48 protein-coding genes and 1 pseudogene (2 of these 49 running past the window's edge) are annotated in these 57,671 nt (G+C 61.9%); 26 read left to right on the forward strand and 23 right to left on the reverse strand.

Annotated features, from left to right (window positions below):
• The 6 genes from ccmE to SPHS8_RS02785 form a co-directional block, all read left to right on the forward strand.
• On the forward strand, positions 1-150 hold the end of the coding sequence (ccmE, locus tag SPHS8_RS02760) for a cytochrome c maturation protein CcmE (RefSeq protein WP_201513808.1). It extends 297 nt beyond the left edge of the window; 150 of the gene's 447 nt are visible here — the last part of the coding sequence; its start codon lies beyond the left edge, outside the window; its stop codon occupies positions 148-150.
• A gap of 46 nt (positions 151-196) precedes the next feature.
• Positions 197-2,128, forward strand: a complete 1,932-nt coding sequence (locus SPHS8_RS02765; RefSeq protein WP_201513809.1) for a heme lyase CcmF/NrfE family subunit — start codon at positions 197-199, stop codon at positions 2,126-2,128.
• Positions 2,125-2,652, forward strand: a complete 528-nt coding sequence (locus SPHS8_RS02770; RefSeq protein WP_201513810.1) for a redoxin family protein — start codon at positions 2,125-2,127, stop codon at positions 2,650-2,652. The genes SPHS8_RS02765 and SPHS8_RS02770 overlap by 4 nt, the downstream gene beginning before the upstream one ends.
• Positions 2,649-3,059 carry a cytochrome c-type biogenesis protein gene (locus tag SPHS8_RS02775; protein WP_201513813.1) on the forward strand — a complete coding sequence of 137 codons (411 nt, stop codon included), beginning with the start codon at positions 2,649-2,651 and terminating at the stop codon, positions 3,057-3,059. The genes SPHS8_RS02770 and SPHS8_RS02775 overlap by 4 nt, the downstream gene beginning before the upstream one ends.
• On the forward strand, positions 3,056-3,703 hold the full coding sequence (locus SPHS8_RS02780) for a tetratricopeptide repeat protein (RefSeq protein WP_201513815.1): 648 nt from the start codon (positions 3,056-3,058) through the stop codon (positions 3,701-3,703). Before SPHS8_RS02775 ends, SPHS8_RS02780 begins: the two co-directional genes overlap by 4 nt.
• Before the next feature lie 130 nt (positions 3,704-3,833).
• Complete coding sequence (locus tag SPHS8_RS02785) at positions 3,834-5,762, forward strand: potassium transporter Kup (protein WP_201513817.1); 1,929 nt, start codon at positions 3,834-3,836, stop codon at positions 5,760-5,762.
• 60 nt (positions 5,763-5,822) lie between these two features.
• Here the strand turns inward: SPHS8_RS02785 and SPHS8_RS02790 are convergent, their stop codons facing one another.
• Positions 5,823-6,287, reverse strand: coding sequence for an Hsp20 family protein (locus SPHS8_RS02790; protein ID WP_097091489.1), 465 nt, complete (start codon positions 6,285-6,287; stop codon positions 5,823-5,825).
• A 461-nt stretch (positions 6,288-6,748) separates the two neighbouring features.
• Here SPHS8_RS02790 and SPHS8_RS02795 point away from each other — a divergent pair, with 461 nt between their 5' ends.
• A complete protein-coding gene (locus SPHS8_RS02795) occupies positions 6,749-7,999 on the forward strand; it encodes a lipoprotein-releasing ABC transporter permease subunit (protein ID WP_097091490.1) in 1,251 nt (416 codons plus the stop codon).
• On the forward strand, positions 7,992-8,681 hold the full coding sequence (locus SPHS8_RS02800; RefSeq protein WP_201513819.1) for an ABC transporter ATP-binding protein: 690 nt from the start codon (positions 7,992-7,994) through the stop codon (positions 8,679-8,681). Before SPHS8_RS02795 ends, SPHS8_RS02800 begins: the two co-directional genes overlap by 8 nt.
• Here SPHS8_RS02800 and SPHS8_RS02805 read toward each other — a convergent pair.
• Positions 8,667-10,475 carry a sensor domain-containing diguanylate cyclase gene (locus tag SPHS8_RS02805; RefSeq protein ID WP_201513822.1) on the reverse strand — a complete coding sequence of 603 codons (1,809 nt, stop codon included), beginning with the start codon at positions 10,473-10,475 and terminating at the stop codon, positions 8,667-8,669. The two genes, SPHS8_RS02800 and SPHS8_RS02805, sit on opposite strands and share 15 nt — an antisense overlap.
• A 180-nt stretch (positions 10,476-10,655) precedes the next feature.
• Between SPHS8_RS02805 and dnaE the strand changes: the two genes are divergently transcribed.
• Complete coding sequence (gene dnaE / locus SPHS8_RS02810) at positions 10,656-14,198, forward strand: DNA polymerase III subunit alpha (protein ID WP_201513823.1); 3,543 nt, start codon at positions 10,656-10,658, stop codon at positions 14,196-14,198.
• On the opposite strand, the gene SPHS8_RS02815 is transcribed toward dnaE, so the two are convergent.
• Positions 14,199-15,266 carry a PA0069 family radical SAM protein gene (locus SPHS8_RS02815; protein ID WP_201513825.1) on the reverse strand — a complete coding sequence of 356 codons (1,068 nt, stop codon included), beginning with the start codon at positions 15,264-15,266 and terminating at the stop codon, positions 14,199-14,201.
• Between the two features lie 140 nt (positions 15,267-15,406).
• Between SPHS8_RS02815 and SPHS8_RS02820 the strand changes: the two genes are divergently transcribed.
• A complete protein-coding gene (locus SPHS8_RS02820) occupies positions 15,407-15,847 on the forward strand; it encodes a hypothetical protein (protein ID WP_201513827.1) in 441 nt (146 codons plus the stop codon).
• Positions 15,848-15,891: 44 nt separating this feature from the next.
• Here the strand turns inward: SPHS8_RS02820 and SPHS8_RS20315 are convergent.
• The 4 genes and pseudogenes from SPHS8_RS20315 to SPHS8_RS02835 all read right to left on the reverse strand — a co-directional run.
• A pseudogene (locus SPHS8_RS20315) lies at positions 15,892-16,122 on the reverse strand (PA0069 family radical SAM protein); the annotation flags it as partial.
• 44 nt (positions 16,123-16,166) lie between these two features.
• On the reverse strand, positions 16,167-16,694 hold the full coding sequence (moaB, locus tag SPHS8_RS02825; protein WP_201513834.1) for a molybdenum cofactor biosynthesis protein B: 528 nt from the start codon (positions 16,692-16,694) through the stop codon (positions 16,167-16,169).
• On the reverse strand, positions 16,694-18,481 hold the full coding sequence (locus SPHS8_RS02830; RefSeq protein WP_201513836.1) for a lytic transglycosylase domain-containing protein: 1,788 nt from the start codon (positions 18,479-18,481) through the stop codon (positions 16,694-16,696). The genes moaB and SPHS8_RS02830 overlap by 1 nt, the downstream gene beginning before the upstream one ends.
• Entirely contained in the window at positions 18,478-19,197 is a 720-nt protein-coding gene (locus tag SPHS8_RS02835; RefSeq protein ID WP_236574938.1) for a uracil-DNA glycosylase family protein, read from the reverse strand. The genes SPHS8_RS02830 and SPHS8_RS02835 overlap by 4 nt, the downstream gene beginning before the upstream one ends.
• 129 nt (positions 19,198-19,326) lie before the next feature.
• Here SPHS8_RS02835 and SPHS8_RS02840 point away from each other — a divergent pair, with 129 nt between their 5' ends.
• From SPHS8_RS02840 to SPHS8_RS02875, 8 genes are read left to right on the forward strand one after another with little or no spacing between them, the layout of a single operon-like run.
• Positions 19,327-20,979, forward strand: a complete 1,653-nt coding sequence (locus SPHS8_RS02840; protein WP_201513840.1) for an electron transfer flavoprotein-ubiquinone oxidoreductase — start codon at positions 19,327-19,329, stop codon at positions 20,977-20,979.
• A gap of 16 nt (positions 20,980-20,995) precedes the next feature.
• Positions 20,996-22,627: a tetratricopeptide repeat protein gene (locus SPHS8_RS02845; protein WP_236574939.1), complete on the forward strand. Its 1,632-nt coding sequence runs from the start codon at positions 20,996-20,998 to the stop codon at positions 22,625-22,627.
• Positions 22,614-23,483: a 4-(cytidine 5'-diphospho)-2-C-methyl-D-erythritol kinase gene (locus SPHS8_RS02850; protein WP_201513842.1), complete on the forward strand. Its 870-nt coding sequence runs from the start codon at positions 22,614-22,616 to the stop codon at positions 23,481-23,483. Before SPHS8_RS02845 ends, SPHS8_RS02850 begins: the two co-directional genes overlap by 14 nt.
• The gene (locus SPHS8_RS02855; protein ID WP_201513843.1) at positions 23,480-24,196 is read left to right on the forward strand and encodes an N-formylglutamate amidohydrolase; all 717 of its coding nucleotides are present in this window, start codon (positions 23,480-23,482) and stop codon (positions 24,194-24,196) included. The genes SPHS8_RS02850 and SPHS8_RS02855 overlap by 4 nt, the downstream gene beginning before the upstream one ends.
• Before the next feature lie 44 nt (positions 24,197-24,240).
• Complete coding sequence (ilvD, locus tag SPHS8_RS02860) at positions 24,241-25,962, forward strand: dihydroxy-acid dehydratase (protein WP_201513845.1); 1,722 nt, start codon at positions 24,241-24,243, stop codon at positions 25,960-25,962.
• Positions 25,943-26,329: a hypothetical protein gene (locus tag SPHS8_RS02865; protein WP_201513847.1), complete on the forward strand. Its 387-nt coding sequence runs from the start codon at positions 25,943-25,945 to the stop codon at positions 26,327-26,329. The genes ilvD and SPHS8_RS02865 overlap by 20 nt, the downstream gene beginning before the upstream one ends.
• Positions 26,326-27,717 (forward strand): NAD(P)H-hydrate dehydratase, encoded by a 1,392-nt coding sequence (locus SPHS8_RS02870; RefSeq protein WP_236574940.1) that lies wholly within the window; start codon positions 26,326-26,328, stop codon positions 27,715-27,717. The genes SPHS8_RS02865 and SPHS8_RS02870 overlap by 4 nt, the downstream gene beginning before the upstream one ends.
• The gene (locus SPHS8_RS02875; protein WP_201513849.1) at positions 27,714-28,928 is read left to right on the forward strand and encodes a class I SAM-dependent RNA methyltransferase; all 1,215 of its coding nucleotides are present in this window, start codon (positions 27,714-27,716) and stop codon (positions 28,926-28,928) included. The genes SPHS8_RS02870 and SPHS8_RS02875 overlap by 4 nt, the downstream gene beginning before the upstream one ends.
• Before the next feature lie 67 nt (positions 28,929-28,995).
• Here the strand turns inward: SPHS8_RS02875 and SPHS8_RS02880 are convergent, their stop codons facing one another.
• The 9 genes from SPHS8_RS02880 to murI form a co-directional block, all read right to left on the reverse strand.
• Positions 28,996-30,186, reverse strand: a complete 1,191-nt coding sequence (locus SPHS8_RS02880) for a type III PLP-dependent enzyme (protein ID WP_201513851.1) — start codon at positions 30,184-30,186, stop codon at positions 28,996-28,998.
• 148 nt (positions 30,187-30,334) lie between these two features.
• A complete protein-coding gene (locus SPHS8_RS02885) occupies positions 30,335-31,522 on the reverse strand; it encodes a carboxynorspermidine decarboxylase (RefSeq protein WP_201513853.1) in 1,188 nt (395 codons plus the stop codon).
• A 102-nt stretch (positions 31,523-31,624) separates the two neighbouring features.
• Positions 31,625-32,830 (reverse strand): saccharopine dehydrogenase family protein, encoded by a 1,206-nt coding sequence (locus tag SPHS8_RS02890; RefSeq protein ID WP_201513855.1) that lies wholly within the window; start codon positions 32,828-32,830, stop codon positions 31,625-31,627.
• A gap of 101 nt (positions 32,831-32,931) precedes the next feature.
• On the reverse strand, positions 32,932-33,279 hold the full coding sequence (locus SPHS8_RS02895; RefSeq protein WP_201513857.1) for a GFA family protein: 348 nt from the start codon (positions 33,277-33,279) through the stop codon (positions 32,932-32,934).
• Between the two features lie 71 nt (positions 33,280-33,350).
• On the reverse strand, positions 33,351-34,139 hold the full coding sequence (locus SPHS8_RS02900) for a TerC family protein (RefSeq protein WP_097091506.1): 789 nt from the start codon (positions 34,137-34,139) through the stop codon (positions 33,351-33,353).
• Positions 34,140-34,244: 105 nt separating this feature from the next.
• Complete coding sequence (locus SPHS8_RS02905; RefSeq protein ID WP_201513858.1) at positions 34,245-35,828, reverse strand: cisplatin damage response ATP-dependent DNA ligase; 1,584 nt, start codon at positions 35,826-35,828, stop codon at positions 34,245-34,247.
• A 117-nt stretch (positions 35,829-35,945) separates the two neighbouring features.
• On the reverse strand, positions 35,946-36,938 hold the full coding sequence (locus SPHS8_RS02910; RefSeq protein ID WP_201513859.1) for a ligase-associated DNA damage response exonuclease: 993 nt from the start codon (positions 36,936-36,938) through the stop codon (positions 35,946-35,948).
• A gap of 50 nt (positions 36,939-36,988) precedes the next feature.
• Entirely contained in the window at positions 36,989-38,209 is a 1,221-nt protein-coding gene (gene hemA, locus SPHS8_RS02915; protein WP_097092767.1) for a 5-aminolevulinate synthase, read from the reverse strand.
• Positions 38,210-38,364: 155 nt separating this feature from the next.
• Complete coding sequence (murI, locus tag SPHS8_RS02920; protein ID WP_201513860.1) at positions 38,365-39,168, reverse strand: glutamate racemase; 804 nt, start codon at positions 39,166-39,168, stop codon at positions 38,365-38,367.
• Between the two features lie 244 nt (positions 39,169-39,412).
• On the opposite strand from murI, the gene plsY reads away from it, so the two are divergent.
• The 3 genes from plsY to topA all read left to right on the forward strand — a co-directional run bounded on the left by plsY (position 39,413) and on the right by topA (position 43,739).
• A complete protein-coding gene (gene plsY / locus SPHS8_RS02925) occupies positions 39,413-40,012 on the forward strand; it encodes a glycerol-3-phosphate 1-O-acyltransferase PlsY (protein WP_201513866.1) in 600 nt (199 codons plus the stop codon).
• Entirely contained in the window at positions 40,009-41,091 is a 1,083-nt protein-coding gene (dprA, locus tag SPHS8_RS02930; RefSeq protein WP_201513874.1) for a DNA-processing protein DprA, read from the forward strand. Before plsY ends, dprA begins: the two co-directional genes overlap by 4 nt.
• Positions 41,092-41,165: 74 nt before the next feature.
• Positions 41,166-43,739, forward strand: coding sequence for a type I DNA topoisomerase (gene topA, locus SPHS8_RS02935; protein WP_201513875.1), 2,574 nt, complete (start codon positions 41,166-41,168; stop codon positions 43,737-43,739).
• Positions 43,740-43,797: 58 nt separating this feature from the next.
• Here the strand turns inward: topA and SPHS8_RS02940 are convergent, their stop codons facing one another.
• The 5 genes from SPHS8_RS02940 to lepB form a co-directional block, all read right to left on the reverse strand.
• Complete coding sequence (locus SPHS8_RS02940) at positions 43,798-45,300, reverse strand: ABC1 kinase family protein (protein WP_201513876.1); 1,503 nt, start codon at positions 45,298-45,300, stop codon at positions 43,798-43,800.
• 58 nt (positions 45,301-45,358) lie between these two features.
• Positions 45,359-46,267: a GTPase Era gene (era, locus tag SPHS8_RS02945; RefSeq protein ID WP_201513877.1), complete on the reverse strand. Its 909-nt coding sequence runs from the start codon at positions 46,265-46,267 to the stop codon at positions 45,359-45,361.
• A gap of 33 nt (positions 46,268-46,300) precedes the next feature.
• Complete coding sequence (locus SPHS8_RS02950) at positions 46,301-46,516, reverse strand: GIY-YIG nuclease family protein (RefSeq protein WP_236574941.1); 216 nt, start codon at positions 46,514-46,516, stop codon at positions 46,301-46,303.
• A 149-nt stretch (positions 46,517-46,665) separates the two neighbouring features.
• Complete coding sequence (gene rnc, locus SPHS8_RS02955) at positions 46,666-47,379, reverse strand: ribonuclease III (RefSeq protein WP_201513878.1); 714 nt, start codon at positions 47,377-47,379, stop codon at positions 46,666-46,668.
• Complete coding sequence (gene lepB / locus SPHS8_RS02960) at positions 47,334-48,158, reverse strand: signal peptidase I (protein ID WP_097091514.1); 825 nt, start codon at positions 48,156-48,158, stop codon at positions 47,334-47,336. Before lepB ends, rnc begins: the two co-directional genes overlap by 46 nt.
• 178 nt (positions 48,159-48,336) lie before the next feature.
• On the opposite strand from lepB, the gene pgi reads away from it, so the two are divergent.
• Both pgi and gor read left to right on the forward strand, forming a co-directional pair.
• On the forward strand, positions 48,337-49,842 hold the full coding sequence (gene pgi / locus SPHS8_RS02965; RefSeq protein WP_201513879.1) for a glucose-6-phosphate isomerase: 1,506 nt from the start codon (positions 48,337-48,339) through the stop codon (positions 49,840-49,842).
• Between the two features lie 69 nt (positions 49,843-49,911).
• The gene (gor, locus tag SPHS8_RS02970; protein WP_201513880.1) at positions 49,912-51,258 is read left to right on the forward strand and encodes a glutathione-disulfide reductase; all 1,347 of its coding nucleotides are present in this window, start codon (positions 49,912-49,914) and stop codon (positions 51,256-51,258) included.
• 28 nt (positions 51,259-51,286) lie between these two features.
• Here the strand turns inward: gor and SPHS8_RS02975 are convergent, their stop codons facing one another.
• On the reverse strand, positions 51,287-52,003 hold the full coding sequence (locus SPHS8_RS02975) for a 2OG-Fe dioxygenase family protein (protein ID WP_201513881.1): 717 nt from the start codon (positions 52,001-52,003) through the stop codon (positions 51,287-51,289).
• Between the two features lie 74 nt (positions 52,004-52,077).
• Entirely contained in the window at positions 52,078-53,493 is a 1,416-nt protein-coding gene (locus SPHS8_RS02980; protein WP_097092769.1) for a helix-turn-helix domain-containing protein, read from the reverse strand.
• Positions 53,494-53,615: 122 nt separating this feature from the next.
• Here SPHS8_RS02980 and SPHS8_RS02985 point away from each other — a divergent pair, with 122 nt between their 5' ends.
• The 3 genes from SPHS8_RS02985 to scpA all read left to right on the forward strand — a co-directional run.
• Positions 53,616-55,148 (forward strand): acyl-CoA carboxylase subunit beta, encoded by a 1,533-nt coding sequence (locus SPHS8_RS02985; RefSeq protein WP_201513883.1) that lies wholly within the window; start codon positions 53,616-53,618, stop codon positions 55,146-55,148.
• A gap of 104 nt (positions 55,149-55,252) precedes the next feature.
• A complete protein-coding gene (gene mce / locus SPHS8_RS02990; protein WP_201513884.1) occupies positions 55,253-55,690 on the forward strand; it encodes a methylmalonyl-CoA epimerase in 438 nt (145 codons plus the stop codon).
• A 162-nt stretch (positions 55,691-55,852) separates the two neighbouring features.
• Positions 55,853-57,671 carry the 5' portion of a methylmalonyl-CoA mutase gene (gene scpA, locus SPHS8_RS02995; protein WP_201513887.1) on the forward strand. It continues 335 nt past the right edge of the window, so the window shows 1,819 of its 2,154 coding nt (coding positions 1-1,819); it begins with the start codon at positions 55,853-55,855; its stop codon lies beyond the right edge, outside the window.

A 57,671-nucleotide genomic window follows, 5' to 3' on the forward strand; every position in this document is an offset into this window, starting at 1 on the left:
TCTGGTGTAGTTGCGGAAGGGGCGTTTGATGGCGCGGGCACCTTCGTTGCCACGAACCTGCTGGCGAAGCATGACGAACGTTACATGCCTCGGGAGCTGGAAGGCCTGCAATATAACGAAACGACCCACGAGATGAAGGCGGGCCGGTGAGAGCGGCATTCATGACCATCGGGCCTCGGTCAGCGGTGAGGGCGGCATGATCGCAGAAGCAGGTCTCGTCGCGCTATGGCTGGCCGCAGCGCTCGCGTTTCTTCAATTAGGTCTGGTGGCTTTCGGACTGGCGGGAAAGAAAAGCGAACTGCTCGAGGCCGTGCGGCCGGTAGCGGTCGCCCAAGGGGCGCTGACCACCATCGCCTTCACCGCACTGATCGCGCTGTTCATGCGATCGGACATGTCCGTGTTGCTGGTCGCCAACAACAGCCATTCGATGAAGCCATGGCTGTACAAGTTCGCTGGAACATGGGGCAATCATGAAGGGTCCATGCTGCTCTGGGTCACCGTCATGGGCGTGGCTGGCGCTGCGGTGGCCTTGTTCGAACGAGCGCTACGGCGAGATACGCATATGGCGACACTCGGCGGACAGGCTGCGATCAGCCTTGGATTCTATGCATTTCTGCTTTTTGCTTCCAATCCTTTCGCGCGGATCAATCCGCCCGCGGCTGATGGTCAAGGGCTCAACCCGCTGTTGCAGGACCCTGGCCTCGCCTTCCATCCGCCCACCCTGTATCTCGGATATGTCGGGTTGTCGGTGGCTTTTTCCTTCGCGATCGGCGCGCTGCTGACGCGGCAGGTGGATGCATCCTTTGCACGGGCGATGCGGCCGTGGGTTCTGGCTGCGTGGATACTCCTCACGCTCGGCATCACGGCTGGCAGCTATTGGGCCTATTATGAACTGGGCTGGGGCGGTTGGTGGTTTTGGGACCCTGTCGAGAACGCGTCGTTGATGCCGTGGCTGGCGGCGACAGCGCTTTTGCACAGCGTTACGGTGCTCGCCACGCGCGATGCGCTGCGCGCGTGGACGGTGATGTTGGCGGTTATCGCATTTTCGATGTCGATGGTCGGCACATTCCTTGTCCGTTCGGGCATCCTGACCAGTGTGCATGCCTTCGCGGTCGACCCTGAGCGCGGCAGCTTCATCTTGGTCCTGTTGGGAATTTACATCGGGGGAGCGCTCGCGCTCTTCGGATGGCGGGTGGGTGCGGTACGCGAGGGAGCGCCTTTTGAGCTTGTCAGCCGCGAGACCATGCTTGTGGTCAACAATCTGCTGCTCTCTGTCATCCTTGGTCTGGTGTTGATCGGGACGCTCTATCCACTTCTTACCGAAGCCTTTGGGCACAAGGTCTCGGTCGGTGCGCCCTATTTCGATCGGATAGCGGGACCCATCGCACTGATCCTGATGATCGTCATGGCGGCAGGACCTTTGACTCGGTGGCGCCGGGACAATTTGGCTGAGGTTGGGCGGCGATTGATCGTCCCGGCCGTCATCGCCATGATCGCCTTTGCTGCTGTGGCTATACTGGCATGGGGCCGGATCGGCGTGCTGCCGTTCCTCGGGCTGGTCATTGCCCTGGCTGTCGCGGCGGGAAGTGTGGCCCCACTCTGGAAGCGTAATTTGCGGCGTACCCCTCTGTTCACCTGGGGAATGGTTGTTGCGCATTTGGGGTGTGCCGTCAGTCTTGCCGGCATGTCCTGCGATTCCGCTTTCACCGTGGAAAAGCTTGCGGCGGTTCGGCCCGGTGACGTGGTCGAAGCGGCGGGTTGGAAATTGCGTCTCACGCGGATCGTTCCGGTAGCAGGCGATAACTGGACTGCGTTGCAGGCTGACATGGAAGCGAGCCAGAATGGAGGTGCCCCCGTCATGCTGCATCCACAATCGCGCTTTTTCCCGTCACCTCCCACGACCACGACCGAGGCAGCGTTGCTGACGCGTTGGAATGGTCAGCTTTACGTCGTGCTAGGCCAGGAGGCCGACCAGGGACGCTGGCAACTTCGGGTTTGGTGGAAGCCGTTCGTCACGCTGATATGGTTCGGCGGTGCGCTAATCGCTTTAGGTGGCGCGTTGGCGCTGGTGGGACGTGAGCGTCGTGGCTGGCTTCTCAAATGGCGCGGCAAGGCGGGGGCCGCATGAGGAAGCTGCTGATCTGGCTGCCGCTGGCACTCTTTGCGGGATTTTTCATCCTTTTCGCCAGTGGTTTGTTGAAGCCTGACGACCGCGTCATCACGTCGAAGCAGGTGGGCAAGACCTTGCCCGACTTCACTCTGCCGCCAGCGGCGAGCGATCGGCCCGCGTTGATGAGCCGTGAGCTGGCAACGGGCAAACCGCGCCTGCTGAACATCTTCGCCAGTTGGTGTGTGCCCTGTGCCGCCGAGGCGCCCCAACTTCTCGCCTTGAAGCGGGCAGGGGTGGAGATCGATGCCATCGCAATCCGTGACGCTCGTGAGGATGTGGACCGGTTCCTGGCGCGCTATGGCAATCCTTATGCCCGGATCGGGCTCGACGCGCGCAGCAGCGTGCAGATCGCCTTGGGTTCATCCGGCGTTCCGGAAAGCTTCGTCATCGATGGAAAAGGCCGGATCGCCTATCAACATGTGGGCGACATGCGGGCGGACGATATTCCCATGATCCTCCAGCAGTTGGAGGATGCCCGGTGAAGGCCCTGCTGACACTGTTCGCACTGCTGTTGAGCCCCCCGCTTCTCGCGCAGTCGGCGCTTCCTCCTGCTCCCTATGCGGACCGCCAGATCAGTGATCCTGCACTGGAGCGCAAGGCAAAGGCGTTGATGGAGACGATCCGCTGCCTCACCTGTCAAAGCCAGTCAATCGCAGACAGCAATGCAAGCATGGCTGGCGATATGCGGTCGCAGATCAGGGAAAGGATCATGGCCGGGGAAGAGCCCGAACATATTCGCCGCTGGCTGATCGAGCGATATGGTGATTGGGTGAGCTATGAGCCCACAGCTGACCCGGTTCTCTGGCCGCTTTGGGGCGCGCCATTATTGCTGATCGGTCTTGGTTTGCTGCTGTTGCGTGGCCGGATCAAACGGAAGGCACGGCGATGAACGGCTGGCTGATAGCGGCGGCTTTTGCATTCTGTCTCATGGCGTTTCTCATCGCGGTAGGGCGCATTCCGCGCATGTCATGGGAGCTGACGGCTGCGGCTGTGCTGCTTGGGCTCGCCGGTTATGCTTGGCAAGGAAGCCCCGGATTGCCTGGGCAGCCGAAAATGGCATCGGCTTCCACGGACAGGGGGAAGTTTGACGAGCAACTCGCAGAGCGGCGCCGCGGAATGGCGGAGCGCTACGGCAAGGCTGGACAGTGGCTGATGTTGTCGGATGGCCTCGGCAGGCAAGGCAAGACCAAAGAGGCGGCAAATGTCCTACTGGCGGGCCTGAAGCAGACGCCCGATGATCCCAATTTATGGCTGGGGCTTGGGAACGCTTTGATCGCTCATGCGGGTGGGGTGGTGTCGCCGAGCGCCGACTTTGCTTATCGTCGTGCGATGACGCTGGACCCGGACGCCCCTGCGCCACCTTATTTTTATGGCTTGGCCCTCGTTCGCGCCGGTCAGTTGCAGGCCGCAAAGGAGCTGTGGGCGCCTTTGGCCGCTAGAGCTCCCGAAGGATCGGAAATCAAGGCGGAACTGGAACTCAGCATTGCGCGTATCGACGCAATGTTGGCAGCGGGAACGCCTGTCGCCCAGTGATATGGCGGTTCAATTGCGCTGGTCATGGAGGCGTGGTAGGGGGCGCCCCTTCTTAATGAATATTGGGAATTTTCCCGTACATCGCCTAGGCTTGAGTGTCGTATGAATATGACCATCTGGCGTTTCCTTCATGGCTGATCACATGGCGAGCGGCGTCGACCACTCCGGCGACGAATCGGCCGAAGAGCACGGGCACGCGCGTCAGAAGGCCACGCTGAAACTCGTCGTGGGTGCGGTCGGTATCGTGTTCGGCGACATCGGCACCAGCCCGCTGTATGCGTTCCGCGAAACGTTCGCTGGCCATCATCATCTGGCTCTCGATCCCGATCACATCCTGGGTGTCATCAGCCTGATGTTCTGGTCGATGATGCTGGTCGTAACGCTCAAATATGTCACGATCATCATGCGCGCCGACAATAAGGGCGAAGGGGGGAGTCTTGCCCTTCTTGCATTAATCAACGGGCAGACCAAAACGCAGCGTTGGTCTCGCGGAATCGTTTTGCTGGGCGTATTTGCAACCTCGCTTTTTTATGGCGATTCGATGATCACCCCGGCCGTATCGGTGCTGTCGGCCGTCGAAGGGCTGGCAGTTTACAACTCCCAGCTGGCGCCAGCGATCTTGCCGGCCGCTGTGGTCATATTGCTGGGGCTGTTCTGGATTCAGGGCTTGGGGACCAATCGGGTCGCTGCCTTTTTTGGTCCGATAATGCTCGTCTATTTCGTGACGATCGCGGCGTTGGGCGTGATCAGCATCATCAAGACGCCGGGTATTCTCTACGCCTTCAACCCCTATTGGGCGGTCATGTTTTTTCTGACCGATCCGCTACCGGCTTTCCTCGCCCTTGGCGCGGTCGTTCTCGCAGTGACGGGCGCGGAAGCGCTATACGCGGATATGGGCCATTTCGGACGCAGCCCGATCCGCGTGTCGTGGCTCTTCTTCGTGCTCCCCGCCTTGATGATGAACTATATGGGGCAGGGGGCTCTGCTGTTCCGCGAAGGTGCGGCGGCGCTGCACAGCCCCTTCTATCATCTTGCCCCTCAATGGGCACAGCTGCCGCTGGTCGGCCTTGCAACCCTGGCTGCCATCATCGCGAGCCAAGCGGTTATTTCCGGCGCGTTTTCGGTCACGCAACAGGCGATCCAGCTCGGCTTCATGCCGCGCCTGCGGATTGCGCATACCAGCGCCTCGACTGCCGGGCAGATCTATATCCCCATGATCAATTGGGGGCTGATGGTGATGGTGATCCTGCTTGTGCTGGTGTTCCAGACATCGTCCAATCTCACCGCCGCTTATGGTATCGCAGTCACTGGCGCGATGTTCATCGACAATCTGCTGCTGACCGTGCTGCTTTACCGGTTGTGGAAGTGGCGCTGGTATTATTCGGCACCACTGCTGGCAGTGTTCTTCATCGTTGACGGGGCGTATCTCGCAGCGAACTTCACCAAAGTGCCGGATGGCGGCTGGTTCCCGCTGCTGATCGGATTTGTGGTGTTCACGCTGCTGACGACCTGGTCGCGGGGCCGCCGGCTGGTGCAGGATCGGCTGCGCGAGGGCGCCATGCCTATCCCGGTGTTCGTGGCGTCGGCAGCAAACAGCGCCGTTCGCGTGCCGGGAACAGCGGTCTTCATGACATCGACGTCGAACGGAGTTCCGCATGCGCTTCTGCACAATTTGAAGCACAACAAGGTTTTGCATGAACGAGTCATCTTATTAACCGTGAAAATCAGGGATGTGCCGGTCGTGGAAGAGGATGGCCGGTGCAAGTTGGAGGACCTTGGGAAAGGCTTCTTCCGGCTCGTGTTGGAATATGGGTTCATGCAGGAGCCGGATGTTCCGGCGGCGCTCAAGAATGTCACGGGATGCGGGCAGGCATTTCGGATGATCGAAACCAGCTTCTTCCTCGCTCGGCAGACATTGTTGCCGTCCGCCAAGCCCGGAATGCCGCTGTGGCGAGAGAAGATTTTTGCCTGGATGCTGCGCAACGCTGAAAGCGCGATGGAATTTTTCCGCTTGCCGACCAACCGCGTCGTCGAATTGGGCAGCCAGGTAGAAATATAGACGCAGAAAAGGGCGCGGCCATCAGGCCGCGCCCCATGAACATTCCTAAACGGCAGCGGATCAGGCCGCGTCGCGATCCTTGTTGATATCGACGAGTTGACCGCCGTTGATGGAAATTTTCTTCGGCTTCATCGCTTCGGGGATTTCGCGGACGAGTTCGATCGTCAGCAGGCCGTCCGCAAGATCGGCCTTTTCCACCCGCACGAAGTCGGCAAGCTCGAAGCGCCTTTCAAAGCTGCGATTGGCGATACCGACATGCAGGAACTTGGAACGATCCGAACTCGCGCCATCGTCCTTGCGTCCCACAACCTGCAGCAGGTTCTGCTGCGCGGTGATGTCGATCTCATCCGTCCGGAAACCGGCGACGGCGAGCGTCACGCGGTAACGGTCCTCGGAAAGCCGTTCGATGTTGAAAGGTGGGTAGTTGTCGCCCTGCTGCAACCGTGCGTTGTTTTCGATCAGGTCGAAGAGACGATCGAAACCGACGGTGGAGCGGCGATAGGGGGTAAGGTCAAAACCACGCATGTCATAATCTCCATCAGAGCAAAATGAACATACCGGACCCTCAAAAAGGCATCCGGCGATACGATGCGCGACCCCATTTGGCGGACGCGCGAGGTTGATATGGTTGAAGGAAAACCGGTTTCAAGAGGCCTGTCATGGGCGGAATCAAAAGTGCCCGGACCGCGTTTCCACGATCCGGGCACTAATGGACGATTGCTCGTCTCCCCCTTGGCCTGCCTCGACCACTTCTCAGCCCCCTAAGCTTGAAGTGGGAAGCAGTATCCCTGAACCACGGCCATTAACCTGTGCTTCGTTGACTTTGCTATGGCCCGCGGAGGCCGCTGTCACGGGCTATTTCCTTGGCCGAAGATTTTCCCTTCACCCCTGTGGCTGACGTGCAACAATCCGTTGCGCTTGCCGTTAGTGGAGACCCTGCTAGACGGGCACTAATCGACATCACATAAAGGGCCGTTCGCGCCACCATGATCTTATCACGCTACGAACGCATGATCGCCAAGCGCTATCTGCTGCCTGGCAAGGGAGAGGGATTCATCTTCCTGGTCGCGGGCATCAGCCTGGCCGCCGTGATGCTTGGCGTCGCAGCGCTCATCATCGTGATGAGCGTGATGAATGGCTTCCGGGCAGAGTTGTTCGACAAGATCGTCGGGTTGAATGGCCATGCCGTGGTTCAAGGCTATGGCGGACGGTTGCCGGACTGGCGTTCGATCCTGAATGAAGCGAAGGCGACGCCGGGTGTCACCAGCGCCACACCGCTGATCGAGCAGCCACTGCTCGGCAGCTTCCAGGGGCGGGTCGAAGCCGTTCTTGTCCGTGGCATGACCGTCAACGACATCCGGAACAATGCGACCCTGAAGGCAAAGGTGCTCGCGGGGAGCATGGACAATCTTACCGCCAATGCGGGTAAGGTCGGCATAGGATCAAGATTGGCCGAAAATCTTGGTCTTCAGCTAGGTGACAGCATCACGATCATCAATCCGGCAGGCCGGTCGACACCCTTTGGAACGGTGCCGCGCCAGATATCCTACCAAGTCGCTGCGATCTTCGAGGTCGGGGTGTACGACTATGACAAGGCCTTCGTGGTGATGCCGATGGAGGATGCCCAGACGCTGCTGCTCTTGGGCGATGTGGTCGGCATGATCGAGGTGGAGACGGTCGATGCCGATCGGGTCGGCACGATCCTGGAGCCGCTGGCCGGGAAGGTCGCAGGCCGCGCGGTCGTGACCGATTGGCGGCAGATGAACGCGTCCCTGTTCGAGGCGCTGGCCGTCGAGCGGGTGGCGATGTTCGTGGTGCTTTCGATCATTGTGCTTGTCGCCGTCTTCAACATCCTTTCGTCATTGATCATGCTGGTTCGCGCAAAGACGCGCGACATCGCGATCCTGCGCACCATGGGGGCGAGCAGGGTGGGCCTGGTTAAGATCTTCATGACCGTGGGCGTGACGATTGGGTCGCTCGGGATGGCTGCGGGCCTGGTGCTTGGCTTCACCTTCCTCTTCTTCCGTCAGAGCGTCGTGAATGCGATCCAGTTCATGACGGGGCAGAATCTGTGGGACCCTTCGATCCGCTTCCTGACCGAGTTGCCGGCAAAACCCGATCCGATAGAGATCACGATCATCTGCCTCATGGCGCTGATCTTCAGTTTCCTGGCGACGCTTTATCCGGCGTTCAAGGCCGCCAATACCGATCCCGTGCAGGTGCTGCGCTATGAATGACATATTGAAGGTTGCTGGCCTGAAGCGCAGCTTTACCCAGGGCGGCGTGACGATCGAGGTTTTGCGCGGCGTCGACCTGACCGTGGGGCAGGGCGAGATCGTGGCGCTGCTCGGGCCGTCAGGCTCTGGCAAGTCCACGCTGTTGCAGGCTGTTGGCCTTTTGGAAGGCGGCTTCGACGGGTCGATCCGCATCGATGGCGAGGAAGCCGCGCGCCTTGATAATGACGGAAGGACGCGGCTGCGCAGGGACGCGCTGGGCTTCGTCTATCAGTTCCACCATCTGCTTCCGGATTTCAACGCGGCGGAAAATGTCATCCTGCCGCAGGTCATTCGTGGCCAGGACAACAGCGCGGCCCGCGCGCGTGCCGAATCATTGCTCACGTCCCTGGGTCTGGGTCATCGTATTGATCACCGTCCGAGCCAGCTTTCGGGCGGCGAGCAGCAGCGCGTCGCCGTCGCCCGCGCATTGGCGAACCGGCCCGCTCTGATCCTGGCGGACGAACCCACCGGCAACCTGGATGAGCGCACCGCCGACATCGTGCTGGCAGAGTTTCTCCGATTGGTTCGGGAGGAAGGTTCAGCTGCTCTGGTGGCGACCCACAATGAACGGCTCGCGGAAAAGATGGACCGCGTCGTGCGTCTTCATGAAGGGCTGCTGGAAGAGGCTTCAGACCTGAACTGAGGCGTCGTCCCGGACAGTTGCCACCACAATTTGGTTTCTGCCTTGGGCCTTCGCCCGGAGGAGGGCGGCATCCGCAGTTTGGACGAGTTGGCTGGGCCTTCCATGATCAGGATAAGCGGCAAGCCCGAACGATGCCGTGACCGGCCCAAGCTGCTGATGGCCATGCTGCACGCGAAGGTTCTGGATCCTGGCCTGAACCTGCCGTGCACGGTCGATCGCCTGATCCAGGGAGAAGTGCGGCATCAGGAGTACGAATTCTTCACCGCCGAGGCGGAAGGCGTAGCCATCTTCGCGGAGGGATTCGTTCAGAACATTGCCGACTGCCCGCAGCACGGCGTCGCCCGCGTCATGGCCATGCGCATCGTTGAACCGCTTGAAATGATCGATGTCGATCATGAGGCAGGCGAGGGGAGACCGGTCCCGGCTGCTGACCGCGACGGCATCTTCAATGGCTGCGTCGAATTGCCGCCGGTTCGACAGGCCGGTCAGCGCGTCGACCATCGCCATTTCGCGCAGGGCGTCGCGAAGGCGGAGGTTCGCAAGGGCCAGCCCGATATTTTCGGCCAGCATCTCCAGATATTTCTCGCTCCGTTCGATCTGATCGGCCGAGACGTTGGCAGGTTCTTCGAAATACAGGAGGCCGATCGTTTCCCCCTGTGCTGCCAGCGGCATGCAGATGGTGGGAGCAGCGCTTTCCGAACCCAGATGCTCGCAGGGGATGTCGATGATGTTGCCGGAGGGCCGGTGCGTTTGCCCGCGACGCAGCGCCCAACAGGCTGACGGGGAGAATTCCGCCTTGGACCATTGCGGGGACAGCCAGTCGCAGGCCTGACGCATGGCGTTTCGGCGCGCATCATAGATGTACAGCCTGCCCGCGAAGCCCGGCGCGATTTCCGGGGCGAAACGCCGCACGACGCCAGTAAGATCGGCGCTGTTGTCGCAACCCTGAAGCCGCTGCGTCATGCGGGAAAGAAGGTCCTGCATGATGCGATCGGCGTCGCGTTCCTTTTCCAGCCGTTGGCGTTCAAGGCCATTTTCCCGGAAGATTCGGATAGCCTGAGCCATGTCGCCGATTTCATCCACATGGGAAATGTCCGGCGGAATGGCCGCGAAGTCCTGCGCGGCCAGGCGCGTGACGACGTCGCTAAGGCGCACGACGGGATGCAGGATGCGCTGTTTGAGGATGAAATAGAGAACGCAGAGGAACAGGAGCGCGGTCGCCCCGAGCATGATTTCGGACATGCTGCGCCATTGGCGCGCCGTCGCGGTGGCGCGGGCTATGGCTGCTTCGGTCCGTTGGTCCAACATATATTGGAACTTGCCGATCTGAGCGGCGATCCGATCAAGCTCCCGGCCATATTCGTCACCGAACAGGATGGTTCGCGCAGTGTTCTGATCGCCTGCCTGGGCCGCGCGAAGTGCAGCCTCCTGCTCATCGGTCAAAGCATCCGCCCAATGCAGCGCGTCGCGCAGCGCCCTGAGTTCGCCCTCTGTCGCGCCTGCGTCGCGCAAATGGCTGATCCGCTGTTCCACTGAACGCAGCGCGGCCTTTTCACGCTGATAGGCGACGAGGTGGGTAGGATCGCCGGTGATCGAAAAGGATCGCGCCTGTTCGGTCTGGCGATAGCTGTCCTCCAGCAGCGCCGAGGTCAGTTGATCGAAGCGCGCGCGTTGCGCAACTGCTTCGCGTTCATTTTTCTCAGCGCCCGAGGCCATGAGCATCGTGGTTCCGGAGGCGAGGGTAAGCAATAGGGTGGCGCCATATGCCCAATTGGTGATCGTCGACAAACGCATGGGGCGCACACTATATCGGAGAGGTTGGAGAATGCTTAACCGGGTGGAAAGCAGTCTCAAAGAGCGAGATGCCGCCGAATTGATGGTCGGGGGCCTTTCGAAGAGACTGGGGAATGCTTATCCACAGCATTTCTCAAGAAGGACTGGCGCCAAGGCGGCCAGGGACGCTATCAACGCAAAATGCCTCATGCCGGTTTCGTACCCCTTCGCATCTTTTCCTCTTTCACCATGCTGGAAGGTGCGATCGAGCCGAAGAAGATCGCGAAGCAAGCGCGGACGCTGGGCTTCCCCGCAGCAGCGATCACCGACCGCAACGGCCTTTATGGATCGATGGCATTTTCGGATGGGTGCAAGAGCGAGGGCGTGCAGCCGATCATCGGGGCCATGCTGGGCATATTGCGGCCGGGGCGTCCCGCCAATGCCGCCGCAATGCACGATTGGCTGGCGCTTTATGCCCAGGATGAGGCTGGATACGACAATCTCTGCGCCCTGGTATCGATGGCGCATCTCGACCGCCCGGTCGAGGAAGTCCCGCATGTCACGTTGGAGGCTCTGGCTGGCAGGACGGACGGGCTCATAGCGCTAACCGCAGGCGCGGAAGGGGCGATTGCCCGGCTTTTCGCGGAGGATCAGCCGGACGCCGCGCTTGCTTATGCCGATCGGCTTGAGGCGCTCTTTCCGGATCGGCTGTATGTGGAAATTTGCCGCAGGCAGGACCCCGTCGAGGGCAAGGCGGAAGCTGATTTGCTCGATCTTGCCTATGCGCGTGACCTGCCGCTGATCGCGACCAATCCGACCTGTTTTGCCGAGCCTCATTTCCATGAAGCGCATGACGTGATGCTTTGCATCGCCGATGGCGCCTATGTCGAAACGCCCGACCGGCGGACCAGCTCGCCCGATGCCTGGATGAAACCGGCAGCCGAGATGCAGCGCCTGTTCGAGGATTTGCCTGAAGCTTTGGCCAACACGCTGGTCGTGGCGCAGCGCTGTGCGGTCGCTGCGCCGAGGCGAAAGCCTATCCTGCCAAGCCTTGCCGGTGACATCGAGGGCGAGGCGCGGATGTTGCGAGAGCAGGCGGCCCAAGGGCTGGAACTGCGGCTCGCAAAGGCGGGGATCGAGGGTGACGAGGCGCGTCAGCCTTATTTCGACCGGCTGACTTTCGAAACCGACATCATCATCCAGATGGGGTTTCCCGGCTACTTCCTGATCGTGGCCGACTTCATCAAATGGGCGAAGGAGCAGGATATTCCTGTGGGGCCGGGCCGTGGTTCGGGCGCGGGGTCGGTGGTTGCCTGGGCTCTTACCATTACGGATTTGGATCCGCTGCAACTGGGGCTGCTGTTCGAGCGCTTCCTCAATCCAGAGCGTGTTTCGATGCCGGACTTCGACATCGATTTCTGCGAAACGCGGCGCGGCGAAGTAATCCGCTACGTCCAGCAGAAATATGGCGTCGATCATGTGGCGCAGATCATCACCTTCGGTAAGCTGAAGGCGCGCGCGGTGCTGAAGGATACCGGCCGCGTGTTGCAGATGAGCTATGGCCAGGTCGACAGGCTCGCCAAGCTGGTGCCCAATCATCCGACGGACCCCTGGACGCTGGAACGGTCATTGAACGGCGTTGCAGAGTTCAGGGCGGAATATGACAATGACAATCAGGTCAAACGGCTGATCGACTATGCGATGAAGCTGGAGGGCTTTCCCCGGCATAGTTCGACCCACGCTGCGGGCGTCGTGATCGGCGATCGGCCCTTGTCACAGCTTGTGCCGCTCTACCGCGATCCGCGTTCGGATATGCCGGTGACGCAGTTCGACATGAAATTTGTCGAAGGCGCGGGGTTGGTGAAGTTCGACTTTCTTGGCCTCAAGACCCTGTCCGTCTTGCAAAAGGCGGTGCAGCTGCTGGCGGGGCGCGGTGTCGAGGTCGATCTAAGCAGCCTCAGCTGGGATGATCCGGCGGTTTATGATTTGCTCCAGCGGGGCGATACCGTCGGTGTGTTCCAGCTGGAATCGGAGGGGATGCGCAAGACGCTGGCGGCCGTCCGGCCGACCAACTTCGGCGACATCATCGCGCTCGTGTCGCTCTACCGCCCTGGCCCGATGGACAATATCCCTATGTTCGGCCGCCGCAAGAACGGGCAGGAAGATATTGAATATCCGCATATTCTGCTGAAGCCGATCCTCGAAGAGACCTATGGCATCTTCGTCTATCAGGAGCAGGTGATGCAGGCCGCCCAGATATTGGCGGGCTATTCCTTGGGGGACGCAGACCTTCTTCGCCGCGCCATGGGCAAGAAGATCAAGGCGGAAATGGACGCGCAGCGGGCGCGGTTCGTGGAGGGATGCGCGAGGAGCGACATTCCGGCGGCCAAGGCCAATGAGCTGTTCGATTTGATCGACAAGTTCGCCGGCTATGGCTTCAACAAGTCACATGCTGCGGCCTATGCATTGCTGGCCTATCAGACGGCCTGGCTGAAGGCCCATTATCCGGCCGAATTCTACGCCGCATCGATGGCGTTCGATATCCATCTTACGGATAAGCTGACCATATTCGTTGATGACATGCGTCGCATGGGGCTCAGCTGCCTTGCGCCTGACATCAATCGCAGCCTCGCCGACTTCTCCGTAGAGCCGATCGAATATGAGGGGAAGGATCCCCGCCTCGGCTTTGCGGTGCGCTATGCCTTGGGCGGGCTGAAGGGCGTGGGCGAGAAGGCGATGGAGCAGCTTGTCGCCGAACGCGACGGCGGTGGGACATTCAAGTCTCTCGATGATTTCGCCGACCGGATCGAGCCGCGATTGTTGAACCGCCGCCAGCTTGAAAGCCTTGCGGCATCAGGGGCGTTCGATGAAATTCACCCCGACCGGGCGGGCGTGCATGCAGCGGCCGACACGATCCTGAGCGTCGCCGCCAGTGCTGCCGAAGCGCGCGAGAGCGGACAGGGCGGCCTGTTCGGCGATGTCGAAACGCCGCATGCGGACGTGCGCATTCCGCCGCATCAGACCTGGTCCACCGCCGACCGGATGGCGCAGGAAAAGGAAGCGTTCGGCTTCTACTTCTCGGCGCATCCCGTCGACCGATACCGGCATCTGGCTGATGCACGCGGGGCGAGGAGCTACGGGGCGATCTGTGCCGAGCAGGTGGCGGAAGGCGGGCGGGCGAACGCAGTCATGGCGGCCATGGTTGAGGAAGTCCGCTGGCGTGAGACGCGGCGGGGCGCACGCTATGCGGCGGCGACATTTTCCGACAGCAGCGGGCAGTTCCAGGCAAGCTGCTTCGATGAGGATGCGTGCAAGGCGATCGAGGCCATGGCCCGTGACGGAGATTGTGCGCTGCTGATGGTGGAACTGGATCGCATGCCCGGCGAAGAAACGCCGCGCGTTACGATCAGGGGCGTGGAGCAGTTCAATCAGCTTGCCAGCGCATCGCGGATGGAACTGGTCGTGGATGTGCAGGATAGCGCCGCTGTCAACGAACTCGCGCAATTGCTGTTGCGCAGCAGGGGCGGACGAAGCGAAGTGTTCCTTCGCGCTCCAGTGGCGGGCGGCAAGGCTGCCCGGATGTTCCTGGGCGATGATTATCTGATCGGGGCGGACCAGGTCGACGCCATCGCACTCATCCCTGGCCTTGCGATCCAGAGTTTCGAGCGCATGGAGCCGAAGGCCGATGGCTATCGGGCACGGACCCGGCGTTCGGGGTTCAGGCTGGTTGCGGCAACGGCCTGATCAGAAAAGTTGAAGCTGCGGACCTGCTGGTGGACGGAACAGGTCGGTCCTGAGCGTCAGCCGTTCGCCCGAGAAACCGGCGCGCCTTCGTGCCTTGATGAAGCGGGTGCGGATCAGGTCAGCCCAGATGCCCTGTCCGCGCATTCTGGTTCCGAAGTCAGGATCATTGTCGCGGCCCCCCCGGATGTCACGGATGATCCCCATGACCTTCGCGGCCCTGTCGGGATAATGTTCCTGTAGCCACGCCCGGAACAAGGGCGCGACTTCGAACGGCAGGCGCACGGGTATGAATGTGGCGTCCCGGGCGCCCGCCGCGGCGGTCGTTTCGACGATCGCCTCTATCTCATGATCGGTGATGGCGGGAATGATGGGAGAGACGCTGGCGACCACGGGAACGCCTGCTTGCGCCAACTGGCGAATGGCTTCCACCCGGCGAAGAGGGTGAGCCGCACGCGGTTCGAGAGCGCGCGCAACCTTGGGATCAAGCGTGGTGACGGAAATCATCACCGCCACCAGCCGATCACGGGCCATGTCTTGAAGAAGATCGAGGTCGCGAAGGACGCGGTCCGACTTGGTCGTGATGAAGATCGGGTGACGACATTCCGCCAATATCTCAACGCATTGCCGCGTGATCTTCCAGTCTCGTTCGATCGGTTGATAGGGATCGGTGTTCGTCCCCATGGCGATCGGCGAGACGCGGTAGGAACGCTTGGACAGTTCGGTGCGGAGCAGGTCGGGCGAGTCCGCTTTGGCGAAGAGGCGTGTTTCGAAGTCCAGCCCCGGCGACAGGTCGTGATAGGCATGGGTGGGCCGCGCGAAACAGTAGATGCACCCATGCTCGCAGCCAACGAAAGGGTTAATAGATTGGGTAAACGCGAGGTCGGGGGAGTTGTTGCGAGTGATGATGGTCTTTGATTTCAAGGCAGTAACGGTTGTACGCAGTTTGGGCGGGGCACCGTCAATTTGTTCCAGCGCATCAAGCCAGTCCCCATCAGCTTCACTTTGAGTGAGGTTGAAGCGAGTGCTGACCTGATTGTTTGTCGCGCCGCGACCATGATGATGACGCATAATCAAAATAGAACATATAGAGAACAAAAATGCAAGCAGCTTCGGTCGGGGATGGAATTGTAAACACTTAACGGCTAGTCGGCATCCAAGAGTGTGCGACGGTTTGGCGCAACGCTATCAAGAACCTCGGAGAGTGTAGGATGATGTTTTCCGCCCTCATGCTTGTCAGTTCATCGGCTGCAATCACGCCAACGACGCCGGTCGAGATAGTGAAATTGACTGAGCCATATGTTGAATGCCGTCGCGACGCCGATCAAAAAATAGTCCTGCTGCAACAGAAAATTCAAGATAGTCGACACAAGAACGTAAATTACGATGTCTATTCTGACCCGACATATCGAGAGTTGAATGATACAGTTTTAAAAGCGGAAGAGCATTGCAATCTACCTCGGTATATCTTACTCGTTAAAAATGCTGTTTCTATGCCTGTATCTTACAACGATTTTCAAAAAGAGAAGCTGGCAGAGTTTTTGATACAGGACGTCATCAAGCTCCAGTGGACATTTCTCAATGCACAATTGGGAACCTACAAATTCCCAGAAACCACTATCACTGATAGGCTCCAACCCAAAGACAAATAGACGGGTCGGCTCTGACGTTTACGTTGTGCAACCGTGTAGGGCTGCTCGCAGCCTCGATAGGCGTTGATCGATTGGGTAAAAGAAAGATCGGGCGATGTGTTGCGGCTGATGATCGTGCGGGGATGTTCCACCGTGACCTGCGTCCGGCGGCGTGGTGCTGGTCCATCTATGACATCAACTGCGTCGAGCCAGTCGCCGTCAGCGACCTGTTCCGCCATGTTGAAGCGGTGACTGACGACGTTCAGCGTCGCGCCTCTACCCTTTTCATCAACCATGCCTTATTGGAACATAAAGAGAACATGGTGGCAAGGGTGGGGATTCAGCGCTCCATCAGGCGGGGCATCAGTTCGACGAAGTTACAGGGACGGAAACGGCTGTCGAGCTGGCTGGAGAGGATGCCGTCCCAGGCATCTTTCACCGCGCCGGTAGAACCCGGCAGCGCGAAGATATAGGTGCCGCGCGAGACACAGGCGGTGGCGCGTGACTGTATCGTCGACGTCCCGATCGTCTGGTAGCTGAGCCAGCGGAACAGCTCGCCGAACCCGGGTATTTCCTTGTCCTGGACCTGGGCGACCGCTTCGGGTGTCACGTCTCGGCCCGTGACGCCGGTTCCGCCCGTGGTGATGATGCAATCGACTAGGGGATCGTCTATCCAGCTGTGGAGGCGCGCGACGATGGCGGCTCGATCATCCTTTTCGATATGGCGCGCAGCCAGAATGTGGCCCGCCGCCTTGATCCGATCGACCAGAGTGTCGCCGGACCGGTCTTCTGCAAGGCCCCTGCTGTCCGAAACGGTCAGGACGGCAATTCGCACCGGCAGAAATGACCGGCTTTCATCGATCGGCATCAGTCAGAGCCGCCCGCGATACTGGGGGCGGAGAGCGTGTTGTTCTGGCTCATCCGGACCATGCGCGTCCCCTTGGCGGTGGGGAAGGTCGGCCACATGCCCTGTGCCATGCCGGTCAGGCAATCCGCGCTTCCCTTGGCCTGGATCTGGTACATCCAGTAGTTGCGCATGACGATGTTCACATAAGCGCGGGTTTCATAATAAGGCAGCGACTCCATGAACAGCAGAGGATCGCCATTGTCCTTGACCTCGCTGTTCCACCGCTGAACGGGCAGTGGGCCTGCATTATAAGCAGCCATGACCTTTGGCAGAAGTCCGCCCGTAGCGCTCATGTTGCGGAGATTTTCCAGGTAGCGTTGGCCATATTCCATGTTGGTCGACGGCACGAACAATTGGGCTGCGGAAGCAAGGCCCATGTCACTGCCGGTGCCAGGCAGAACCTGCATCAGCCCGCGTGCTCCCGCACTGCTGACGACATCGCTGCGGAAGCCCGATTCCTGAAGCGTGTGAGCGTAGATCAGCGCTGGATCGACACGCCAGCCGCCGTCGGGACGCCAATCCGGCGTTGGGAATCTGGCGAAGCTGTCCGGCTGTTTGCCAGCCGGACCGTTATGGGCGAGCCATAGCTGGGTGGCGGGAAGGCTGAGGGAATTGGCAAGCTTTAGCAGGGCGTCATATTGAGCAGCGCCGCCCAGCCGGGCCTGATGCCGGATGAACTGGTCAGCCTTTGCAAGCTGACCGATTGACGTGAGAGCAATCGCCGCGCGGACGTTCGGGCTGTCCTTCAGCTGTTGCCAATCGGCTGATCCGAAGCGCGGAGCGGTCCTGCCGCCGCCCAGCGGCAGGCCAAGCGTTTCGCGGGCGAGCAAGCCGTAGAATGTTTCGCCGGATCGCGCGGCGGTCTTGAGGAGATTCTCGACCTTTTCCGCCTGACCGCAGGCCATGTAGGCGCGCGACGCCCAATAGGCGCCAGCCGCGCGCATGTCGGCATTTCCAGCGAGTGCAGCGACATTGGCGAAGGCAGGCGCTGCCGCAGCGCAGTCATGCTGACGCCAAGATGCAAGGCCGAGCGTCCAGTGCGCTTGCACCGTCCAGTCGCCGCCCGCACGGGTTTCAAGGGCGCGGTTCGCCATGCGCCGCGCGTCCGCATCGTTATTCTCGATATAGTAGGACCATGCGACGCGCTGGCGTACTTCGGTCAGGCCTTCGGGCGTCAGGCCGATTTCTCCCGACGCGAGCAGCGTTTCCGCTCCCACAGGATCGTCATTCTTGATGAAGGGCGTGATCTGACCAACCAGCGCCTGGGCCAGCAGGTCGGTCTTTGTCGTCGCGACATATTCGCGGCGCGGCGCTGAACCCAGCCAGACCATCTTCTGGACTTGCGGGAGCGTGGGGAGGATCGTTGCGCCCCGCTTCTGCGCGAGCCGGGAAAGTTGATCCGCGTTGGGAAGCCAGGCCGCCTTGTTCACCAGGTCGAGTACGTCGAACAGCTCAACGCGCGGCGAATCCTTGGCTACATAAAGGTCGGAAAGCGCGACTGAGCGCATCGGGTCCTGAGGGTCCAGGGCCAGGATCGACGCTTTCGCGTCAGCCCAGCGCTGATCCGACAGCGCCGAATAGATGGCCGAGTAACGCGTCTTGTCGCCGTCGTCGACGGACAGTGCCGGGTTGAACCCTGACCTGAAACCAGCCGTTGCCGCCGCATTATCCGCTTTGGCGGGCACGGCCGCGGCGGCACTGATGGCGGCCAGTGCCAGGCAAGATGATCGGGTGAGCGCGCGAATCACTGATGCATATCCTCGACCAGGCGTTGCAATGTGCGCCAACATTCCGCTTTCGCCGCGGGCTGCCCCAGCAGGAGCCGCGGGTGGAAAGTGGCTAAAGCAGGCACAGTGCCGCCATCATGGTTAAAAAAGTGTAAACTTTCCATTCCCTGCCTGTCTTGTACGGGAAGGAAAGTGCGGATCGTCCGGTCGCCCAGAAGCAGCAGCCTGCCTGGAATCGCGAGCGAAACATGGGTGCGCATCCGATCGGCGGCTGCATTGAGGTCGGCCGCCTCCACCATGCCGCCGGGCGGGCGGGCGCAGAAGAGGGAGGCGATATAGACGCTCTCCCGAGACAGGCCGACAGCAGACAGCATCGCGTCGAACAAGCGTCCGGCGCGATCGGCAAGCAATGTGCCTGCATCCATGTCGGCTGGATCAGGCATGTCGGTGATCACCATCAGCGGCGATCCAGCTTGCCCTTGCGGCAAGATGGGTGTGCCTGGCCAGCGGCGTTCCGGCTGCGCCGAATCCTGGGCTAGCCAGTCCGTAAACTCCTGAAGCGAGCCTGGCTTCTTCACCGTGGCCGGAGAAGACGGGGGTGGCGCCAGCGGAACGGCTGGCGCCGGACGCAGCCAGTTCACCGGCTCTTCCGCCGTCGCGCAATCCACGCCCGCCATGTCCCACCACGCCAGATAGGCGCTGGCGGCATCGGCCAGATCTTCCGTCATTCCCCGCATCGATCTTCTAGGGCCAGAGGTTGACGCCGGGGTCAAGAATCTTCATCGGCAACCGGTGGTAAATCGTTTGAGTAACGCGGCGGCCGGACAGGAGAGGGAAACCATCCGGCTCGTCCCGATGGAGGGATTATGAGCGAACGGGAATCGATGCCCTATGACATCGTCATCGTCGGCGGGGGACCGGCGGGGCTGTCCGCGGCGATCAGGCTGAAGCAACTGGCCAACGACTCTGGCCAGGAACTGGCGGTGTGCGTCCTGGAAAAAGGCTCGGAGATCGGCGCTCATATTCTTTCGGGCGCGGTGATCGATCCCCGGGCCCTTGATGAGCTGATCCCCGAATGGCGCGACATGGGCTGCTCGCTGGCGGAAACGCCGGTGCGGGACAACCAGCACTGGTTCCTGACGAAGCGCGGCAAATTGCCGGTGCCGCATATTTCGACGCCGCGCTGGATGCACAACAAGGGGACCTATACGGGTTCGCTCGGCAATCTGTGCCGCTGGCTGGCCGAGCAGGCCGAAGGATTGGGCGTCGAGATATTCCCTGGCTTCGCCGCTGCCGAGATCCTCTATAATGAGGATGGCAGCGTGAAGGGCGTCGCGACCGGTGACATGGGCATTGATCGCGAGGGCAATCGAAAGGGCGATTATCAGCCGGGGCTGGAGCTGCACGCCAAATATACCTTCTTCGCTGAAGGCGCGCGCGGCCACCTGACCAAGATCCTCAAGCGCCAGTTCGAACTGGACAAGGATTGCGAGCCACAGGTCTACGGCCTTGGCATGAAGGAATTGTGGGATATCGATCCCGCCAAGCACAAGCCGGGCCTGGTGATCCATACCCAGGGTTGGCCGCTGACGGACGCCTATGGCGGCGGGTTCCTCTACCATCAGGCCAACGGGCAGGTTGCGTTGGGCTTCGTCGTGGGCCTCGGATACCGCAACCCCTATCTCTATCCGTTCGAGGAGTTCCAGCGCTGGAAGCAGCATCCGGCGATCCGCGAATATCTGGAGGGTGGCCGCCGCGTTTCCTACGGCGCGCGCGCGATCAACGAGGGTGGCTGGCAGTCGGTGCCCAAGCTCGTCTTCCCCGGCGGTGCGCTGATCGGCTGCTCCGCAGGCTTCGTCAACGTGCCGCGCATCAAGGGCACGCACACGGCCATGAAGTCGGGCATGCTGGCGGCGGAGGCGGCTTTCGAGGCAATCCAGAACGAACGCTCCCGCGATGTGCTGCACGACTATGATGACCGCCTGCGCTCCAGTTGGGTTGCGGACGAGTTGAAGCTGGTCAAGAATGCGGAGCCGCTGCTGGCGAAGTTCGGCAATACGATCGGTACGCTGCTGGCGGGCGTCGATATGTGGATGCGCACGCTGAAGATCGGCTTGCCCTTCACGATGAAGCACAAGCCGGACAATGAAAAGATCTGGCCCAAGGAGATCGGTCACAAGATCGATTATCCCAAGCCCGACGGGGTGATCAGCTTCGATCGCCTGTCCTCTGTGTTCCTGTCGAACACCAATCATGAGGAAGATCAGCCGGTCCACCTTCAGCTGAAGGACCCGTCGATCCCGATCGCATACAACCTGCCGCTTTATGACGAGCCCGCGCAGCGTTATTGCCCGGCAGGCGTCTATGAGGTTGTCGGTTTGGAAGAGGGCAATCCCCGGTTCCAGATCAACGCCCAGAACTGCGTCCACTGCAAGACGTGCGACATCAAGGACCCGACGCAGAACATCAACTGGGTCGTGCCCGAAGGCGGCGGGGGGCCGAACTATCCCAATATGTAGGCGCCTGCTCTGCGCAATGTTGCCGCCGATGCTGCTGGCCTTCCCCGCTGGCGCATCGGTGGATCGGTCGAGCGCGCTGCATGCCTATGCCCGCGGCCGACTGGCCGACAGTTATGGCGAGGCGAACGTCGCGCTCATCAACTATCGAGACGCGCTGGCGGGAGACGCGAGCAGTTTGGCAGTGGCGCGGCGGTCCTACCTGCATGGCCTGATCAGCGGGGACATGGCGCTGGCGCTTCAGTCGGCAAGGTTGCTGGACAGCCGGGGGGTGTTGCCGCGTGACGGGACGCTTCTGTTCCTTGGCGACGCGCTCGTGCGCAGGGACTGGAAGACGGCCAGGCAAGTTGCGGACCGTGTAGCGGCAGAAGGGAATTTCGGCTTTCTTGCGCCGATAATCCGCAGCTGGATATCGATCGGGGAAGGCCGAGCGGTGCCGCCGGAGATTGATCCGGCAGATCGCTACGCGTCCCTGGGGCGGCGCTACATCGACGAGCATATCGCGCTTCAGGCGCTTGCGCGGGGAGATGCTGCTGCGGCTGGCCCCGCGATAAACCGGGCGCTGGCGTTGCGAACGGTAGAGCTAGGCGAGATGCGGCTGACCTTTGCGGCGCAACTGGCCAGTCGAAGGGCGAGAGCCGAGGCGTTGGCCCTGCTTCCTGAAGGGAAAGCCGACTATGCTCTGGCCCGGCAGGATATTGCGAATGGTCGGAGCGGAGGCGAAATCGGGCGAGCGCTGAGCCCCGCACAGGGTTTTGGCCGCCTTCTTGCCCGTTTGGCTTCGGACATTTCATCGGACGAAAGCACGCGGATGCTGGCGATCAGACTCGCGCGCATCGGGAGCTTCGCTAATCCAGCTGGAGCGGATGGCAGGCTGGTGCTGGGGCAGTTGCTGACCGATGCAGGACATGGGCAGCAGGCTGTTTCGGAATTGAACAAGGTTGCGGAAAGCGGCTGGTTCCGGACTCTCAGGCAGACGGCTCTGGTCAATGCCTGGGCTGCATCGGATGACAACAGCGCTGCGATATCGCTGGCGCGCGGATTGGCTCAAGCTCCGGGCGCCGACGTGGAACGTCTGGTGCGGCTTGGGCAGTTGCTGGCCCGCGAAAAGGATTTTGGCGGCGCGGCGGACGCGTTTCATTCTGCCGAAGCACGCTATGCTGCGGATAATGTGCCTTGGGCATTGCTGCTGATGCGGGGGAGCGCCCTTGAGCAGGCGGGACGTTGGGAAGAAGCACGTGCGGTGCTGGAGCGGGCGGCGAAGATCGCACCGAATGAACCGGCTGTGCTGAATTATCTCGGCTATGCACAGGTCGAGCGGCGGCAAAATGTTCCAGCGGCGCTGGAGCTTCTCAAGAAGGCCAGTGCGCTCAAGCCGGACGACGCGTCGATAACGGATTCCCTGGGATGGGCGCATTTCGTGACAGGAAATGTGGAAGCTGCGGTGCCAGTTCTTGAGCGCGCTGCTGAGGGCGCCCCTGCCGACGTGACGATCAACGAGCATCTGGGCGATGCGCTCTGGGCCATCGGTCGGCGCTTCGAAGCGCGCTATGCCTGGAGGGCTGCGGCGGTGTTCGCTGAAGGAGACGTCGCGGCGCGGCTTGATGCGAAAACCAAAATGGGGATGAGGCCGGAATATGCCGCTCCTTGACGCCGCGACATTGACCGAAACTGCCTATGCCAAGGTGAACCTGGCCCTGCATGTGCGGGAACGGCGGGCCGATGGCTATCATGCGCTGGAAAGTCTGTTCGTCTTCGCGACGGATGGCGATCGGCTGAGCGGGTGCCCGGACGTGGGCAACGAGATCAGCCTGACGCTGGATGGCCCTTTTGGAGCGGCCCTGGGCGCTGGTGCGGACAATCTCGTCGTGAATGCGGCGAAGAAGTTGCAGGGGCATCTTGGAGAGAAGCGGGGCGCGCGGTTGAAGCTGACGAAAAATCTGCCGGTTGCTTCAGGCATCGGTGGGGGATCGGCTGACGCGGCGGCGGCGCTGCGACTGCTCAATCGCTTGTGGGATGCTCAATTGCCCCGTGCCGAGCTGGAGCGGATCGGCCTGGAACTGGGTTCCGATGTGCCTGCCTGTGTCAGCAGTGTCACGCAGATGGTCAGGGGCCGGGGCGAGGTGCTTGAACCTTGCCACATCGACGGATTGAGTGGGATTCCGATGCTGCTCGTTAATCCCGGCGTCGGCGTATCGACGGCCAGTGTGTTTAGCCGGTGGGACAGGGTTGATAGAGGTCCTTTGACAGCGTCAACGCTGGAGGCCCTGATCGTGGATGCCCGCAACGATCTGGAAGAGGCAGCGATCGGGGCCGCGCCGGTCATTGCTGATGTGATTGCCCTTTTGCGGGAGCAGTCGGGGGTGCGCCTGGCCCGCATGTCGGGATCGGGCGCGACCTGCTTCGCCCTTTTCGATACTTGGGACAGCCGAGCAGCGGCGGCGCGCCATATATCGGCACAGCAACCGGGCTGGTGGTCATTGGAAACGGAGATCGGCGGGGCGTGAGCGAGGCTTTCACACAGATCGATGGCGGGCCGCTTGATGTGCTGATCATAGCGGATCATGCGTCCGCCCATGTGCCTGCCGACATCGACCTTGGCATCGATCCCGCCCTGCTCGGCAACCACATCGCAATAGACATCGGCGCGGCGGAGGTGAGCCGGATGCTGGCGGAGCAGTTGGGATGCACCGCGATATTGGGCGGTGTTTCCAGATTGGTGATCGACCTCAACCGCGAGGATGACGCACCCGGCCTGCTACCGGTCATGAGCGACGGTCATCCGATCCCCGGCAACCGGCATGCCGATCTTTCCGACCGGATGGTGCGTTTTCATCATCCCTATCATCATCAGATCGCCCGATTGCTCGACGGAATGACGTCGCCCTTCATTCTGTCGGTGCACAGTTTCACGCCGCAACTGGCGAGTGACCCGCAGGCAGAGCGGCCGTGGGACATCGGCGTGCTCTACAATGAAGATGATCGTGCCGCTCGCATCGCCATTCCCATGCTGGAGGAGGCAGGCCTGATGGTGGGCGACCAGTTGCCCTATTCGGGGCGGCTGCTGAACGCGACCATGAACCGCCATGCCGAAGCCAACGGTATCCCTTATCTCGGCATCGAAATGCGGCAGGATCTGGTGACAAGCGGGGAGGGGCAAAGCCGCTTCGCCAGCATAATCGGGCCCATCGTGCTACAATGCCGCAATAGCCTTGCGTGACTCGTCCCTTTTTGGAAAGGAGGCGCGCAAGAAGGGTAGGTTTTATGTCTCATACGTTCGACAAGTCGAAACTGCCGAGCCGCCATGTCTCGGTTGGTCCGGAGCGCGCTCCGCATCGTAGCTATTATTACGCGATGGGCCTGACCGAAGAAGAGATTGCCCGTCCTTTCGTAGGTATCGCCTCGGCTGGCAACGACAGCGCGCCGTGCAACACGACGCTCGACATGCAGGCGGATTTTTGCCGTCAGGGTGTAAATGAGGCAGGCGGCATGCCGCGCCGGTTCAACACCATCACCGTCACTGACGGCATTGCGATGGGCCATCAGGGCATGAAAAGCTCGCTGGCGAGCCGTGAAGTGATCGCGGATTCGGTCGAGCTTTCGGTGCGTGGCCACTGCTATGACGCGCTCGTCACCTTCGCTGGATGCGACAAGTCGTTGCCCGGCATGATGATGGCGATGCTGCGCCTGAACGTGCCGTCGATCTTCGTCTATGGCGGGTCGATCCTGCCCGGCCGGTTCGAAAATCGCGACGTCACGGTTGTCGATGTATTCGAGGTCGTGGGCAAATATGCGGCGGGCGCTTGTCCGCTCAAGGATGTGATCGCGCTCGAAAAGGTCGCTTGCCCCGGACATGGTGCATGCGGCGGTCAGTACACCGCGAATACGATGGCATGCGTGGGCGAAGCGATCGGCCTTTCGCTCCCCAACAGCAATATGGCGCCTGCTCCTTACAAGAGCCGTGAGGAGGTCGCCGTTGCCGCTGGCCGTCAGGTCATGGAACTGCTGGCGAAGAATATCCGTCCGCGCGATATCTGCACCCGCGAAGCGTTCGAGAATGCGGCGCGCATCGTCGCGGCGACTGGCGGATCGACCAACGGCGCGCTGCACTTGCCCGCCATGGCGAATGAATGCGGCATCGATTTCGACCTGTTCGACGTGGCGCAAATCTTCAAGTCGACGCCTTACATCGCTGACCTCAAGCCCGGCGGCAAATATGTCGCCAAGGATATGTATGAGGCAGGCGGTGTCTACATGCTGATGAAGACCCTGTTCGACAACGGGCTGCTGCATGGTGACTGCATGACTGTCACCGGCAAGACGATCGCCGAGAATATCGATGAAGTCAGCTGGAACCCGGACCAGAAGGTCATCTATGACGTCAAGTCGCCGATCACCCCCACGGGCGGCGTCGTGGGCCTGAAAGGCTCGCTGGCTCCCAATGGTGCGATCGTGAAGGTGGCGGGCATGCATCGCCTCCAGTTTGAAGGCCCGGCGCGGGTTTTCGATTGTGAGGAAGACGCCTTCGCAGCAGTCGAAGCGCGGGACATCGCCGAAGGTTCGGTCATCATCATCCGCTATGAAGGGCCAAAGGGTGGCCCCGGCATGCGCGAGATGCTGTCGACCACGGCCGCGCTTTATGGTCAGGGCATGGGCGAGAAGGTGGCATTGATCACCGACGGCCGCTTCTCTGGCGCGACGCGTGGCTTCTGCATCGGGCATGTCGGGCCGGAGGCTGCGGAGGGTGGTCCGATCGCGCTGGTAGAGAATGGCGACATCATCGCCATCGACGCGGAAGCAGGCACGATCGACCTCAAGGTTTCCGAATCCGTCCTCGCCGAGAGGCAGAAGAACTGGAAGCCGCGCCAGAATGATTATCAGTCAGGCGCTCTCTGGCGCTATGCGCAGAATGTGGGACCGGCTTACAAGGGGGCAGTGACGCACCCGGGAGCGAAGACCGAAACCCATGTCTATGCGGATATCTGAACAGATTGCCGGGGCGGGGCTTATGTGCCTCGCCCTGGCCGCGTGTGACCAAGGCGGAGACAAGGCTGCTCACCCATTTGAAGGCTCGTCAGCCGCCCGCCAGGCGGTTGCCGATTGCGCAACCGGTGCTGGCGCGAAATGGGAGCGATCCTGTTCGGTCGAGCAGGATGGGCGGGTTTTGACGATCCGTCATCTCGATGGCGGATTTCGCCGGTTCCGGATCCTCGAAGACCAGCGGGGGATCGCCTCAGCCGATGGCGCCGAACCGGCTAAGATAACCATCGTTGGCGATGGCCAGATCGAAGTCAGCGCGGGGGCCGATCGTTACCGGTTACCTGCCACTATTTCCCGAACAGCAGCGCCTTGAGCGATCTGCCGATCCTGACCGCCGCGCAGATGCGGGAAGCCGAACAGGCGGCGATCGCCAGCGGCATAGCCGAATATGAGCTGATGGAGCGGGCGGGTGCGGCTGTTGCGGAGATAATCTGGCGTGCGGGGGGCAGGCGCGACCTTCTGCTACTGTGCGGTCCTGGCAATAATGGCGGTGACGGTTATGTGGTCGCTCGCTTGTTGAGGGCGCGCCGGGTGCCGGTGCGAGTGGCTGCCTTGGGAGAGAGTCGCACGGAGTCTGCCCGACGGGCGCGCTCGTCCTGGGGCGGTCCGGTAGAAACTCTGGAGGATGCAGCGCCCGCCACGCAGATTGTCGATGCCCTGTTCGGAACCGGCCTGTCGCGTGGGCTGGACAGCGCTGTTGCTGATAGATTGAGGTGCCTGACGGAACAGGCGGCCTTCAGCTATGCGGTCGACCTGCCGAGCAGTGTTGAGACCGATAGCGGGGCCTTGCTGTCGGCGGTTCCGCAATTTGGCGTCTGCATTGCTTTGGGCGCGCTGAAGCCTGCTCATGTTTTGCACCCTGCTGCCGGGAGCTTCAAGCGGCTGATCTGTGCCGACATCGGCGTCGCGGCGAGCGCACAGGCGCACCGTCTTGCTGCGCCTCATTTGGAAGCGCCGAGGGGTGCTGATCATAAATATAGCCGGGGTCTGGTTGCGGTGGTTGGCGGGAGCATGGCAGGGGCGGGGCTGCTCGCGGCCGAGGCGGCTGCGCGATCGGGTGCGGGAATGGTTCGCCTTCTGGGAGCAGTCGGTGAGCTTTCGGGATCGGATGCAATCGTTAGGGTGAAGGCGCTCCAAGCCGACTGCGTGGAGGCTGAATTAAGCGACGAGAGGCTGGCGACGGTGTTGGCCGGGCCTGGCCTTGGGCGAGATCAGAACGCCGTGGGCCGCTTAAGCGCCGTGTTGCGATGTGGACGGCCGTTGGTGCTGGATGCCGACGCTCTGACATTGCTGGGAAAGGGGGAGGTCGGGGACATTCCTCCTTCATCGATCCTGACGCCGCATGAAGGTGAATTCGTTCGGTTGTTTGGCGATTTGCCGGGCAGCAAGATCGATAGAACCCGTGAAGCAGCACGTCGATCTGCTGCGGTGGTTGTCCTCAAGGGTTCGGACACCGTCATCGGCGCCCCGGATGGACGCGTCACGGTCGCAACTGGCGCGTCCCCTTGGCTGTCGACGGCGGGGACCGGGGACGTTCTCGCAGGATTGGCGGCGGGGCGGCTGGCGGTCGTGGCCGACCCGTTTCGCGCGGCTTGCGAGGCGGTCTGGCTCCATGGAGAGGCGGCGCGGCGTGCGAGAGCCGCTTTTGTCGCCGATGATTTGATTGCGCAGCTGCCAGCGGCTATCGCCTCCCGCTTGTGACCGACATCGACAAAGATCTCATAATACGCATCGCCGCAAAGGGTGATGGCGTTACCGCCGATGGGCGGCATGTACCGCTGGCAGCGCCTGGAGACAGGGTCACGGCCGATAGCGGTTTAGTGGCGGGTCCCCATCATGCCGAAGCTCCATGCGTTCATTTCCCCGCCTGTGGCGGATGCGAGCTACAGCATGTGGACGAGGAGAGCTTGGGCGCGTTCGTGACCGCGCGTGTCACAGGCGCTCTGGCCGGACAGGGGGTGACGCTCCCGCCTCAATCGCTGTTGCCGCCTCACCTGTCGCCGCCGAAGACCCGGCGTCGCGCATCATTGCGTGCGGCTCGAGACGGGCGGCGGATCACCATCGGTTTTGCAGAGTCGGGCAGCCACAAGCTCATCGATCTTGCGATGTGCGAGATACTCGATCCCCGCCTCTTCGCTCTGGTCGAGCCGCTTCGGGCTTTGCTGCCGCTGGTTCTCGCTGACAAGCGCGCTGCACATGTCCGGATGTCCCTGATCGACCAAGGCGTCGACCTGCTGCTGGAGAATGTTGGCGTTTCCGGCCTCGCCGCGGACGAGGGTTTACGGGATTTCTCAGCGGCTCAAGGCCTCGCGCGATTGACGATCGATGAAGGTGATGGCCAGCAGACCCGCTGGGAGCCTGAGCCTGCGACCATGACATTCGGCGGCGTGCCGGTCGCCTTTCCTCCGTTCGCTTTTCTTCAAGCGACGCCGGATGGCGAAGCAGCGTTGTTGGAGGTTGTGCGCGAGGCATTGCCGCCGGGAGGCGCGGTGGCCGACCTGTTTAGCGGGCTGGGCACATTCGCTCTCGGAGTGGGCAAGGAGCGTCCGGTTTATGCCGCGGAGGGTGCGCGTGACTTGATGCTGTCGCTCAAGGTTGCGGCCAATCGCGCGCAGCGGCGAATGGTGGTTGATCATCGTGATTTGTTCAGGCGACCGCTTGTGCCTGAAGAGCTGAACCGGTTCGCGGCGGTGATCATCGATCCGCCGCGCGCAGGTGCGCGGGAGCAGGTGATGCAGTTGGCGGCGTCGGTCGTGCCGGTGATCGCTTATGTTTCGTGCAATCCGGCGAGCTTCGCGCGGGATGCTGCGCATCTTGTGGCGAGCGGCTATGTTCTGGACAAGGTGAAGCCGGTCGGCCAATTTCGATGGTCGACCCATGTCGAACTGGCAGCTGTTTTCCGCCGCCCATAAAATGAACCCTCGCCGCATATTTGCGGCGAGGGAACAGGCACCCTCTCCAAAGGGGAGCTTGAGCCTTTTAGCCCAGCTTGATGACAGTTGCGCGACGGCGTGCCGGGACCGGATCGGCGTAGAGGCTCGCCATCGGCTCGTCCTCAACCTCGATGATCGCTTCCGATGTGAAGCCGTTGAAGCCGGTGCGCATGGCCGCACCATAGGCGCCCAGCATGCCGATTTCGATATAATCGCCGGCAGCCACATCGTCGGGCAGCATGAAAGGACCGGCCATATGATCCATATCGTCACAGGTCGGGCCGTAGAAGGAGAAAGGCGCGTTTTCCGCTTCGCTTTCCTCTTCGCGCAACAGGGCGACCGGGAAACGCCAGCCGACATGGGCCGCATCGAACAGAGCGCCATAGGCGCCATCGTTGATGTACAGTTCCGTGCCGCGACGGCGCTCGACCCGCACGATGATGGAGCTATATTCCGCCGACAATGCGCGGCCGGGTTCGCACCATAGTTCCGCCGAATAGCTGATCGGCAGGCTTTCGAAACCGCGATAGATGGCGTCGAAATAGGCTTCCAGCGCTGGCGGTTCCATGCCCGGATAGACCGACGGGAAGCCGCCGCCGACATCGATGATATCGACCGTGACGGCCGCATCGACAATCGCCGCACGAACACGCTCTATAGCATCGCTATAGGCCTGCGGGCTCATGGCCTGGCTACCGACATGGAAGCAGATGCCAAGCGCGTCAGCCGCCTGGCGGGTGGCCATCAGCAGTTCGCGGGTTTCGCCGAGTTCTGCGCCAAACTTGGACGCAAGGCTCAGCTCCGAATGTTCGGAGGAGACGCGCAGGCGAACGCAGAGCTCAAGGTCGGTGGCTTCATGGGTCGCGCGCAGAATCTTTTCCAGCTCGTCGATCGTGTCGAGCGAGAAGGTGCGCACGCCATGGACATGATATGCTTCCGCGATGGCTTCTTCGGCCTTCACGGGATGCATGAAGCACAGCTTCGCTTGCGGCAGCGTTTCCGCGACGAGGCGAACCTCGGCGATCGAGGCGACGTCATAATGCGTAATTCCGCTGTCCCACAAGGTCCGGAGCAAGTCCGGCGAGGGATTGGCCTTCACGGCATAAAGCGAGCGCCCCGGAAACTTCTCAGAGAAGAATCGGGCGGCGCGGGCCGCAGCCTGCGGGCGGATCAGCGTTACCGGTGCTGCCGGTTTGAGGGCGGTTGCTACCCCCAGCGCGCTATGGTGCTTGTGCAACTCAAGGGACCTCCAGTGTAGTCGTGGGCAAACAAGCTGCCTTGCGGTGGAAGTCCCATGGGGCAGCGGAAGGGCGATATATGCGGCAGGTGCCCCCCTGTAAAGCGCGCCCGTAAATTTTGTTGCGCGCCTCGCTACGAAATGTGCGTCAGGAGAGGCGGGCCTTGAAGTCCTGGTATGAAAAACGCCGGATTTCCTGGAGTTCACCGGTCTGCGAGTTCCAAAGCCAAATGCCCGGAAGCGGTACGCCGTTGAAGGTGTTGGTTTTTACCATCGAGTAGTGCGCTTGGTCGAGGAAGGCGATCCGCCGTCCCGGAGTCGCGCCGCCGGGGACTCGATAGTCTCCGATAATGTCACCCGCCAGGCAGGACGGACCACCGAGTCGCGTTACCGGCCCTTCGTCCCGTTCATGGAGCATGGCAGGGCGGTAGGGCGCCTCAATCACGTCCGGCATGTGGCATGTGGCCGAAATGTCCGTGATGGCGACGGGCATGCCGTTGTCGATGACGTCGAGGATTTCCCCGATGAGGATGCCAGCGTCGAGGGCCATGGCCTCACCCGGTTCGATATAGAGTTCAAGTCCGGTCTGCGCTTTTATGCGCTGGAGGAAGGCGATCAGATCGTCGATCTGATAATCGGCGCGCGTGACATGATGTCCGCCGCCGAAGTTCAGCCATTTTAGACCACCGACATGCGGCATGACGCGCGATTCGATGGCCGCCCAGGTGCGTTCGAGCGGCAGGAAGTCCTGTTCGCAGAGATTGTGGACGTGGAGGCCGTCGACGCCATCCAGATGCTCGGACCGGAGTTGGTCGATCGGGAAACCGAGGCGGCTGTGCGGCTGCGAGGGATCGTATTTGGGCACTTCTCCCTCGGCGTGGAGGGGGTTTATGCGCAATCCGATGTCGAAGTTCACACCGTTCATGCGCGCATTGTCGATGACCGGCCGGAGCCGCTCGATCTGCCCGGGGCTGTTGAAGATCACATGGTCGGAAATCTTGAGGATTTCGGCGAGATCTTCGGGCTTGTAGGCGGCGCAATAGGTGGCAACCTCCTTGCTGCCATCTTGGCCCGCATATTCCTCGCGCCCGAGACGGGCTTCGTAGATGCCTGACGCGCAGACGCCGTCGAGATATTCGGCCACGACCCCGCCGAGCGACCACATGGAGAAAGCCTTGAGTGCGCCTAGCACCTTGATCCCTGCGCGATCGCCGATGTCGCGCAGGATCGCGAGATTGCGGCGGATCGCGGCCTCATCCACCACGAAGGCGGGCGAGGGGACGCTGTAAAGGTCGAAATGGGCGAAGGCGGCGGGATCGCCGGCTTTGGTTTCCATCAAACGTTCTCCGTCACCCCAGCGAAAGCTGGGGTCCCAGGCGGGAGGGCACGGCGTAGAGGCACGAGATCCCAGCTTTCGCTGGGACGACGTTTCCTAACTTTAGAAATCCAGCGGCGCGTCCAGTTCCTTTACCTGCCAGGGCAGGCCGTGCTTGTTCAGCATGTCCATGAAGGGATCGGGATCGAACTGTTCGATGTTGAACACGCCCTCACCTTTCCACGCGCCAGTAAGCATGAGTGCCGCGCCGATCATGGCTGGGACGCCGGTGGTGTAGCTGACTGCCTGGTTGCCGGTTTCGGCATAGGCGTCCTCATGGTCGCAGACATTGTAGACATAGACGGTCTTCTGCGCCCCGTCCTTCTGTCCGGTTGCGATGTCGCCGATGTTGGTCTTGCCCTTCGTGGTCGAACCCAGGCTCGACGGTTCGGGGAGTACGGCCTTCAGGAACTGGAGCGGGATGATTTCCTGGCCGTTGTAGATGACCGGATCGATCCGCGTCATGCCGACATTCTGGAGCACTTCGAGATGCTTGAGATAGGCGTCGCCGAAAGTCATCCAGAAGCGGATGCGCTTGATTTCAGGGTAGTGCTTCGCGAGGCTTTCCAGTTCCTCATGATACATGAGGTACATGTTCTTCTCGCCGACCTGGTCGAAGTCGAACACTTGCTTGTGCTTCAGGGCAGGGCCTTCCACCCACTTGCCGCCTTCCCAATGGCGGGAGGGTGCGGTGACTTCGCGGATGTTGATTTCCGGATTGAAGTTGGTCGCGAAATGCTGGCCATGGTCGCCGCCGTTGCAGTCGAGAATATCGAGCGTGTCGATGCGGTCGAGCAGATGCTTCTTGATGTAGCTGGCAAAGACGCTGGTGACGCCGGGGTCGAAGCCCGAGCCGAGCAGGGCCATGATGCCTGCTTCCTTGAAGCGGTCCTGATAGGCCCATTGCCAGCTATATTCGAATTTCGCGGTGTCGCGCGGTTCGTAGTTGGCCGTGTCGAGATAGTCGGTCTTGGTCGCGAGGCACGCGTCCATGATCGCGAGGTCCTGATAAGGCAACGCGAGGTTCACGATGAGCTTGGGCTGGACCTTTTCAATGAGGGCGACGGTCTCTTCGACATTATCGGCGTCGACCTGCGCTACGTCGATAGTGACGCCGGTGCGGGCCTTCACCGATTCGGCGACCTTTTCGCAGCTGATGATGCGGCGGCTGGCGAGCGTGATATGGCTGAAAATGTCACTGTTCATCGCCATCTTGTGAACCGCGACAGACCCGACGCCGCCCGCGCCAATGACCAGAACCTTGCTCAATTCAACTGCTCCATGAGTGAAGCGCGCCCGACGCGCGAAAGCGCCCATATAGGGAGTGTGCGTGATAGCGCAAAGTCAGTCTGTCACCAGCGTCCAAGGCGCTAGAAACTCGCCCCGTCAACCTTGTTGATCTTGAGCGTGTCCAGATCGACCTCCGGCACGCAGCGCAGGCTGATGGCGCGGACCGATCCGTCAGGGGATTCCCCTTCCGCGAAGGATTGCGTGCCGCAGATATTGCAGAAGCGGTGGGTGATCTGGTGCTTGTAGAATTTGTAGTCGGTCAGATTGTCCGCGCCGCTTTCGAGGGTGAACTGGTCGGCGGGCACGAAGGTGAGGAGGAAGCCTTTCCGGCGGCAATGGGAACAGTTGCAGGACATGGCTTCGGTGGGCGCATCGGCGGCCACGGTGAAGGTGACTGCGCCGCAGTGGCAGCTTCCAGCATAGGGCATCGATCGTCCTTTCAATCTGGCTGTAAGGGATGGCGCGGCCACTCTTGCAGAATGGCTGCGCTATCATTTCGTCAGGCGCGGTTTTTCCGCGCCTCCGCCCTGCGCGCGAAGATATTGAGCAGTTCGACCAACGTCGAAAACGCCATGGCCGCATAGATATACCCCTTGGGCACATGCACGCCAAACCCGTCGGCGATGAGGACCGCGCCGATCATCAGCAGGAAGCCCAAGGCCAACATGACGACAGTGGGGTTGCGGGCAATGAAGTTGGCGAGGGGATCGGCCGCGAGGACCATCGCCGTCACGGCGACGAGGACAGCGATAACCATCACCGCGAGATTATCGGTCATGCCCACGGCGGTAAGGATCGAGTCGAGCGAAAAGATCATGTCGAGGAGAATGATCTGGACGATCGCGCTGCCGAAACTCAGCGTCGCCGCGCCCTTTTGCTTTTCGAGAATGTCGTCGGAATGGACGGGATCGACCGTGTGGTGAATTTCCTTCGTCGCCTTCCAGATCAGGAAGAGGCCCCCGGCGATAAGGATGAGATCGCGCCAGGAAAATACCGTCTCGAATGTCGGGACACCATGCTGATCCAAGGGACCACTGATCCCCAAGTCAAATACAGGCTTGGTAAGCCCGACGATCCACGCGATCATCGACAGCAGCACGAGCCGCATGCCGAGCGCAAGGCCGATGCCGATCCGCCGCGCCTTGGGACGCTGCGCCTCCGGCAATTTGTTCGTCAGTATCGAGATGAAGACAAGATTGTCGATGCCGAGCACAACCTCCATCACCACCAGAGCCACCAGCGCGGCAAGGGCCGTTGGATCGGTGAAGGCGCTTATCAGGCTATCCATTGGGTTCCTCTCGTTCAGTCGGGCAGCCGCTACGTCGCGATTGCCCAGTGTGTCAGTCTGGACTGCATGCCGTAAAAGATTTCGTCAAGAAAAGCTGGCGGGCCATCAGCTTACCAGCTTGCGCAATCCCTCGACCGTATCCGCTTCCGCAGCGGGTTTGTCCCGCCTGATCCGGGCGATCCTCGGGAAGCGCATGGCTAGCCCGGACTTGTGCCGCTTGCTGTCGTGGATGCTGTCGAAGGCGACTTCCAGGACCAGCGACTTCTCCACCTCCCGCACCGGGCCGAAGCGGTTCAGGGTGTTGTTGCGCACGAAGCGGTCGAGCCACTTCAGTTCCTCATCGGTGAAGCCGCTATAGGCCTTGCCGACGGGCAGAAGTTCGCCATCCTCCGTCCAGCAACCGAAGGTGTAGTCGGAATAGAAGGACGAGCGTTTGCCGTGGCCGCGTTGGGCATACATCATGACGCAATCGGCGGTCAGCGGATCGCGTTTCCATTTGTACCAGAGGGCGGCCTTGCGCCCGGCGACATAGGGGCTGTCGCGGCGTTTCAACATGACGCCTTCGATCGCGGCGTCTCGGGCGCCCGCGCGGATTTCTGCCAGGGCTTCGAAGTCTGACGCCTCGATCAGAGCGGATATGTCGAAACGATCCTGGTCAAGGCTGGGAAGCAGGGCTTCAAGGCGGGGGCGTCTATCCGCCCATGGCAGGGCGCGCAGGTCTTCGTCGGCGTGAAGGAGTATGTCGTACAGGCGAACGAAGGCGGGATAGTCGGCCATCATCTTGGCCGTCACCGCCTTGCGGCCGAGACGTTGCTGGAGGGCGTTGAAGCTGGCCGCCTCGCCTCCCTGGAACTCGCCCTTGACGAGGAGTTCGCCGTCGAGGACTGCGTGGGCGGCGAAGGCTTGGGCGATTTCCGGGAAGCTGCCGGTGATGTCATCCCCGGCGCGGCTATAGAGGCGCGTTTCCTTGCCGGTGCCGACGATCTGGATGCGGATGCCGTCCCATTTCCATTCGGCGGCATAGTCGGCGAGGTCGACGCTGTCAGCTTCGAGCGGATGAGCAAGCATGAAAGGCCGGAAGAAGGGCGTACCTGCTGGATCGGGGCGGTCAGATCTGCCCTCGGCCCAATCGAACAGGGCGGTATAGGGCGGTGTGAGGGCATGCCAACATTCCTCCACATCATCGACGTCGAGGTCGAAGGCCTGGGCAAAGCCGGTCTTGGCGAGGCGGGCGGAGATGCCGACGCGCAGCCCCCCGGTTGCAAGCTTGAGCAGGGCGAAGCGGCCCGATGCGTCGAGATGATCCATCATCTGGGCGAGCGTGGCGGGCGCTGCGGCGCGGCTGACGCTGTGCAGACGGTCGATGATGGCGGAGAGGGTGAGGGAGCCGTCGTCTATCTCGGCGGGCTGGTCCTCGCTCTTGGGCCAGAGAAGCGCGACGGTTTCGGCGAGGTCGCCGACATAGTCGCGGCTCATTTCGTAGAGGACCGGATCGGTGCGGGCGCGGATCATCTCTCCGATGGCGGAGGCCTTGACGGCCTTTATGTCGAGATTGCCGGTGAGGGCGGCCAGCGCCCAGCCGCGATCCGGGTCTGGCGCTTCGCGCATGTAACGAGCGATAAGGTCCAGCTTGCCGTTCCGGGATCGGGTGTAGACGAGGCCGTCGAGGAGTTGGGAGAATTGTCTCATAGAGCCAAGCCTCTCACCCGTTCGCCCGGAGCTTGTCGAAGGGCTCCCCTTTCTTGAAGAAAGTGAATGGCGTCGACAGGTTCAGCAAAGCGGCGGGAGGAGAATGGCCGTCTATCATCACCCCTCATCCTCATCTTCGCGGCCAACCAGTTCGAGGGCTCGCGCGCGCATCTGGTGGATCATGCACCAATGCAGCAGGGCTTCTTCGCGGCCATGGGTGATCCAGGTTTCGGTGGGTGCGACCTCGCGGATGGTATCGGTCAGTTCGTCCCAGTCGGCATGGTCGGATATGACGAGCGGCAGTTCGACATTCTTCTGCCGGGCACGTTGGCGGACGCGCATCCAACCTGACGCCATGGCAGTGATGGGATCGGGCAGGCGGCGGCTCCAGCGGTCGTTGAGGGCGGAAGGTGGCGAAACGATGAGATGGCCGCGCATCTCTTTCGCGGGCACGCCGGTAGCAGGACGGAGTTCGCCAAGGTCTATGCCGAAATCCTGATAGAGCGCGCACATGCGCTCCATCGCGCCATGGATGTAGATGGGATCATGATGCCCGCGTGCCCGAACCTCGCAGATCAGGCGCTGTGCCTTGCCCAGCGCATAGGCGCCGACGAGAACGCAGCGATCGGGGTGCGCGTGAAGCGCGGCGAGCAGGCGGTCGACTTCGCTGCCTGTGTCAGGGTGGCGGAAGACGGGAAGGCCGAACGTCGCTTCGGTGACGAAGATGTCGCAGGGGACTGGCTCGAACGGCTTGCAGGTCGGGTCCGGGCGGCGCTTGTAGTCGCCGGTCACGACCACGCGCTCGCCCGCATGTTCTAAAAGGATTTGCGCCGAACCCAGGACATGGCCCGCCGGAATGTAGGAAATGTCCACGCCGCCCATGCGGACCTGCTCGCCATAGCCGACGGGTGTGCCGCTCGCCGTGCCGTAACGAAGCGCCATGATGGCGAGCGTCTCTTCGGTAGCCCAGACATGGCCATGGCCGCCGCGCGCATGATCGGCATGGCCATGGGTAACCAGCGCGCGCTCTGCGGGCTGGGATCGATCGATCCAGGCGTCGGCAGGGCGGACGTAGATCCCGGTGGGGTGGGGTTCGATCCAATGGGGCATATCCATCCAAGAAGATGGGAAATGCCCCTATTGTTCCGCAAGAGGTCCGGTCAGGCGGCCTTCTTGAGCTCCAGTTCCAGCCGGTCCCAGATTTCGACCAGTGCCTGGACAAGTTCCTGCATCATCTCCACCGTGTGCGCCGGGCCGGGCGTAAAGCGCAGGCGCTCGGTGCCGCGTGGCACGGTGGGATAGTTGATGGGCTGCACATAGGCGCCATATTCGGCGAGCAGAATGTCGCTAATCCGCTTGGCCTTTACAGGGTCGCCGACCATCAGCGGGACGATGTGCGTGACGGACGGCATGACCGGCAGTCCGGATTCCCTCATCAGTCGCTTCAGGGTGGCGGCGGCGGCCTGCTGGCCTTCGCGCTCTTCGCTGGATTGCTTGAGGTGGCGGACGCTGGCAAGGACGCCAGCGACAAGCACAGGCGAGAGAGACGTCGTGAAGATGAAGCCGGGTGCGTAGCTGCGGATCACGTCGATGATCATCTGATCAGCCGCGATGTAGCCGCCCATGACGCCGAACGCCTTGCCCAGCGTGCCTTCGATGATGGTCAGGCGGTGCGCGACATCATCGCGTTCGGAAATGCCGCCGCCATGTGCGCCATACATGCCGACCGCATGCACTTCGTCGAGATAGGTGAGCGCATTGAACTCGTCCGCCAGATCGCAGATCTCGGCGATGGGGGCCACGTCGCCGTCCATCGAATAGACGCTTTCGAAAGCGATCAGCTTGGGCGCGTCGGGATCTTCGGCGGCGAGCAGTTCGCGCAGATGATCGACGTCATTGTGACGGAAGACGCGCTTTTCGCAGCCCGAATTGCGGATGCCCGCGATCATGGACGCGTGGTTCAGTTCGTCGGAGAAAACGATGCAGCCGGGCAGCAGCTTGGCGAGCGTGGAGAGCGCCGCTTCGTTCGACACATAGCCGGACGTGAAGAGCAGGGCGCCTTCCTTGCCATGCAGGCTGGCGAGTTCAGCTTCCAGATCGACATGATAATGGGTGTTGCCGCCGATGTTGCGGGTGCCGCCGGAGCCTGCGCCGACATCGTGCAGCGCTTCTTCCATCGCCGCGACGACCTTTGGGTGCTGGCCCATGGCGAGATAGTCGTTGGAGCACCAGACCGTGATGGGCTTGGGGCCGTTGTGACCGTGGAAGCAGCGTGCGTTCGGGAAGGCACCCTTGTTCCGCAGGATATCGATGAACACGCGGTAACGGCCTTCGCTGTGAAGCCGGTCGATCGCCTGCGCGAAGATATGCTTGTAGTTCACGTAACGCCCTAGTCCCTTGGTGGCCCGCATTCCCCTCTTGCGGGCCGTTTACCCGCTGCGCCGCTCCATTACCAGCGATAACCGTTCGCAGCGGTTGGGAGAAATACCTATCACAATGATAGAGGAATTTGCGAGTGGACCAAAGGTCCCACCCCTTACAAAGCTTCCATTTGTGTGAGGCCGAAATCGGCGAGCGCGGGCGCGAGCGCTGCGACGCTGTTGTCGAGCCGGGTGAAAACGGCTTTCCCGGATGAACGCGACGCGGGCCATTCCTGTCCCTGCGTCAAGTAAGCGATGCGGCGGGCGATGCCGTCGCCGCCATGGACGAAGGCGAGGGGGCGGGGCGCTGCAGCGGCAAGCTCTGCTTCCACCAGAGGAAAATGGGTGCAGGCGAGGACGACCGTGTCCATGTGGTCGCCGCCGGGCTGATCGAGCAAGCCCGCGAGCGCATCGCGCGCTATCGCCGGGTCTAGCGGTTCGCCACGCAGCTTGGCTTCCGCGAGCTGGACCAGCGCGGCGGAACCGTGGCGCAAAACGGTGCAATCCGCGCCGAACTCGGCAGTGAGACGGTCGACATAAGGTTGGCGCACGGTGGCATCGGTGCCCAACACGCCGAAGACGCGGCTTTTGGAAAGAAGCGCGGCGGGCTTGATCGCCGGAACCGTGCCGACGACGGGAATGTCGAGCGCGGCCCGGACGGCGGACAGCGCGATGGTCGAAGCCGTGTTGCAGGCGATCACGGCCAGGCGCGGGCGGAAACGTTCGACCAGGCGGCCGAGCAGCGCGGGCACGCGAGCGGCGATTTCCGCCTCGCTCTTCGTGCCATAGGGGAAGCCTGCGCTGTCGGCTGCGTAGACGATCGGCGCGTTGGGCAGTGCGGCACGCGCTGGCGCGAGGATGGAGAGGCCGCCGACGCCGGAATCGAAGAACAGCAGGGGGGCTGATGGTGCGACCTTCATTATGGCGCACATGTCGCGGGAGAGGGCGGGGCTGTCAATATTTTGGAGCGATTGGGATGCCAGCGGGTGAGGGTGCCTCGGGGTATCCGGCGTGCACTTGCTCCGGAGATGCCAGCTTGCGCTGGCACGACGGAAGATAAATCATGACGGGAAGCAAATAAGGCTGATCACTCCAGCGCATATGCAAAGCTTGCCCCCGGCAGCGGCAACGCTATGGTCGCGCCGCAATCATTTCGGCGAGATCATGAACCCTCCCTGGCTACTTCCCGCATTCGTCCTGCTGATTTCCTATCTGCTGGGCTCTATCCCCTTTGGACTGTTGCTGACACGCGTCACGGGAGCCGGGGATTTGCGGCAGATCGGGTCGGGCAATATCGGCGCGACCAACGTGCTGCGGACCGGGCGCAAGGGGCTGGCGGCGGCTACATTGCTGCTCGACCTGTTGAAAGGCGCGGCGGCTGTGGTGATCGGCGCGGCATTGATCGACAATGGCGGGCCGATGGCGGGGGCGATGGCCTTTATCGGGCATTGCTATCCGCTATGGCTGCGTTTTGCCGGCGGCAAGGGCGTGGCGACGATGATGGGCGTGGTGACGGCGCTGCATTGGCCTGCCGGGATCGTATTTGCGGTCGTATGGCTGGGAGCGCTGTTCGGTACGCGATGGTCGTCCGTCGGCGGGATGGCAGCGGGGATCAGCGCGCCCATTGCGATGTGGTTCATGGATAGGATCGATCTGGTCCCCGTCACGCTGGCGATGACGCTGATCCTGCTGTGGCGGCACCGGGCGAACATCGCCCGGCTGGCGAAAGGCACCGAGCCCAAGATCGGGGCGGCGAAGGGGTGAGCGAGCAGGAGCGGTTCGATCGCCTGCGCCTGATCCGTTCGCCCCGCATAGGGCCGGTGACGTTCCGGCAGTTGATGGCGCGCTTCGGCAAAGCGAGCGAGGCTCTGCGCGCTGTCCCTGAACTGGCTGCGCGAGGCGGCGGCAAGGCGGCTGTGGCGGACGCAGGCGCCGTCGAGAAGGAGATTGCCCGCAGCCGGGCGCTTGGCGCGCGCTACCTGCTGATGGGGGATCAGGATTATCCATTTCTGCTGGAACAGATGGATGGCTCCCCGCCCGCGCTGATCGTGCGGGGCGATGTCGGACTGACGGGGCGGCAATGCGTGGCGATGGTGGGCGCGCGCAACGCTTCTGCCGCCGCTTGCCGTTTTGCGCGGACGCTGTCGCAGGAACTGGGGCAGCAAGGCGCGGTGGTCGTGTCCGGCCTTGCGCGGGGTATCGATACGGCGGCGCATCAGGGATCGGTGGCGACGGGCACGATCGCGGTGATCGCTTGCGGCATCGATGTCGTGTTCCCTCCCGAAAATGCCGAGTTGCAGGAGCAGGTGGCGAGCGTCGGGCTGTTGGTGACGGAGCATCCTCCCGGCACGCAGCCGCTTGCCCGGCATTTTCCCGCGCGCAATCGCATCATCGCCGGGCTGGCGGCCGGAACGGTGGTTGTAGAGGCTGCGCCGAAGTCAGGTTCGCTCATCACCGCGCGGCTGGCCGTCGAAGCGGGGCGCGAGGTCATGGCGGTGCCGGGGTCGCCCGCTGACCCTCGGGCGCAAGGATGCAACCAGCTGATCCGTGAGGGCGCGACTTTAGTGCAAAATGGCGCGGACGTGATCGAGGCGATCGGCGGCATCGACCCGCGCATGGTGCGGCAGGGGCGGCTCGACTTCAGCGCCGCGCCTGTATCGTCCGACGTGGCGGGGCAGGAGCGGGAGGTGGTGCTGGGGCTGCTCGGCCATGCGCCGGTGCCGGTGGATGAGGTGATCCGCCTGTCCGCACTTAGCCCCGCGATCGTTCAGACGGTGCTGCTGGAGCTGGAACTCGCGGGCCGACTGGAGCGGCATGCGGGGGGCAAGGTCAGCCTGTCGTGACACTCTTGACGCAGGGCCTCAGCGCCTTCCAGACTCGCGCGTGTACGTGAGAGCACTTTAAAACCGGGGCATGAATGCAGCTTGTCATCGTTGAATCGCCAGCCAAGGCGAAGACCATCGAGAAATATCTGGGCGGCGATTTCCACGTCCTCGCCAGCTATGGCCATATCCGCGACTTGCCGCCCAAGGATGGGTCGGTGGACCCCGACAATGGTTTTGCCATGCAATGGGAAAATTATGGGGACAAGGGCAAGCAGCTCAAAGCCATCGCCGATGAGGCGAAGAAGGCCGATCGATTGATCCTGGCGACTGACCCTGATCGCGAGGGTGAGGCGATCAGTTGGCATGTGCAGGAAGTTCTGCGGGCGAAGAAGGCGCTGCCGCAGAAGGTGGATCGCGTGACCTTCAACGCGATCACCAAGCAGGCGGTGACCGAAGCGATGGCGCAGCCGCGTGCTTTGGACGAGGATCTGATCGACGCCTATCGGGCGCGGCGGGCGCTGGATTATCTGGTGGGCTTCACCTTGTCGCCTGTGCTGTGGCGCAAGCTGCCGGGCGCGAAGTCGGCCGGGCGCGTTCAGTCCGTCGCCTTGCGCCTTGTCGTTGATCGCGAGCGCGAGATCGAAAGCTTTGTGCCCCAGGAATATTGGTCCGTCGCGGCCGAGATGGAGCAGGGCGGGCAGGGCTTCACCGCCCGGCTGGTGCGCTGGAAGGGCGAGAAGATCGACCGGCTGACGATCGGCAAGGAAGGCGACGCCATGGCCGCGAAGGCGGATGTGGAGGCTGGGCGCTTTACCGTCGAAAAGGTCGAGACCAAGCCGGTTTCGCGCAACCCTCCGCCGCCGTTCACCACCTCGACGTTGCAGCAGGAGGCGGCGCGCAAGCTGGGCTTCTCCGCCAGCCATACGATGCGGATCGCACAGCAGCTCTACGAAGATGGCGCGATCACTTACATGCGTACCGATGGCGTGCAGATGGACGGCAGCGCCATCTCCGCCGCGAGGCGGGCGATCGCGGAGCGCTATGATGGCGGATATCTGCCGGAAAAGCCGCGCCAATATCAGACCAAGGCGAAGAATGCGCAGGAAGCGCACGAGGCGATTCGTCCTACCGAATTTTCGCGGGACAAGGTTGGGTCGGGCGATCATGCGCGGCTCTACGACCTAATCTTCAAGCGGGCGCTGGCGAGCCAGATGGCTTCGGCGCGGCTGGAACGGACGGTTATCGATCTGGTCGACGGCACGGGGCAGCATGCGTTGCGGGCGACTGGTCAGGTGGTGATCTTTCCCGGTTTCCTCGCGCTGTATGAAGAAGGGCGTGATGACGCGGAGGATGACGACAGCAAGCTGCTGCCGCGACTTGTCGCCGGTGATGCCCCTGCCAAAAGACAAGTGACGGCGGAGCAGCATTTCACCCAGCCGCCGCCGCGTTATTCGGAAGCATCGCTGGTCAAGAAGCTGGAGGAACTGGGCATTGGGCGCCCTTCCACCTATGCCTCGACGCTTCAGGTGCTGAAGGACCGCGACTATGTGCGGGTGGAGAAGAACCGCTTCTTCGCCGAGGAGAGCGGGCGTTTGGTGACGGCGTTCCTGGAGCGCTTCTTCGAACGCTATGTGAGCTATGACTTCACGGCGGGTCTGGAAGACGAGCTGGACGAGATTTCCGGCGGGCGCGCCCAATGGCAGGCGGTGCTGGAAGCCTTCTGGCGTGACTTCAAGCCGAAGACGGCGGAAGTCATGGAGCAGAAGCCGTCGGACATCACCGCCGAACTGGACAAATTCCTGGAGCCGATGCTGTTCCCGCCCAAGGCGGACGGCAGCAATCCGCGTGCCTGCCCGATGTGCGGTGACGGGCAACTGGCGTTGCGTGGTGGACGCTTCGGGGCGTTCATCGCCTGCTCCAACTATCCGGAGTGCAAATATACGCGCAAGTTCGGACAGCCGGGCGCCAGCGACGGTGGCGAGGACAAGGGGCCGGAGGTGCTGGGGCAGCATCCCGAAACCGGGCAGGATATCGTCCGCAAGTCCGGCCGCTTTGGTCCTTATATGGAGATGGGCGAGGGCAAGGAGGCCAAGCGCGGGTCAATTCCCAAGGATCTTCCGGACGGCGAACTGACGCTCGACTGGGCGGTTAAGCTGTTGAGCCTGCCGCGCGAGGTTGGCCTGCATCCCGAAACGGGGAAGCCGATCGTGGCGAATATCGGGCGCTTTGGGCCTTATCTGCTGCACGACGGCAAATATGGACGCTTGTCGTCCACCGCCGAGATATTCGAGGTGGGGATGAACAGCGCAGTTGCGAAGCTCGCTGACGCGGTGAACAAGGGACCGCGCGGTGGAGCGTCTCGCGAGCCGCTCAAGCTGCTCGGCAAGCATCCGCGCACGGAGGCCGAGATCAAGCTGATGGCGGGACGTTACGGGCCTTATGTCACCGATGGCACGACCAATGCGACTTTGCCCAAGACGATCGAGCAGGACGCATTGACGCTGGAAGAGGCGGCACAGTTGATCGACGCGCGGGCGGCTGCGGCTCCTGCGAAGAAGGGGAAGAAGAAGGCGCCCAAGAAGGCAGCGGCAAAGAAGGATGGTGCGGCCAAGAAGCCAGCGGCGAAGAAAGCGCCTGCCAAGAAGAAGGCGGCGGCCTCGGAGTAAAGTCCGTTGCCGTTCGTCCTGAGCCCTCCGGCAGGCGCAGGACGAACGGAGACGAGGGCTAGGAGAGCATCAACCCGGCCGTCACCGCTGCTGCGGACATCAGGATCGCTGCCGCGAGCCACTTTGCGGCGGTGATCAGCGCTCCGTCCGTCAGTCCATTGGCGGCGCCGCCTTCCGCTTCCAGCTTCCGCGTCAGGGCGCGGAGCATGCGGGGGGCGTCGTCAGTGATCCGCGATAGTTCCAGCAGCAGCGGGACCAGCTTTTCGGGCGACTGGCTGGCTGTCAGGCGATGAGCAATAAGGCGGGCGCGGGAGCGTTGCAGCGCCTGCGACAAGTCGAAGCCCGGCTCAATCGTGCCCAGCACCCCATCCATGGTGATCAGCGCCTTGAAGATGAGCGCGAGGTCGGGTGGCAGGACCAGCCCTTCCTTGCGGATCAGCGGAAAGAAGTCGGCGACCATGCGGCCCAGCACCAGCGGGCCGGAGCCATGGCGGGCGATCAACTGCTCCGACGCCATGAGAACGCGCTCGCGTGAGGGACGGTCGCCCTGATGCCAGCCGATGAGCGTGTCCGCCATCGTTTCCGCGTCGTTGGAACGCAGGGAAAGGATGAAGGCCAGAAATTCCTGCTGCCGCCGCGCGCTGACATGGCCGATAAGGCCAAGGTCCAGCAGGGCAAGGCGATCGCCCGGCAGGCAGAGAAGATTGCCGGGATGAGGGTCGCCGTGAAAGCGGCCATTCACCAGCACCATTTCAAGAACGAGGTCCGCGCCGAGATCGGCTATGGCGGCTGGATCGATCCCGGCGGCGCGAAGCGCCTCTGCATTACGGGGCGCTATGCCTTCGACATAGTCCATGACCAGCACAGTCTCGCTGCTGAGCGGCCAATGGATTTCGGGGATGACGACGCGCGGCTGCTCTGCAAGGTCTGCGCGCAGACGGTCGGCATTGCGGCCTTCGCTGGTGAAATCCAGTTCTTCCAGGACCGTGTCCAGCAATTGCTGGACCAGCGCGCGGGGTTGGAACCGGCGCGCTTCCCTGTTGCTCGCCTCAACGATCCCCGCGAGATGGGAGATCAGGCGGAGATCGGCTTCCATCGACTTGCGTATGCCGGGACGGCGGATTTTGACGACGACCTCGCGGCCATTGTGCAGGGCAGCGCGATGCACCTGCGCCATGGAGGCGGCGGCGAGGGGGGCTTCATCGAACCGGGCGAAGGCCGTCTCCACCGGCTCACCCAATGCCTCTTCCAACAGGGGACGCAGCGTGGAGAAATCGAGGGTAGGCGCTGCGCTATGCAGCTTTTCAAATTCGGATATCCAATCCTCCGGCAGGAGGTCGGCGCGCGTGGCGAGGATCTGGCCGAGTTTCACGTAGGTGGGGCCAAGCGCTTCCAGCGCCTGCCGCGTGCGGCCGGGCAGGTCGGGTGGAGAGGCTCCGTCCCTTTCCTTGGCAAGACCCATTCTGGCGAGGAGCAGGTCAAGGCCGAAACGGGTCGCTACGGCAGTGATTTCGGCCAGCCGCTCACGGTCGCGGGCGGCAACGACGATGGTCTTGAGCATGGCGCGTCAACGAAGCGCCACGCCGATTGTTTCGGGCGTGCACCTTTTCAGGGCATGATCATTCGACCCAGTCGAGGCCAATGTCGCGATAGATGAAGCGGTCGTCTTCCCAATCTTCCTTCACCTTCACGTGGAGGTAGAGATGGACCTTGACCCCAAGCAGCTGTGCAAGTTCCGCGCGCGCCTTCGATCCGATCTCCTTCAGCCGCTGCCCCCCCTTGCCGAGCACGATGGCGCGCTGAGTGGGGCGGGCGACCAGGATTTGCTGATGGATCTCAACAGAGCCGTCTTCGCGCTCGCTATATTTCTCCGTATCGACGGCGGCGGCGTAGGGCAGTTCGGCATGCAGCTGGTGGTAGAGCTGCTCGCGTGTGATTTCAGCAGCCAGCATGCGGTCCGTCGCGTCGGAAACCTGATCCTCCGGAAAGTGCCACGGGCCTTGGGGCATGGCATTGGCGAAGGCGGTCTTGAGTTCAGCGAGGCCATCGCCGGTCGCGGCGCTGATGAAGAATGTCTCTTCGAAGCCAATGCGTTCGTAAAGCTTCTGGGTATGTACCAGCAGCTTCTCCTTTATGGCGATATCCACCTTGTTGAGGATCAGCCATTTGCGTTCGGTCCGGTGGGTCAGCGCTTCGATGATCGGCTCCATCTTGGGGCCGAGACCCGCCTTCCCATCGACAATGAGCGCGATCAGGTCAGCGCCCTGCGCGCCGCCCCATGCGGCCTGAACCATGGCGCGATCGAGGCGGCGCTTGGGCGCGAAGATGCCGGGGGTGTCGACAAGGACGATCTGCGCATCACCTTCGATCGCGACGCCCATGACGCGGGTACGGGTGGTCTGCGCCTTTGGGCTGGTGATCGCGACCTTCTGGCCGACCAGCGCGTTAACCAGCGTGGATTTGCCGGCGTTGGGGGCGCCCACGATGGCGATGACGCCGCAGCGTTGATTTTCTACGTCGTGCAACATTTACTCCGTTCGCGCTGAGCCTATCGAAGCGCCTTACTTCTCTTCTTTCGAGCGCGCTAAGGTGGAGATGAGGCTCCAGTCTTCACGAATCAGCGCTAGTTTCTTTGCCCGGCCCCAGCCTTTGATCTGACGCTCAGCTTCAAGCGCCTCCATACGGGTTCCGAACTCTTGCGACCAGACCAGTTTTATCGGGCGACGGCTTTTAGTGTAACCGGGAAAGGTGCCTGCCTCATGTTGGGCGATGCGCATTTAAAGATCATCGGTGCGGCCGATGTAAAAACTGCGGTCGGCGCAATGGAGCATGTAGGTGTAGAAAGCCATCTTCGCTCAGAAAGGTAATAAAGCGTTTCGACAAGCTCAGCGCGAACGGATGTTGAGGAACGCGGGAGAAACGGGGTTCAACTGCTCAGCTTGTCCAACAACGCCTTCGCTGCAGCCGTCTCGGCCTCCTGCTTGCTTCCTCCCGTTGCGCTTGCTTCTCCCGCGCCTTTGATGCTCACCGTTACCGTGAACTTCAACGCATGATGAGGCCCGGAGCGATCGGTCATTGCATATTCGGGCGGCTTGCGGCGGTTGGCGGCTGCCCATTCCTGAAGAGCGGACTTGGGATGCTTGGGTGCGCTTTCCTGCGTATCGACCCGGTTGGCCCAAAGGCGGCGGACCAGCGCGCGGGCGTCGTCCAGGCCCGCTTCAAGGTAGAGCGCGCCGATCAGCGCCTCCATGACGTCACCTAGCACATTGTCGCTGTCTGCCGCGCCATCGTCGCGGGCCTGCTTGCCAAGGACGAGATGCGTCGGCACGCCAGCCGCGCGCGCAACGTCGGCGCAGGTCTCACCCGACACCAATGCGTTGAAGCGGCGTGAGAGCTTGCCTTCGGGTTCACTGGCGAACCGCTCATAGACCCATTCGCTGACGATCAGGCCCAGCACGCGATCGCCCAGAAACTCAAGCCGCTCATAATTGACGGCGTTCGCGCTGCCATGGGTGAGCGCCTGGCGAAAGGGCGCTTCATCCTCAGGTGCTCGTCCGATCAGCCCGGCGAGCCAGCCAGACGTGTCGGCCTTTGTCAAAAGCCTTCCCCGATACGGTTCCAGCGCGCGGCGGTGAACCATGTCCAGGGGAGCAGCCAATTGGCGCTGCCGTCGGTCGAGAAGACGGAGATCATCGCCTTTCCAACGAGATTTTCCTCCGGCACCAGTCCGATGCCGCCACCTTCGACCGCCGGGAAGCGGCTGTCCGCGCTGCGATCGCGGTTGTCGCCCATCATGAAGAGATGGCCTTCGGGCACCAGCACCGTGTCGCGATCGTCGGCTGCGCCATCCGGAACGAGGTCGAGGACGTTGTAGCTTTTGCCGCCCGGCAGTGTTTCGCGATATTGCGGATAGCGGCACTGACGTCCGCCGCTCGGCGCATCTTCCTCGAACTTCGGGCGATAGCAGGGGGAGGGACTGCCCTCCTTGGCGGCGGCGTCCAGCATGTTGGGCGAGACGGGAATGACGAGGTCGGCGACCTTCTGCTTCCGAATGGCCTGCCCATTCAGATAGACCGTGCCCCCGCGCACCGATATCATGTCGCCGGGCAAGCCGATGACCCGCTTGATATAATCATTCTTCTGGTTCGGCGGCGCCTTGAACACTACCACGTCCCCGCGCTTCGGCGTCGAGGCGAGAATGCGCCCCGGGATCAGCGGCAAGTTGAAGGGCAACGAGTAGCGCGAATAGCCATAAGGCCATTTGGCGACGAGCAGATAGTCGCCGATCAGCAGGCGCGGCTGCATCGATTCAGACGGAATATTGAACGGAGAAACGATGAAGCTGCGCAGGACAAAGACGAACACCGCCAGCTTAGCGAGAAACCATAGGAAATCCCGCGTTTCGGATTTTGCGCTCATGCTTTGTTGTCTAATCCTTCGATCCGCCTTGAAAACAGGCCGTTGCGGCTTTTGCTGCGTTGTAAACCCGCCGTCAAGCATAGCGGGCGGTGCATTGGCCGTTACGCTTGGGTAAGAAGGACGAGAATCGACAGGTGCAGTGTCGTCATCAGCAACGAATAAGAGGATTTACGCTTCCATGCCCAGCCCTGCACTGGAGGCCATTGCGGCACTCCCGCGGCCTGAACTGAAGACCGTTTTCGCTTCGGACCCTAACCGGCTGAGCAAGTTCACGCTTACGCAGGGACCTTTGCGGTTCGATTGGTCGAAGACGCACCTGACCAGCGAACTGCTGGAAGGATTTCTGAAGCTGGCGGAGGAAAAGGACTTCGCCAAATGGCGCGACGCCCTTTTCGCGGGCGAGCCGATCAACAATAGTGAAGGCCGCGCGGCAGAGCATCCCGCAGAACGGGGCGAGGGCAATGCGGAAAGCGTTTCGCGCGCCAAGATGCTGCATGCCCGCATGCGCGCTCTGATCGATGCGATCGAAGGTGAAGCGCTGGGCCCCATACGTCATATACTGCACATCGGGATCGGCGGATCGGCGCTGGGGCCGGACCTGATCGTGGATGCGCTGGGTGGGGACGGCGCGCGCTATGATGTCGCGATCGTCTCCAACGTAGACGGCACGGCCCTGGAACGGGTGATTGCGCGCTTCGATCCCGAAGCGACCCTGATCGCGGTCGCGTCAAAGACCTTCACCACCACCGAAACCATGCTGAACGCGGCGAGCGCGATCAATTGGCTGGTAGAGGCGGGCGTGGAGGACCCCTATGGCAAGGTGATCGCGTTGACCGCCAGTCCGCACAAGGCGATCGAGTGGGGCGTGGACGAAACGCGTATCCTGCCATTTTCCGAGACAGTGGGCGGGCGCTATTCCCTCTGGTCTTCGATCGGCTTTCCGGCCGCGTTGGCGCTTGGCTGGGATGCGTTCGAAAGCCTGCTTGAGGGCGCGGCGGCCATGGACCGGCATTTCCGGCTGTCCGATCCGGCGCAGAACGCTCCGCTGATCGCTGCTTTCGTGGACCAATATTATGGCCGCATCATGGGATGCCAGACACGCGCTCTGTTCGCCTATGACGAGCGGTTGCGGCTGCTGCCTTCCTACCTCCAGCAACTGGAGATGGAGAGCAATGGCAAGAGCGTCACGCGCGATGGCAAGCCGGTCGATGGGCCGACAGCGCCGATCACATGGGGCGGCGTCGGCACGGATGCGCAACATGCGGTGTTCCAGCTGCTGCATCAGGGGACCATCGTGGCCCCGGTCGAATTTGTCGCTTCGATCGATCCCGGCCACGCTCTGGACCCGGCGCATCACCGCGCATTGCTGGTGAACTGCTTTGCCCAAGGGGCGGCGCTGATGCGGGGCAAGGAGAATGATGCCGATCCCGCGCGGGCCTATCCCGGCAACCGTCCATCCACCACGATCCTGCTGGAAGATGTGACCCCGGACGCGCTGGGCGCATTGATCGCCTTTTATGAGCACCGGACCTTTGCCAATGCGGTGCTGATGGGGATCAATCCATTCGATCAGTTCGGCGTCGAATTGGGCAAGGAGATCGCCAAGTCCATCGAGGCGGAAGGGACTAAGGGCTTCGATCCATCGACCATGGCGCTGATCGATCTGGCGCTGGGCGGAGCCTGAAGGCATCAAAAGCCGTTTGTAACTCCGCTGGATAGCCGCCATATCCGGCCACGACCAGCGGAGACCAGCATGAGCGACTATGATTTCGACCTTTTTGTCATCGGCGCGGGTTCCGGCGGCGTCCGGGCGTCGCGCGTGGCGGCGGCGCATGGCGCCAAGGTCGCGGTCGCAGAGGAATATCGGGTCGGCGGCACCTGCGTCATTCGCGGCTGCGTGCCCAAGAAGCTGCTGATCTATGGCGCGCATTTTGCCGAGGATTTGAAGGACGCGCGGCGCTTTGGCTGGAGCGTCCCGGATTGCGACTTCGAATGGAAGGTGCTGCGTGACAATGTGCTGGCCGATGTGGATCGGCTGGAGGGCCTCTATCGCAATACGCTCGACAGTCATAAGGTCGAGCTGATTTCCGAGCGGGCGACCATCACCGGGCCACATTCGGTCAAGCTGGCAAGCGGCCGCGAAGTGACCGCGGAATATATATTGGTCGCGACAGGCGCCTGGCCTTCAGTGCCCGAACTGGAAGGCGCCGAACATGGCATCACGTCCAATGAAGCTTTCCACCTGGAGGATGCCCCCAAGCGGATGGTGATCGTTGGCGGGGGTTATATCGCCAATGAATTTGCGGGCATTTTCCATCAGCTTGGCAGCCATGTGACCATCGTCAACCGGTCCTCCACGCTGCTGCGGGGCTATGACGAGCAGATCCGCGACCGGCTACTCCAGATTTCCACGATGAAGGGCATCCAGTTCCGCTTCAATGCGGAAATGGAGCGGATCGAAAAGAATGACGACGGCACCCTGTGCATGCATTTCAGCAACGGCGATCCCATCCCCTGCGACACGGTGATGTTCGCCACGGGTCGCCAGCCGCATGTCGAGGGGCTGGGCCTCGAGAATGCGGGCGTCGAGTTGGACGACAAGGGCGCGATCAAGGTCGACGACTATAGCCGTACCAGTTGCGAGAGCATCTATGCCGTGGGCGACGTCACCAACCGCTTGCAGCTTACGCCGGTTGCCATTCGTGAGGGACATGCCTTTGCCGACACGGTGTTTGGCGATAATCCCCGGACCATTGATTATAATTGTGTGCCCTCGGCGGTGTTCAGCCATCCGCCGCTGGCTGGCGTGGGCCTCACCGAAGCTCAGGCGAAGAACAAGCTGGGCACCGTCAAGGTCTATACGTCCGACTTCCGGCCGATGAAGAATGTGCTCGCGGGGCGGGACGAGCGGGCGCTTTACAAGATGGTGGTAGACGCGACGACGAACCGGGTTGTCGGTCTGCACATGATCGGCCCGGATGCGCCGGAGATTTTGCAGGCCGCGGCCGTTGCGGTGAAGGCTGGCCTTACCAAGGAACAGTTCGATGACACGGTCGCGCTGCATCCCAGCATGGCAGAGGAACTTGTTCTGCTGAAGTGATCGATAGATTGCGAATAAGCGCCGCGCGTTAGCCGTTATCTGCAAAAGTTACGACAAGCGCGTCGCGCCACGCGGGCGAGCCTGGTTCGACCGCGTGAATCTCTGTCACACCATGCAGGATGCGGTGATCGTCGATCAGCACGCTGTCACCGGGCAAGGCCAGCGTGAACTCGCCAAGCGGCGTGCCATCAGGCGCACCTATCCGGGTGACGCCTTCGCTGACGTTGCGGCGCTCTATGAGCATGACGAATACCCAATCAACGCCGTCCCGATGCAGTCCTTCAGGCGTGGGCCGCCCGACGTCATCTTCGCACGTCTCGATACGGAACTGGTGCATTTCCGCGTGCCAGCGCTTTGAACCCGCCTGATCGAAGGCCGCTGCGCAAAAGGCGAGGATGGCCTGCATTACCGGACTATCGATCGTGTCCTGGTGAACCGGATCGAACCAGCGCTGCACATCGCCGTTCAAGGGGTTGTAGTCGCGGCTTTGAAAATGCGGCTGGTGCGGCTTGCGCGTGAAATGGCCCTCCCTCGCTTCGAAGGCCGCGTGACGGCGACGTCGGTAGCGGCCGCCGTCGGCCATGTAGAGATCAGGGCCCAGATCGTCCCAGCTTCGCGCGAACGCGTTCCATGCCACATCCCCGACGTTCAGTCTTGCGAGCATCTCCGGCCCGGCCACACGCGCAAAGCCACAGCTGGTGAGCTCTTCCTGAAGATCGCGCGTGTCGGAGGTCAGTTGATGCATGTGTCGCCTCTTAGGCGGCCGGGAAAGGGATCGACAGAGCCAGTTCGCACAAGCTGGGATGAACCGCGGTCGCCTCAGCCAATCCAATAGGGAACGATCTGCCGATTGTCCGGATCGACGCGAATAGGCCTGTCAGCGGGCGGAAAGGCGCGCTGGTCGCAGCTTTGGCGCGGGCAGAGGCGGCAGGTGATGCCGATCGGCGTGGCGGCACCTTCCATTTCAAGCTGAAGGCCGTCTGCATAGACGAAATTGGCTGCATGCGCGACTTCGCACCCCAGCACGACGGCGAAGCGGCGGGGGGTGCGCGAATAGCTGCCGGACGGCTTCACCAATCCCTTCGCCATTGAGACATAGCGCACTCCGTCCGGTGTCTCGCCGAGCTGGACGTTGATGCGGTCCGGGATGGCGACGGCTTCATGCACGTTCCAGAGCGGGCAGGCCCCGCCGAAACGCGCGAACTGGAGACGGGTGGCGCTGTGCCGCTTCGTGATATTGCCCGCCATGTCGACCCGGCAGAAGAAGAAGGGAATGCCGCGAAGGCCGGGCCGTTGGAGGGTCGAGAGGCGATGGCACGCCTGTTCGAAGCTGACCCCGAAGCGCCGCGCAAGCCGGTCGATATCATGGCGCACTTCCCGCGCAGCCGCCCGGAACTGGGCATAAGGCATCAGCAGCGCGCCGGCCGCATAATTGCCAAGCCCTATGGCAAGCAGCCGGTCGGCGCCTTCCACGGGCAGGGCCGCGCGATTGACCACATCCGCAATCACCGTCTGACCCTCCAGCATCATCAGCTGATGCGACAGCATGAACTTTCGGCTTTCCACTGGCAGGGCGGCGTTTATGAACAGGCGGCGATCATTGGATGAATAGGCACGCAGCGCGGAATCCGGTGTGTCGGCAATCAGCGTCTCGATGCCATGCCGCCGGGCGAGCGCTTCGACCAGCATTCCTTCGTCAAGAACCTGCCCGGCGGTGACGCTGGAGGCCATGTCCTCCGCCAGGCAATCGAGGACGTGGACATAATTGCCAGCCTCATGGAACCAGTCGCGCGCGGCCTCCCAGGGTAGGCGGGCCTGCACCTCATGATCGTTGGCGATCGCCTCCTCGATCATGTTGATACGTTCATTCGCACGCATATGAGCGTTGTAGAGGTCGAGATAGCGGGCGGCGAATTCGGGAAATTGCAGGTGCAGCTTCTCGATCCGCTCCGGGTCCATCAGTGGGCCGGGCAGCTCCGGGTGGGCCAGCGCATAAGTGAAAGCGCCGAGTAGTTGTTCCTCTTCCCGGCTGTCGAAGCTCGCCCAATCGGTCGGAAAGGCGCTGGCCACGGCTGCCTTGACCTTGGCCGTCAGGGGGCGGTCGTCATTTTCCAATTGGCTGAGATAAGAGACCGAAATACCCAAGGCCAAGGCCATCGTCGCCTGGTCCATGCGATGGTCCAGCCGCAGCTGCCGCAGCCGCGGACCTGCGAAAATGCGATTGCCTCTTGCCATGGGGCGCTCATAATTTGCGAAATCGTGATTTGCAAATTGGCAAATTTGCATTTGCGAAAAGCGTGAAAGATGGGAAAGGGGCAGCTGTAGTCATCCGTGCCGTCACCGGAGAGATATTCTATATGTCGAAGCTCGCTATCATCGAACAGCTGGAAGCCAAGCGCGAGGCCGCGCGCCTGGGCGGTGGCCAGCGCCGGATCGACGCGCAGCATGCCAAGGGCAAGCTGACCGCGCGGGAGCGTCTGGAAGTGCTGCTGGACGAGGACAGCTTTGAAGAGCTGGATATGTATGTCGAGCATAATTGCGTCGACTTCGGCATGAACGAGCAGCATATCCCGGGCGATGGCGTCGTCACGGGATCGGGTACGATCAACGGCCGTCTCGTGTTCGTCTTCAGCCAGGATTTCACCGTCTACGGCGGCGCCGTGTCGGAACGGCACGCGATGAAGATCTGCAAGATCATGGACATGGCGCTGAAGGTCGGCGCGCCCGTGATCGGCCTGAACGACTCCGGCGGCGCGCGCATTCAGGAAGGCGTGGCCTCGCTCGCCGGTTATGCTGAAATTTTCCAGCGCAACGTGCTTGCCTCGGGCGTTGTGCCGCAGATCAGCGTGATCATGGGTCCCTGTGCGGGCGGCGCGGTCTATTCGCCTGCGATGACCGACTTCATCTTCATGGTGAAGGATTCAAGCTTCATGTTCGTGACCGGCCCGGACGTGGTGAAGACGGTGACGAATGAGGTCGTGACCCAGGAGGAATTGGGCGGCGCGGTGACGCACACGACCAAGTCGGGCGTTGCGGATGTCGCGTTCGAAAATGACATCGAGGCGCTGCTCGCGGTGCGCGATTTCGTGGACTTCCTGCCTGCTTCGAACAAGGAGCCGGTGCCTGAGCGCCCGAGTGCCGATCCGTGGGATCGTATCGAGGAAAGCCTCGACACGCTGATCCCGGCGAATGCGAACCAGCCCTATGACATGCATGAACTGATCCGCAAGGTCGTGGACGAGGGCGACTTTTTCGAAGTGCAGCCCGCGCACGCAGGCAACATTCTGTGCGGTTTCGGCCGGATCGAGGGCAAGACGGTCGGCATCATCGCCAACCAGCCGATGGTATTGGCCGGGGTGCTGGACATCAACTCGTCCAAAAAGGCCGGTCGCTTCGTTCGTTTCTGCGATGCGTTCGAAATCCCGATCGTCACTTTCGTGGACGTGCCGGGCTTCCTTCCGGGTACGGCTCAGGAACATTCCGGCATCATCAAGCATGGCGCGAAGCTGCTGTTCGCCTATGCTGAAGCGACCGTGCCGAAGATCACCGTCATCACGCGCAAGGCCTATGGCGGTGCTTACGACGTGATGAGCTCAAAGCATCTGCGCGGCGATTTGAACTATGCCTGGCCGACCGCCGAGATCGCGGTCATGGGGGCGAAAGGCGCTGTGGAAATCATCTTCCGGGGCAAGACGCCCGACGAGATCGCCGAGAAGACGAAGGAATATGAAGACCGCTTTGCCAACCCCTTCGTGGCCGCGGGCAAGGGCTTCATCGACGAGGTTATCCAGCCGCACTCGACCCGCAAGCGGATCGCGCTTGGCTTGCGCAAGCTGCGCAACAAGGCGCTGGAGAATCCTTGGAAGAAGCACGACAACATTCCGCTTTAAACTAACGTCATGCCAGCGAAAGCTGGCATTTCGGGAGGCTGGTGGTCCGTTGAGGCATGAGATCCCAGCTTTCACTGGGATGACGAGAATAGATGGAACTAGTGATGAAACTCGGCCGCTTGAACCATATCGGCGTGGCCACGCCCTCGCTGGAAGCCAGCATCGCCTATTATCGCGATGTCATGGGTGCGACGAAGATCCATGAGCCCTTCGATTTGCCCGCGCAGGGCGTGAAGGTGTGCTTCGTGGATACGCCGGGCGAGAATGGCACTGAGGGCACCCAGATCGAACTGATCGAACCTTTGGGGGAGAATAGCCCGATCCATGGTTTCATCGCCAAGAACCCGGCGGGCGGCCAGCATCATATGTGCTATGAGGTGCCGGACATTCACGAGGCCAAGGCCTGGTTCGAAGGGCTGGGTAAGAAGGTGCTGGGCGAACCGCGCATCGGGGCGCATGGGACTTTGATCTTCTTCGTGCACCCCAAGGACATGAACGGGGTGCTGACCGAGATCATGGAGACGCCGAAAGGCAGTCACTGATTCGCCTCTCCCCTTCAGGGGAGAGGCAGCGAGACTTTGGACTGCGAAGCAGGCCTTTGTCGCAGCGGAGAGGGGCCTCCCCTCTCCAACTTCGGCTAGTCAGCCAGGCTGACAAGCCTGCGTATCCTCTCCCCTGAAGGGGCGAGGAAGGGAATGGGAACGATGACCGACAAGCCGACGCTGGATCAGTGGGCCGCCGCCTCCGCCAAGGAGGTAAAGGGCAAGGACCTGAACTGGGATACCCCGGAAGGGATCACCGTCAAGCCGCTCTATACGGCGGAGGACGTGACCGTCGATCCCGGCTTGCCGGGTTTTGCGCCGTTCACGCGCGGCGTGCGCGCTTCCATGTATGCGGGGCGCCCTTGGACCATCCGCCAATATGCGGGCTTTTCGACTGCCGAGGAGTCCAACGCCTTCTATCGCCGCAACCTGGCGGCGGGGCAGAAGGGGCTCAGCGTCGCCTTCGACCTTGCCACCCATCGCGGCTATGACAGCGATCATCCCCGCGTCGTCGGCGATGTCGGCAAGGCGGGCGTGGCGATCGACAGCGTCGAGGACATGAAGATCCTGTTCGATGGCATCCCGCTCGACCAGATGTCCGTGTCCATGACGATGAACGGCGCGGTGATCCCGATCCTGTCCTTCTTCATCGTTGCCGGCGAAGAGCAGGGCGTCGACCGCAAGCTGCTGGACGGAACCATTCAGAACGACATTCTGAAGGAGTTCATGGTCCGCAACACCTATATCTACCCGCCCGAACCGAGCATGCGGATCATCTCCGACATTTTCGGCTATACCAGCCGCGAGATGCCGAAGTTCAACAGCATCTCCATTTCCGGCTACCATATGCAGGAAGCTGGCGCGACGCAGGTGCAGGAACTGGCCTTCACCATCGCGGACGGTATCGAATATGTGAAATATGGCGTCGCGTCGGGGCTCGACATCGACAAGTTCGCGGGGCGTTTGAGCTTCTTCTTCGCGATCGGCATGAACTTCTTCATGGAAGTGGCGAAGCTGCGTGCCGCCCGCGTTCTGTGGCATCGCGCCATGACGAAGCTGGGCGCGCAGGACGAACGTAGCAAGATGCTGCGCACACACTGCCAGACTTCGGGCGTGTCGCTGACCGAGCAAGACCCCTATAACAACGTTATCCGCACCACCATCGAAGCGATGGCGGCGATGCTTGGCGGCACGCAGTCGCTGCACACCAACGCGCTGGATGAGGCGATTGCCCTCCCCACCGATTTTTCCGCACGTATCGCGCGCAACACGCAGATCGTGATCCAGGAAGAGACGGGGATGACGAAGGTCGTCGATCCTCTGGGCGGCAGCTATTATATCGAGGCGCTAACCCAGCAGCTGGTCAATGCCGCGCAGGAGATTATCGACCGCGTCGAGGGTGGGGGCGGTATGGCGAAGGCTGTGGCGGCAGGCTGGCCCAAGGCGATGATCGAGGAAGCGGCGGCTGCTCGCCAGGCGCGGGTCGATCGCGGTGAGGATGTCATCGTCGGCGTCAACAAATATCGCCTGGCGAACGAAGACCTGCTGGAAACGCTGGAGGTCGACAATAGCAAGGTGCGCGAGGCACAGATCGCCCGCATCAACAAGGTCAAGGCCGGGCGTGACGAGGCAAAGTGCCAGGCGGCGCTCCAGGCGCTGCGCGATGGTGCCGCGAAGCCGTCGAGCATCGATAACAACCTGCTCGCTTTGGCCGTGGAATGTGCCCGTGCGCGGGCCACGCTGGGGGAAATCTCCTCCGCGATGGAAGACAGCTTCGATCGCTATGGCACGGTCCCGACCCCGGTTAAGGGCGTTTATTCCAAACCTTATGCGCAGGACAGCCGCTGGAAACAGGTTCTTGACGGTGTGCAGGCCGTCGAGCGGCGCCTCGGCCGCAAGCCGAAACTACTCATCGCCAAGATGGGGCAGGACGGCCACGACCGGGGCGCCAACGTGATCGCGTCGGCTTTCGGGGACATGG

This window comes from Sphingobium sp. S6 (genome assembly GCF_905120495.1).
Lineage (GTDB): Bacteria > Pseudomonadota > Alphaproteobacteria > Sphingomonadales > Sphingomonadaceae > Sphingobium > Sphingobium agri.

Coding starts and splice junctions, on each gene's coding strand:
- SPHS8_RS02905 (WP_201513858.1), bottom strand. CDS start 35,828: ATGAGACAATTCTCCCAACTCCTCGACGGCCTCGTCTACACCCGATCC.
- SPHS8_RS02940 (WP_201513876.1), bottom strand. CDS start 45,300: ATGCTCAAGACCATCGTCGTTGCCGCCCGCGACCGTGAGCGGCTGGCC.
- SPHS8_RS02850 (WP_201513842.1), top strand. CDS start 22,614: ATGCCGCTCCTTGACGCCGCGACATTGACCGAAACTGCCTATGCCAAG.
- dnaE (WP_201513823.1), top strand. CDS start 10,656: ATGCCTCATGCCGGTTTCGTACCCCTTCGCATCTTTTCCTCTTTCACC.
- SPHS8_RS02795 (WP_097091490.1), top strand. CDS start 6,749: ATGATCTTATCACGCTACGAACGCATGATCGCCAAGCGCTATCTGCTG.
- gor (WP_201513880.1), top strand. CDS start 49,912: ATGAGCGACTATGATTTCGACCTTTTTGTCATCGGCGCGGGTTCCGGC.
- SPHS8_RS02885 (WP_201513853.1), bottom strand. CDS start 31,522: ATGGAAACCAAAGCCGGCGATCCCGCCGCCTTCGCCCATTTCGACCTT.
- SPHS8_RS02845 (WP_236574939.1), top strand. CDS start 20,996: ATGTTGCCGCCGATGCTGCTGGCCTTCCCCGCTGGCGCATCGGTGGAT.
- SPHS8_RS02820 (WP_201513827.1), top strand. CDS start 15,407: ATGATGTTTTCCGCCCTCATGCTTGTCAGTTCATCGGCTGCAATCACG.
- SPHS8_RS02980 (WP_097092769.1), bottom strand. CDS start 53,493: ATGGCAAGAGGCAATCGCATTTTCGCAGGTCCGCGGCTGCGGCAGCTG.
- SPHS8_RS02785 (WP_201513817.1), top strand. CDS start 3,834: ATGGCTGATCACATGGCGAGCGGCGTCGACCACTCCGGCGACGAATCG.
- plsY (WP_201513866.1), top strand. CDS start 39,413: ATGAACCCTCCCTGGCTACTTCCCGCATTCGTCCTGCTGATTTCCTAT.
- SPHS8_RS02770 (WP_201513810.1), top strand. CDS start 2,125: ATGAGGAAGCTGCTGATCTGGCTGCCGCTGGCACTCTTTGCGGGATTT.
- SPHS8_RS02985 (WP_201513883.1), top strand. CDS start 53,616: ATGTCGAAGCTCGCTATCATCGAACAGCTGGAAGCCAAGCGCGAGGCC.
- SPHS8_RS02840 (WP_201513840.1), top strand. CDS start 19,327: ATGAGCGAACGGGAATCGATGCCCTATGACATCGTCATCGTCGGCGGG.
- mce (WP_201513884.1), top strand. CDS start 55,253: ATGAAACTCGGCCGCTTGAACCATATCGGCGTGGCCACGCCCTCGCTG.
- SPHS8_RS02780 (WP_201513815.1), top strand. CDS start 3,056: ATGAACGGCTGGCTGATAGCGGCGGCTTTTGCATTCTGTCTCATGGCG.
- rnc (WP_201513878.1), bottom strand. CDS start 47,379: ATGGTTCACCGCCGCGCGCTGGAACCGTATCGGGGAAGGCTTTTGACA.
- era (WP_201513877.1), bottom strand. CDS start 46,267: ATGTTGCACGACGTAGAAAATCAACGCTGCGGCGTCATCGCCATCGTG.
- SPHS8_RS02800 (WP_201513819.1), top strand. CDS start 7,992: ATGAATGACATATTGAAGGTTGCTGGCCTGAAGCGCAGCTTTACCCAG.
- SPHS8_RS02805 (WP_201513822.1), bottom strand. CDS start 10,475: ATGCGTTTGTCGACGATCACCAATTGGGCATATGGCGCCACCCTATTG.
- SPHS8_RS02975 (WP_201513881.1), bottom strand. CDS start 52,003: ATGCATCAACTGACCTCCGACACGCGCGATCTTCAGGAAGAGCTCACC.
- moaB (WP_201513834.1), bottom strand. CDS start 16,694: ATGCCGATCGATGAAAGCCGGTCATTTCTGCCGGTGCGAATTGCCGTC.
- pgi (WP_201513879.1), top strand. CDS start 48,337: ATGCCCAGCCCTGCACTGGAGGCCATTGCGGCACTCCCGCGGCCTGAA.
- SPHS8_RS02815 (WP_201513825.1), bottom strand. CDS start 15,266: ATGCGTCATCATCATGGTCGCGGCGCGACAAACAATCAGGTCAGCACT.
- SPHS8_RS02910 (WP_201513859.1), bottom strand. CDS start 36,938: ATGCCCCATTGGATCGAACCCCACCCCACCGGGATCTACGTCCGCCCT.
- SPHS8_RS02790 (WP_097091489.1), bottom strand. CDS start 6,287: ATGCGTGGTTTTGACCTTACCCCCTATCGCCGCTCCACCGTCGGTTTC.
- SPHS8_RS02895 (WP_201513857.1), bottom strand. CDS start 33,279: ATGCCCTATGCTGGAAGCTGCCACTGCGGCGCAGTCACCTTCACCGTG.
- topA (WP_201513875.1), top strand. CDS start 41,166: ATGCAGCTTGTCATCGTTGAATCGCCAGCCAAGGCGAAGACCATCGAG.
- SPHS8_RS02835 (WP_236574938.1), bottom strand. CDS start 19,197: ATGCGGGGAATGACGGAAGATCTGGCCGATGCCGCCAGCGCCTATCTG.
- lepB (WP_097091514.1), bottom strand. CDS start 48,158: ATGAGCGCAAAATCCGAAACGCGGGATTTCCTATGGTTTCTCGCTAAG.
- SPHS8_RS02865 (WP_201513847.1), top strand. CDS start 25,943: ATGTCTATGCGGATATCTGAACAGATTGCCGGGGCGGGGCTTATGTGC.
- ilvD (WP_201513845.1), top strand. CDS start 24,241: ATGTCTCATACGTTCGACAAGTCGAAACTGCCGAGCCGCCATGTCTCG.
- SPHS8_RS02950 (WP_236574941.1), bottom strand. CDS start 46,516: ATGCGCATCGCCCAACATGAGGCAGGCACCTTTCCCGGTTACACTAAA.
- SPHS8_RS02900 (WP_097091506.1), bottom strand. CDS start 34,139: ATGGATAGCCTGATAAGCGCCTTCACCGATCCAACGGCCCTTGCCGCG.
- SPHS8_RS02765 (WP_201513809.1), top strand. CDS start 197: ATGATCGCAGAAGCAGGTCTCGTCGCGCTATGGCTGGCCGCAGCGCTC.
- murI (WP_201513860.1), bottom strand. CDS start 39,168: ATGAAGGTCGCACCATCAGCCCCCCTGCTGTTCTTCGATTCCGGCGTC.